General features: G+C 71.6%; 55 protein-coding genes, 1 tRNA gene and 1 riboswitch (2 of these 57 only partly in view). Of the genes, 29 read left to right on the forward strand and 27 right to left on the reverse strand.

Annotation, left to right across the window (positions count from 1 at the left end; all coding sequences use genetic code 11):
* Together AB5J73_RS06040 and AB5J73_RS06045 are read left to right on the forward strand one after the other, a co-directional pair.
* Nucleotides 1-612 carry the 3' portion of an alpha/beta fold hydrolase gene (locus AB5J73_RS06040; protein ID WP_370968716.1) on the forward strand. It extends 234 nt beyond the left edge of the window, so the window shows 612 of its 846 coding nt (coding positions 235-846); its start codon lies off the left edge, out of view; the stop codon is at nt 610-612.
* A gap of 16 nt (nt 613-628) precedes the next feature.
* Nucleotides 629-1810: a sorbosone dehydrogenase family protein gene (locus tag AB5J73_RS06045; protein WP_370968717.1), complete on the forward strand. Its 1182-nt coding sequence runs from the start codon at nt 629-631 to the stop codon at nt 1808-1810.
* Between the two features lie 234 nt (nt 1811-2044).
* On the opposite strand, the gene AB5J73_RS06050 is transcribed toward AB5J73_RS06045, so the two are convergent.
* Entirely contained in the window at nt 2045-2764 is a 720-nt protein-coding gene (locus AB5J73_RS06050) for an SDR family NAD(P)-dependent oxidoreductase (RefSeq protein ID WP_370968718.1), read from the reverse strand.
* A gap of 29 nt (nt 2765-2793) precedes the next feature.
* Between AB5J73_RS06050 and AB5J73_RS06055 the strand changes: the two genes are divergently transcribed.
* The 3 genes from AB5J73_RS06055 to AB5J73_RS06065 are packed head-to-tail and all read left to right on the forward strand — an operon-like array spanning nt 2794 to nt 4075.
* On the forward strand, nt 2794-3297 hold the full coding sequence (locus AB5J73_RS06055) for an isochorismatase family protein (RefSeq protein WP_370968719.1): 504 nt from the start codon (nt 2794-2796) through the stop codon (nt 3295-3297).
* Nucleotides 3294-3686 carry an NUDIX domain-containing protein gene (locus tag AB5J73_RS06060; RefSeq protein WP_370968720.1) on the forward strand — a complete coding sequence of 131 codons (393 nt, stop codon included), beginning with the start codon at nt 3294-3296 and terminating at the stop codon, nt 3684-3686. The genes AB5J73_RS06055 and AB5J73_RS06060 overlap by 4 nt, the downstream gene beginning before the upstream one ends.
* Nucleotides 3683-4075, forward strand: coding sequence for an NUDIX domain-containing protein (locus AB5J73_RS06065; RefSeq protein ID WP_370968721.1), 393 nt, complete (start codon nt 3683-3685; stop codon nt 4073-4075). The genes AB5J73_RS06060 and AB5J73_RS06065 overlap by 4 nt, the downstream gene beginning before the upstream one ends.
* Nucleotides 4076-4087: 12 nt before the next feature.
* On the opposite strand, the gene AB5J73_RS06070 is transcribed toward AB5J73_RS06065, so the two are convergent.
* On the reverse strand, nt 4088-4681 hold the full coding sequence (locus AB5J73_RS06070) for a TetR/AcrR family transcriptional regulator (RefSeq protein ID WP_125312529.1): 594 nt from the start codon (nt 4679-4681) through the stop codon (nt 4088-4090).
* A gap of 95 nt (nt 4682-4776) precedes the next feature.
* Nucleotides 4777-5742 (reverse strand): acyl-CoA desaturase, encoded by a 966-nt coding sequence (locus AB5J73_RS06075; RefSeq protein WP_370972959.1) that lies wholly within the window; start codon nt 5740-5742, stop codon nt 4777-4779.
* Between the two features lie 207 nt (nt 5743-5949).
* Here AB5J73_RS06075 and AB5J73_RS06080 point away from each other — a divergent pair.
* The 5 genes from AB5J73_RS06080 to AB5J73_RS06100 all read left to right on the forward strand — a co-directional run bounded on the left by AB5J73_RS06080 (nt 5950) and on the right by AB5J73_RS06100 (nt 11237).
* Nucleotides 5950-6021 (forward strand) — tRNA-Gln (locus AB5J73_RS06080).
* Between the two features lie 34 nt (nt 6022-6055).
* A complete protein-coding gene (locus AB5J73_RS06085; RefSeq protein ID WP_370968722.1) occupies nt 6056-7810 on the forward strand; it encodes a diguanylate cyclase domain-containing protein in 1755 nt (584 codons plus the stop codon).
* Nucleotides 7811-7858: 48 nt separating this feature from the next.
* A complete protein-coding gene (gene glmU, locus AB5J73_RS06090) occupies nt 7859-9331 on the forward strand; it encodes a bifunctional UDP-N-acetylglucosamine diphosphorylase/glucosamine-1-phosphate N-acetyltransferase GlmU (RefSeq protein WP_370968723.1) in 1473 nt (490 codons plus the stop codon).
* On the forward strand, nt 9328-10308 hold the full coding sequence (locus AB5J73_RS06095) for a ribose-phosphate diphosphokinase (RefSeq protein WP_370968724.1): 981 nt from the start codon (nt 9328-9330) through the stop codon (nt 10306-10308). Before glmU ends, AB5J73_RS06095 begins: the two co-directional genes overlap by 4 nt.
* 62 nt (nt 10309-10370) lie before the next feature.
* Nucleotides 10371-11237, forward strand: coding sequence for a TIGR03621 family F420-dependent LLM class oxidoreductase (locus AB5J73_RS06100; RefSeq protein ID WP_370968725.1), 867 nt, complete (start codon nt 10371-10373; stop codon nt 11235-11237).
* Here the strand turns inward: AB5J73_RS06100 and AB5J73_RS06105 are convergent.
* Nucleotides 11231-11872 (reverse strand): NAD(P)-dependent oxidoreductase, encoded by a 642-nt coding sequence (locus tag AB5J73_RS06105; protein WP_370968726.1) that lies wholly within the window; start codon nt 11870-11872, stop codon nt 11231-11233. The two genes, AB5J73_RS06100 and AB5J73_RS06105, sit on opposite strands and share 7 nt — an antisense overlap.
* 98 nt (nt 11873-11970) lie before the next feature.
* Nucleotides 11971-13086, reverse strand: coding sequence for a hypothetical protein (locus AB5J73_RS06110; RefSeq protein WP_370968727.1), 1116 nt, complete (start codon nt 13084-13086; stop codon nt 11971-11973).
* Nucleotides 13087-13430: 344 nt separating this feature from the next.
* Between AB5J73_RS06110 and AB5J73_RS06115 the strand changes: the two genes are divergently transcribed.
* From AB5J73_RS06115 to AB5J73_RS06130, 4 genes are all read left to right on the forward strand, one after another.
* Nucleotides 13431-14033 carry a 50S ribosomal protein L25/general stress protein Ctc gene (locus AB5J73_RS06115; RefSeq protein ID WP_370968728.1) on the forward strand — a complete coding sequence of 201 codons (603 nt, stop codon included), beginning with the start codon at nt 13431-13433 and terminating at the stop codon, nt 14031-14033.
* 12 nt (nt 14034-14045) lie between these two features.
* Complete coding sequence (pth, locus tag AB5J73_RS06120; protein ID WP_370968729.1) at nt 14046-14639, forward strand: aminoacyl-tRNA hydrolase; 594 nt, start codon at nt 14046-14048, stop codon at nt 14637-14639.
* A 21-nt stretch (nt 14640-14660) separates the two neighbouring features.
* Nucleotides 14661-14975: a DivIVA domain-containing protein gene (locus tag AB5J73_RS06125; RefSeq protein WP_086857160.1), complete on the forward strand. Its 315-nt coding sequence runs from the start codon at nt 14661-14663 to the stop codon at nt 14973-14975.
* Nucleotides 14976-15145: 170 nt separating this feature from the next.
* Nucleotides 15146-15502 carry a DivIVA domain-containing protein gene (locus AB5J73_RS06130; protein WP_370968730.1) on the forward strand — a complete coding sequence of 119 codons (357 nt, stop codon included), beginning with the start codon at nt 15146-15148 and terminating at the stop codon, nt 15500-15502.
* A gap of 71 nt (nt 15503-15573) precedes the next feature.
* Here the strand turns inward: AB5J73_RS06130 and AB5J73_RS06135 are convergent, their stop codons facing one another.
* From AB5J73_RS06135 to AB5J73_RS06160, 6 genes are read right to left on the reverse strand one after another with little or no spacing between them, the layout of a single operon-like run.
* A complete protein-coding gene (locus AB5J73_RS06135) occupies nt 15574-17259 on the reverse strand; it encodes a fatty acyl-AMP ligase (protein WP_370968731.1) in 1686 nt (561 codons plus the stop codon).
* Nucleotides 17260-17283: 24 nt separating this feature from the next.
* Entirely contained in the window at nt 17284-17871 is a 588-nt protein-coding gene (locus AB5J73_RS06140) for a (d)CMP kinase (protein WP_370968732.1), read from the reverse strand.
* A complete protein-coding gene (locus tag AB5J73_RS06145; protein WP_370968733.1) occupies nt 17868-19631 on the reverse strand; it encodes an ABC-F family ATP-binding cassette domain-containing protein in 1764 nt (587 codons plus the stop codon). Before AB5J73_RS06145 ends, AB5J73_RS06140 begins: the two co-directional genes overlap by 4 nt.
* A gap of 4 nt (nt 19632-19635) precedes the next feature.
* Nucleotides 19636-20043 (reverse strand): ASCH domain-containing protein, encoded by a 408-nt coding sequence (locus AB5J73_RS06150; RefSeq protein ID WP_370968734.1) that lies wholly within the window; start codon nt 20041-20043, stop codon nt 19636-19638.
* Entirely contained in the window at nt 20040-21002 is a 963-nt protein-coding gene (locus tag AB5J73_RS06155) for a 4-(cytidine 5'-diphospho)-2-C-methyl-D-erythritol kinase (protein ID WP_370968735.1), read from the reverse strand. The genes AB5J73_RS06150 and AB5J73_RS06155 overlap by 4 nt, the downstream gene beginning before the upstream one ends.
* Before the next feature lie 9 nt (nt 21003-21011).
* Entirely contained in the window at nt 21012-21545 is a 534-nt protein-coding gene (locus AB5J73_RS06160; RefSeq protein WP_370968736.1) for a TetR/AcrR family transcriptional regulator, read from the reverse strand.
* Between the two features lie 104 nt (nt 21546-21649).
* Between AB5J73_RS06160 and AB5J73_RS06165 the strand changes: the two genes are divergently transcribed.
* Nucleotides 21650-23044: an MFS transporter gene (locus tag AB5J73_RS06165; protein WP_370968737.1), complete on the forward strand. Its 1395-nt coding sequence runs from the start codon at nt 21650-21652 to the stop codon at nt 23042-23044.
* A gap of 59 nt (nt 23045-23103) precedes the next feature.
* On the opposite strand, the gene AB5J73_RS06170 is transcribed toward AB5J73_RS06165, so the two are convergent.
* The 5 genes from AB5J73_RS06170 to metG form a co-directional block, all read right to left on the reverse strand.
* On the reverse strand, nt 23104-24117 hold the full coding sequence (locus AB5J73_RS06170) for a methionine ABC transporter ATP-binding protein (RefSeq protein ID WP_370968738.1): 1014 nt from the start codon (nt 24115-24117) through the stop codon (nt 23104-23106).
* Between the two features lie 212 nt (nt 24118-24329).
* Nucleotides 24330-24420: riboswitch (SAM riboswitch) on the reverse strand.
* A gap of 126 nt (nt 24421-24546) precedes the next feature.
* A complete protein-coding gene (rsmA, locus tag AB5J73_RS06175) occupies nt 24547-25398 on the reverse strand; it encodes a 16S rRNA (adenine(1518)-N(6)/adenine(1519)-N(6))-dimethyltransferase RsmA (RefSeq protein ID WP_370968739.1) in 852 nt (283 codons plus the stop codon).
* Nucleotides 25399-25527: 129 nt separating this feature from the next.
* Nucleotides 25528-26952 (reverse strand): transglycosylase family protein, encoded by a 1425-nt coding sequence (locus AB5J73_RS06180; protein ID WP_370968740.1) that lies wholly within the window; start codon nt 26950-26952, stop codon nt 25528-25530.
* A 209-nt stretch (nt 26953-27161) separates the two neighbouring features.
* Nucleotides 27162-27998 (reverse strand): TatD family hydrolase, encoded by an 837-nt coding sequence (locus AB5J73_RS06185; protein ID WP_370968741.1) that lies wholly within the window; start codon nt 27996-27998, stop codon nt 27162-27164.
* A gap of 10 nt (nt 27999-28008) precedes the next feature.
* Nucleotides 28009-29805 carry a methionine--tRNA ligase gene (gene metG, locus AB5J73_RS06190; RefSeq protein WP_370968742.1) on the reverse strand — a complete coding sequence of 599 codons (1797 nt, stop codon included), beginning with the start codon at nt 29803-29805 and terminating at the stop codon, nt 28009-28011.
* Nucleotides 29806-30120: 315 nt separating this feature from the next.
* Between metG and AB5J73_RS06195 the strand changes: the two genes are divergently transcribed.
* Entirely contained in the window at nt 30121-30735 is a 615-nt protein-coding gene (locus AB5J73_RS06195) for a glycoside hydrolase family 25 protein (RefSeq protein ID WP_370968743.1), read from the forward strand.
* A gap of 19 nt (nt 30736-30754) precedes the next feature.
* A complete protein-coding gene (locus AB5J73_RS06200) occupies nt 30755-32017 on the forward strand; it encodes an aminodeoxychorismate synthase component I (protein ID WP_370968744.1) in 1263 nt (420 codons plus the stop codon).
* Here AB5J73_RS06200 and AB5J73_RS06205 read toward each other — a convergent pair.
* Nucleotides 31994-32950 carry a zinc-binding alcohol dehydrogenase family protein gene (locus tag AB5J73_RS06205; RefSeq protein WP_370968745.1) on the reverse strand — a complete coding sequence of 319 codons (957 nt, stop codon included), beginning with the start codon at nt 32948-32950 and terminating at the stop codon, nt 31994-31996. The two genes, AB5J73_RS06200 and AB5J73_RS06205, sit on opposite strands and share 24 nt — an antisense overlap.
* A 42-nt stretch (nt 32951-32992) precedes the next feature.
* On the opposite strand from AB5J73_RS06205, the gene AB5J73_RS06210 reads away from it, so the two are divergent.
* Nucleotides 32993-33526 (forward strand): QsdR family transcriptional regulator, encoded by a 534-nt coding sequence (locus tag AB5J73_RS06210; protein WP_370968746.1) that lies wholly within the window; start codon nt 32993-32995, stop codon nt 33524-33526.
* On the opposite strand, the gene AB5J73_RS06215 is transcribed toward AB5J73_RS06210, so the two are convergent.
* Both AB5J73_RS06215 and rsmI read right to left on the reverse strand, forming a co-directional pair.
* Complete coding sequence (locus AB5J73_RS06215; RefSeq protein ID WP_370968747.1) at nt 33515-34060, reverse strand: hypothetical protein; 546 nt, start codon at nt 34058-34060, stop codon at nt 33515-33517. The genes AB5J73_RS06210 and AB5J73_RS06215 overlap by 12 nt on opposite strands.
* A 5-nt stretch (nt 34061-34065) precedes the next feature.
* On the reverse strand, nt 34066-34902 hold the full coding sequence (gene rsmI / locus AB5J73_RS06220; protein ID WP_370972961.1) for a 16S rRNA (cytidine(1402)-2'-O)-methyltransferase: 837 nt from the start codon (nt 34900-34902) through the stop codon (nt 34066-34068).
* Nucleotides 34903-34982: 80 nt separating this feature from the next.
* On the opposite strand from rsmI, the gene AB5J73_RS06225 reads away from it, so the two are divergent.
* Nucleotides 34983-36551: a dolichyl-phosphate-mannose--protein mannosyltransferase gene (locus AB5J73_RS06225; protein ID WP_370968748.1), complete on the forward strand. Its 1569-nt coding sequence runs from the start codon at nt 34983-34985 to the stop codon at nt 36549-36551.
* Between the two features lie 112 nt (nt 36552-36663).
* Here AB5J73_RS06225 and AB5J73_RS06230 read toward each other — a convergent pair whose 3' ends face one another.
* Entirely contained in the window at nt 36664-37377 is a 714-nt protein-coding gene (locus AB5J73_RS06230) for a helix-turn-helix domain-containing protein (protein WP_370972963.1), read from the reverse strand.
* An 82-nt stretch (nt 37378-37459) separates the two neighbouring features.
* Here AB5J73_RS06230 and AB5J73_RS06235 point away from each other — a divergent pair, with 82 nt between their 5' ends.
* Nucleotides 37460-38029, forward strand: coding sequence for a class I SAM-dependent methyltransferase (locus AB5J73_RS06235; RefSeq protein ID WP_370968749.1), 570 nt, complete (start codon nt 37460-37462; stop codon nt 38027-38029).
* Here the strand turns inward: AB5J73_RS06235 and AB5J73_RS06240 are convergent.
* On the reverse strand, nt 38026-39777 hold the full coding sequence (locus tag AB5J73_RS06240) for a serine/threonine-protein kinase (RefSeq protein WP_370968750.1): 1752 nt from the start codon (nt 39775-39777) through the stop codon (nt 38026-38028). The two genes, AB5J73_RS06235 and AB5J73_RS06240, sit on opposite strands and share 4 nt — an antisense overlap.
* A 184-nt stretch (nt 39778-39961) precedes the next feature.
* Between AB5J73_RS06240 and AB5J73_RS06245 the strand changes: the two genes are divergently transcribed.
* Nucleotides 39962-41833 carry a propionyl-CoA synthetase gene (locus AB5J73_RS06245; protein ID WP_370968751.1) on the forward strand — a complete coding sequence of 624 codons (1872 nt, stop codon included), beginning with the start codon at nt 39962-39964 and terminating at the stop codon, nt 41831-41833.
* Nucleotides 41834-41898: 65 nt separating this feature from the next.
* Nucleotides 41899-43467, forward strand: coding sequence for a beta-N-acetylhexosaminidase (locus AB5J73_RS06250; RefSeq protein WP_370968752.1), 1569 nt, complete (start codon nt 41899-41901; stop codon nt 43465-43467).
* On the opposite strand, the gene AB5J73_RS06255 is transcribed toward AB5J73_RS06250, so the two are convergent.
* On the reverse strand, nt 43468-44064 hold the full coding sequence (locus AB5J73_RS06255) for a TetR/AcrR family transcriptional regulator (RefSeq protein ID WP_370968753.1): 597 nt from the start codon (nt 44062-44064) through the stop codon (nt 43468-43470).
* Entirely contained in the window at nt 44054-44737 is a 684-nt protein-coding gene (locus tag AB5J73_RS06260) for an MOSC domain-containing protein (RefSeq protein WP_370968754.1), read from the reverse strand. The genes AB5J73_RS06255 and AB5J73_RS06260 overlap by 11 nt, the downstream gene beginning before the upstream one ends.
* A gap of 55 nt (nt 44738-44792) precedes the next feature.
* Here AB5J73_RS06260 and AB5J73_RS06265 point away from each other — a divergent pair, with 55 nt between their 5' ends.
* On the forward strand, nt 44793-46151 hold the full coding sequence (locus tag AB5J73_RS06265; protein ID WP_370968755.1) for a M20 family metallopeptidase: 1359 nt from the start codon (nt 44793-44795) through the stop codon (nt 46149-46151).
* Here AB5J73_RS06265 and AB5J73_RS06270 read toward each other — a convergent pair.
* On the reverse strand, nt 46120-46488 hold the full coding sequence (locus AB5J73_RS06270; RefSeq protein WP_370968756.1) for a DUF779 domain-containing protein: 369 nt from the start codon (nt 46486-46488) through the stop codon (nt 46120-46122). The genes AB5J73_RS06265 and AB5J73_RS06270 overlap by 32 nt on opposite strands.
* On the reverse strand, nt 46488-48011 hold the full coding sequence (locus AB5J73_RS06275) for an aldehyde dehydrogenase family protein (protein ID WP_370968757.1): 1524 nt from the start codon (nt 48009-48011) through the stop codon (nt 46488-46490). The genes AB5J73_RS06270 and AB5J73_RS06275 overlap by 1 nt, the downstream gene beginning before the upstream one ends.
* Before the next feature lie 110 nt (nt 48012-48121).
* Between AB5J73_RS06275 and AB5J73_RS06280 the strand changes: the two genes are divergently transcribed.
* Complete coding sequence (locus AB5J73_RS06280; RefSeq protein WP_370968758.1) at nt 48122-49600, forward strand: GAF domain-containing protein; 1479 nt, start codon at nt 48122-48124, stop codon at nt 49598-49600.
* Nucleotides 49601-49604: 4 nt separating this feature from the next.
* Here the strand turns inward: AB5J73_RS06280 and AB5J73_RS06285 are convergent, their stop codons facing one another.
* Complete coding sequence (locus AB5J73_RS06285; RefSeq protein WP_370968759.1) at nt 49605-50582, reverse strand: NAD(P)H-dependent oxidoreductase; 978 nt, start codon at nt 50580-50582, stop codon at nt 49605-49607.
* Nucleotides 50583-50680: 98 nt separating this feature from the next.
* On the opposite strand from AB5J73_RS06285, the gene sigJ reads away from it, so the two are divergent.
* The 5 genes from sigJ (at nt 50681) to AB5J73_RS06310 (ending at nt 54682) form a co-directional block, all read left to right on the forward strand.
* Complete coding sequence (sigJ, locus tag AB5J73_RS06290; protein WP_370968760.1) at nt 50681-51529, forward strand: RNA polymerase sigma factor SigJ; 849 nt, start codon at nt 50681-50683, stop codon at nt 51527-51529.
* Between the two features lie 249 nt (nt 51530-51778).
* Nucleotides 51779-52576 (forward strand): SGNH/GDSL hydrolase family protein, encoded by a 798-nt coding sequence (locus tag AB5J73_RS06295; RefSeq protein WP_370968761.1) that lies wholly within the window; start codon nt 51779-51781, stop codon nt 52574-52576.
* A complete protein-coding gene (locus AB5J73_RS06300) occupies nt 52555-53127 on the forward strand; it encodes a TetR/AcrR family transcriptional regulator (RefSeq protein WP_370968762.1) in 573 nt (190 codons plus the stop codon). Before AB5J73_RS06295 ends, AB5J73_RS06300 begins: the two co-directional genes overlap by 22 nt.
* Nucleotides 53128-53170: 43 nt before the next feature.
* Nucleotides 53171-53890: a DUF2786 domain-containing protein gene (locus AB5J73_RS06305; protein WP_370968763.1), complete on the forward strand. Its 720-nt coding sequence runs from the start codon at nt 53171-53173 to the stop codon at nt 53888-53890.
* Nucleotides 53891-53944: 54 nt separating this feature from the next.
* Nucleotides 53945-54682, forward strand: a complete 738-nt coding sequence (locus tag AB5J73_RS06310) for a Long-chain-fatty-acid--CoA ligase (protein ID WP_370968764.1) — start codon at nt 53945-53947, stop codon at nt 54680-54682.
* 9 nt (nt 54683-54691) lie between these two features.
* On the opposite strand, the gene AB5J73_RS06315 is transcribed toward AB5J73_RS06310, so the two are convergent.
* Nucleotides 54692-55150, reverse strand: partial view of a tetratricopeptide repeat protein gene (locus tag AB5J73_RS06315; RefSeq protein ID WP_370968765.1) — the 3' portion only. The gene runs 1857 nt beyond the window's last position; 459 of the gene's 2316 nt are visible here — the last part of the coding sequence; its start codon lies beyond the right edge, outside the window — the gene reads right to left on this strand; it ends in the stop codon at nt 54692-54694.

Here is a 55150-nt window from a genome sequence, read left to right on the forward strand (position 1 = left end):
GTATACGCGGTCGACATCATCGGCGAGCCGGGGATGAGCGCCGAGACGCGGCCGCCGCTCGACGGCGGCCGGTACGCGGCGTGGCTGGACGCGGTGCTCGACCACTTCGCGGTGGGCCGGGCGGCCTTCCTGACGTCGTCGTTCGGCGGCTGGGTCGCCCTCGACCACGCGATCCGGCGGCCCGCGCGCGTCGCGGCGCTGGCGCTGCGGTGCCCGATCGGGCTGGGCCCGATGAAGAAGGGGTTCGTGGTCAAGGCCGTGCTGCTGGCGCTGCTGGGCGAGAAGGGACGGCGGAAGTCCGTGGCGGGCACGCTGGGCGAGCCGGAGTCGTCGCCGGTCGTCGAGCACCAACTGCTCGTGTCGGCGAACTACCGGTACCGCACCGGCCCGTTCCCGGTCTTCGACGACGCGGCGCTGGCCCGGCTGACCATGCCGGTGTACGCGGTCGCCGGGGCGGACGACGCCATGGTCGACTCGGCGACGACGGCACGGCGGCTGACGGCGGCCGGCGCGGAGGTGGACCTGCTGCCGGGCGCCGGACACCACCTCCCGGCCGCGGGCGACCTGGAGTTCCTGACCCGCGCGGTGGCGAACGGTGATTTCACCGGTTGATGGCAGGATGAGCCCTATGCGGCGTGTGCTGGGTCTCATCGGTGTCGTGTCCCTGCTGGTCGCGGGCTGTTCGGGGGCGGCGAGCGAGCCGGTCCAGAGCGTCCCGCCCGCGGCGACGCCGTCGGCCTCGAGCGGGAAGTTCAAGGTCGAGACGGTGACGGCCGGGCTCGAGCACGGCTGGGACGTCGGGTTCCTGCCCGACGGCGGCATCCTCGTGCCGCAGCGGCCCGGCAAGCTCGCGCTGGTCCGCGACGGGAAGGCGGCCGAAGTCCGCGCCGACTTCTCCGACGTGCTGGTCAAGGGCGAAGGCGGGCTGCTCGGCATGGTCGTCAGCCCCGACTTCACCACCAGCCGCGAGTTCATCACGTGCCAGGACCACCAGGAGGGCGGCAAGGCCGTCGACATCCGGCTGGTCACGTGGAAGCTGGCCGAGGACGGCGCGAGCGCGACCAAGGTGAAGGACCTGCTGACCGGGCTCCCGGTGAACCCCAGCGGCCGCCACTCCGGCTGCCGCCCGACGTTCGCCCCGGACGGCGCGCTGCTGGTCGGCACCGGTGACACCGCCCGCGCGTCGATCGCCCAGGACCGCCACTCCCTCGGCGGCAAGGTGCTGCGGCTGGACGCGAAGACGGGGAACCCGTTGCCGGACAACCCGTTCATCACGTCGTCCGACCCGCACGAGCGGCTGATCTACACCTACGGCCACCGCAACGTCCAGGGCGTGGCGATCCGCCCGGGCAGCGGCCAGGTGATCACCGCCGAGCACGGGCCGACGTTCGACGACGAGGTCAACCTCCTCAAGCCGGGCGCGAACTACGGCTGGGACCCGTCGAAGGGCGGCACCGACTCGAGCTACGACGAGAGCGTCCCGATGACCGACCTCAAGCGCTTCCCGGACGCGGTGAGTCCACTGTGGACGTCCGGCAAGATCACCGAGGCGATCAGCGGCGACGCCTTCCTGACCGGCGCCCAGTGGGGCCCGAACGACGGCGCGCTGGTCGTGGTGGCGCTGAAGGGCCAGAAGCTGCTGCTGTACCACTTGGACCCGGCGGGCAAGGTCCTCGACGTCACGCTCCCGCCGGAGTTCGACGACAAGTTCGGCCGCCTCCGCGCGGTCCGCAGCGGCCCGGACGGCGCCCTGTACGTGACGACATCGGACGGCGCCGACGACAAGCTGCTGAAGGTCACGCCCGCGTGATCATGAAAAAAACACACCGAGCCGGTGCCCGGAACACTGTCGCCCGGGGGCTTGATCGCGGAACATGTTTCGTACCAAGAGTTTTCGCCCGCCCCCGACGAGTGTTGGACGCGGTCCGAAGATAGCGTTCCCGCGGCAGCACCGCGCCGGTCCCCGGGCGCCATCGCCGACCTGGCGATCGGGGACCGGCCTCCAGCCACGACCCCGGCCCCGCGGCCGGGCACCGAGAAGCCGTCAGTTCCCCAGGTGAGCCCCGCCGTTGACGTGCACCACTTGGCCGGTGACGTGCCCGGCGGCGGGGCTCGCCAGAAACGCCACCACCGCGGCCACGTCCTCCGGGGTGCCCGGTCGCTTGTTCATCGTGTTGCCGACCAGCCACTCGCGACGGCGGTCGCTGAGCTGCCCGTGGAAGAACTCGGTGTCGCCGACCAGCCCGGGCGCGACGACGTTCGCGGTGATCCCGCGCGGGCCGAACTCCCGGGCCACGCTCACGTTCCAGCCCTCGACCGCGGCCTTCGCGGCGCCGTACGACCCGGCGCCGGTGTGGGCGGCGATCGAGCCGATCGTCACGATCCGGGCGCCGTCGGCGAAGCGCTCGCGCAGCGCGTGCGTCACCAGGGCGGCACTGACCACATTGGACCGGAGGTTCCGCTCGAACGCGGCCGCGAAGCCGGCGAGCCCCTCCCCTTCCGCGTCGAGGAAGTCCGTGTTGCCGCCGGCGTTGTTGACGAGCACGTCGACGCGGTCCGGCAACTCCGCCAGTGCGGCTTCGACGGCCGCGGGATCGGCGGCGTCGAACACGACGGGCCGCGCGCCCAGGAGCGTCGCGGCCTCGGTGAGCACCTGTTCGCGGCGGCCGGTGATCGTGACGCGGTCGCCGGCGAAGGCGGCCGCGACCGCGTAGCCGATGCCCGTGCCGCCGCCGGTCACCACGACTTCCCGGTTGTTCCCCATGCCCCGACCCTAGTGCCTAGGATCGGGGCATGACCAAGATCGATCCGGCCACGTCCGCGCTCGTGCTCGTCGACCTGCAGGAGCGGATCGTGGCGCTGCCGACCACGCCGTACCGCGGCGAAGAGGTCGTCGCGAACGCCCTGCGCCTGCGAGAAGCCTTCCGCGGGGCGGGCGCCCCGGTGGTGGTCGTGAAGGTGTCCCGGCCGGACAACCCGCCGGGCAACGAGGTGGTCTTCGACGCGCAGGACGACAAGATCGTCACGAAGTACGCGATCGGCGGCTTCGCCGGCACCGACCTGGACGAGTTCCTGCGCGGCAAGGGCGTCCGCACGGTGTACTTCGGCGGCATCGCGACGGAGTTCGGCGTCGAGTCGACCCTGCGCGCGGCGTCCGACCACGGCTACGACACGGTGGCGGTCTCCGACGCGATGACAGCGCTTTCCGAGATCTCCCACGAGAACGCGATCACGAAGATCTTCCCGCGGCTCGGCACGGTCGTGACGACGGACGAGGCGCTGGCGGGACTGGCGTGATCGACAAGGTCGAGTGGCTGCACGTCGTGGACGGCCGCGTGCTGGCCGCGCGGTCCCGCGGCAAGGACAAGTTCTACCTGCCCGGCGGCAAGCGCGAGCCGGGCGAATCGGACACCGAGACGCTCATCCGCGAGATCCGCGAAGAACTGGACGTCGAGGTCACGCCGTCGACGATCGCCCCGGCGGGCACGTTCGAAGGCCAGGCCCATGGCAAAGCGGCAGGCACCCTGGTCCGGACGGCGGCCTACACGGCGGACTACCGGGGGACGCTCAAGGCGAGCAGCGAGATCGAGGAGATCGCCTGGTTCGCCCACGCGGACCGGCCGCGGGTGTCCCTGGTCGCCCAGCTGATCTTCGACCACCTGCACGACGCCGGTGAGCTGCGGTGATCGACAAGATCGCCTGGCTGCACGCGGTCGACGGCCGCGTCCTCAGCACCCGCTCACGCGGCAAGGACGTGTACTACCTCCCCGGCGGCAAGCGCGAGCCGGGCGAATCGGACACCGAAACACTGGTCCGCGAGATCCGCGAAGAACTCGACGTCGAGATCACCCCGGCGTCGATCGCCCCGGCCGGCGTGTTCGAGGCGGAGGCGCACGGCCACGCGGCGGGCACCCTGGTCCGGATGACCTGCTACACCGCGGAGTACACGGGCACGCCGGCCGCCAGCAGCGAGATCGAAGAGATCGCCTGGCTGACCTACGCGGACCGCGATCGGGTTTCGGCGGTGGACAAGCTCATCTTCGACCACCTGCACGAGACCGGCCGGCTCGGCTGACGGCCGAAGCCCTCACCCCAGCCGCAGCTTCGGCTTGTGCTCCAGGTGGGACAGCCCGTTCCACGCCAGGTTCACCAGGTGGGCCGCGACCTCGTCGCGCTTCGGCTTCCGCGCGTCCAGCCACCACTGGCCGGTCAGCGCGACCATGCCCACCAGGGCCTGGGCGTACAGTGCCGCCAGCTTCTCGTCGTAGCCGCGGGCCGCGAACTGCTGGGCCAGGATGTGCTCGACCTGGCTCGCGATGTCGTTCAGCACCGTCGAAAACGTGCCTGTCGAACTCGCCACCGGCGAATCCCGCACCAGGATGCGGAAGCCGTCGTGGGAATCCTCGACGTACGACAGCAGGGCCGTGGCCGCCTGTTCGAGCATCACGCGGGGGTGGCCGCCGTGCAGCGTGGAGACCATGCGGTCCAGCAACAGCTGCGTTTCGCGGTCGACGACCACCGCGTAGATGCCCTCTTTGCCGCCGAAGTGCTCGTACACGACCGGCTTCGACACGTTGGCGCGGTGCGCGATCTCCTCGATCGACGTGCCGTCGAAGCCCTTCTCGGCGAACAGCGCCCGTGCCACGTTCAGCAGCTGGCGGCGCCGTTCGCTGCCGGTCATCCGCACCCTTGTCACCGGGGCGGCCGGACGTGCCCCGGTGACCTGCTGCTCACGCTTCGAACGTCGTCTCCCCGCCACTGTCGCAGCCTAGTTGACTAGCTCTTTTCCGTCGCGATACGGGCCAGGCGCTGCGGGGTCGGCCAGCGGACGTCGTGCACCCAGCCGAACTTCTCGAAGATCCAGATCAGCCGCGCGGAGATGTCGATCTGGCCGCGCTTGACGCCGTGGCGCGCGGACGTCGGGTCGGCGTGGTGCAGGTTGTGCCACGACTCGCCGAACGAGAAAATGGCCAGGGGCCAGAAGTTCGCCGACTTGTCGCGGGCGGCGAACGGGCGCTCGCCGATCATGTGGCAGATCGAGTTGACCGACCAGGTGACGTGGTGCAGCACGCAGATGCGCACCAGGCCCGCCCAGAAGAACGCCGTCACGGCGCCCCAGAGCGACCACGAGATGAGCCCGCCCAGCAGGGCCGGCAGCGCCAGGCTGACGAGCGACCACAGCCAGAACAGGTCGTCGACCTTCTTGATCGCCGGGTCCTTCACCAAGTCGGGCGCGAAGCGCTCGGCGTTGGTCTGGTCGCGCTCGAACAGCCAGCCCATGTGCGCGTGCCAGAAGCCCTTCGCGATGGCCCACGGCGAGGTGCCGAACGCCCACGGCGAATGCGGGTCGCCGTCGCGGTCGGAGAACGCGTGGTGGCGGCGGTGGTCGGCGACCCAGGTGATCACCGGGCCCTGCAGGGCGATGCTGCCCGCGATGGCCATGAGCACGCGCAGCCACTGCTTGGCCTTGAACGAGCCGTGCGTGAAGTAGCGGTGGTACGACACCGTGATGCCGAGCCCGCTGATGGCGTAGAAGACGACGAAGATGCCGACGTCGACCCAGCTCAGTCCCCAGCCCCAGGCGAACGGCACCGCGACCAGCAGTGCCACCAGCGGCGCGATCACGCCGAAGTAGACCGACAGCTGCACGCCGATGCCCCGCGTGCCTTCGATGACGGGTTTGGGCCCCTTGGGTGCCGAGGGCTCCCCGGCGGGCTGAGAACGGTCGAGCGTGGCCGTCATACGCTTCACTTCTCCCTACGCGGGCAGCCCTTTGACGTAGGGTGCCCTAACCTACGATGCCGTAAGTTACGGTACAGGAGGTTCCGGCGGCTGGGGAGTGCCTGAACCCACACACCCGGTGTTCGGAACGGAGTACCCGGCGGACTGGGCGCTAACGCATCCCCCGCGCGGACGACACCCGATCGTCGCTATCCTGACCAGGTTCGATCCGCCGTAGTGTAATCGGCAGCACTTCAGATTTTGGTTCTGACAGTTCAGGTTCGAATCCTGGCGGCGGAGCAGCAGAAGGACCCGAACCCACGACACCGGGAGGTTGGCGCTGACCGACGAGGCGACCGACCCGGTGGCGGCCAGGCGTCCCGCCCTGGCCGAGATGTCCGACGCCTGGCTCGTCGGGCGCGCGCGGGAACTGATCGCCGCGGTCCAGCGGCAGGAGTACACGCAGCAGCTCCAGATCGTCGAACTGATGGACGAGCTGCTCGACGAGACCCAGCGCCGCGGCGAGCCGACCATGGTCGCGCAGCTGCTGCGCGCCTCCGCCATCGCGCGGCTGATCACCAAGGGCCTGGCCGCCGAGGCCGAGCCGCGGCTCGACGAGATGCTCGCGCACACCCGGCGCCACGGCCTCGCGCTGCTGCGGGCCGACGCGCACGCGCTGCGCGGGCGCCGCCTGGTCATCGCCGCGCAGGAGGACCCCGCGCTCACCGAGATCGCCCGCGCGCTGGCGATCCTCGACGACTCCGCGATCCCGAACCGGCAGGTCGGCATCCGCCAGTGGAACCGGATGCTGTGGTCGACGCTGAACGACTGCTGGATCGTGCTGAACCAGCTCGGCGTCTACGAAGCCGCCGAGGAGGTCATCGGCCGCGCCGCGAGCGCGATCCGCGAAAGCGCGAGCCCGCACGAGATCACGCTGCAGCTGATGAACCGCGTCAAGATGCTGCTGGGCTGGGGCCTGCGGCTCGAACGCATCGACGAGTACGACGAGAGCGCCGAGAAGTTCCGCACGGCCGCGTCGATGGCGGTCGCCGCGGAGGGCCCCTTCACCGAGTCGCTCTTCCCGCGGAAGGCGAACGTCTCGGCCGTCGACCAGGTCGGCGTCCTCGCCGCCGCGCAGGCGCTGCACAGCCCGACCACCGACCAGATCGACCGGCTCCGGGCGCTGCACGAAGGCACCGGCTACCCGGGCGAGCGCGAGATCGTCGCGATCGCGCTGGCCCGCTGCCTGGACAAGGGCGGCCGCCGCGAAGAGGCCCTCGACGTGCTGCGCTCGGCGCGCGAGTTCCTCGGCGACGACACCTCGCAGCCGTCGATGCGGCTGAACATCGCCCGCGAGCTGGCCCGGCTCGACACGAGCCCGGACTACGCGTCCGGGGCGAGCCAGTCGCTGATCGACTACGCGACCCGGCTCGAGTCCGAGATGTGGAGCCTGCGCGAGTCGCAGATCGCCACCCTGAACGCCCGCCGCGAGCACGAACGGCTGTCCGCCGAGCACGGCGCGATCACCCAGCAGGCGCTGCAGGACCCGCTCACCGGCCTGCCGAACCGGCGCGCGCTGGACGAGAAGCTGCGCCAGCTCGCCTCGTCGGCCGACGCGCAGCCCCTCGCCGTCGCGCTGGTCGACCTCGACGGCTTCAAGGGCGTCAACGACAAGCAGTCGCACGCCGAAGGCGATAACGTGCTGCGTGTCGTCGCGAGCACGCTTCGTGACGCCCTGCGCGGGGACGACCTGGTGGCGCGCTACGGCGGCGACGAGTTCATCGTGCTGCTGCCGGGCACGCCGGCGTCCGCGGCGAAGATGGCGCTCGGCCGCGCCGTGAAGTCCGTCGCAGGCCTGCCGCACCACCTTTCGCACGGCGTGACGCTGTCGATCGGGCTCGTCTCGCTGCGGCCGCAGGAGCGCGGCGAGCAGGTCCTCGCCCGCGCGGACGCGGCCATGTACCAGGCGAAACGCGGCGGCGGCAACCAGGTGGCGTCGGCGAACTCGATGGCCGCCGACCCGGCAGCCGCGTGGGCGAGCGAGGCCCCTCCGACCGACCCCGCGTGGGACGCCGAGGACCACAGTTAGGATCGGTGCCCGACAGAAGCCATCCTTTGGTAACCGTTGGGAGCGCCGTTGACCGGCCCGCTGAGCACGTTGATCCTCGCCGCGGGTGAGGGCACCCGCATGCGTTCCTCGACGCCCAAGGTGCTGCACCCGATCGCCGGGCGCCCCCTGGTCGAGCACGCCGTCCGGGCCGCCGCCGGCCTGGACCCCGAGCACCTCGTGGTCGTAGTCGGCCACGGCCGCGAAGCCGTCGGCGAACGCCTCGCCCAGGTCGCCGGCACCCTCGGCCGCGCGGTCGGCACCGCGGTGCAGGACCAGCAGAAGGGCACCGGCCACGCCGTCTCGTGCGCGCTCGCGACCCTGCCCGCCGACCTGACCGGCACCGTGCTCGTCAGCTACGGCGACGTCCCGCTGCTCGACACCGAGACCCTGCGCGCCCTGCTCGAGGAGCACACCGAGGCGAAGAACGCGGTCACCGTGCTCACCGCCGTGGTCGCCGACCCGACCGGCTACGGCCGCATGGTGCGCGACGCGGCGGGCAAGGTCACCGGGATCGTCGAGCACAAGGACGCCACCCCGGAGCAGGCGGAGATCACCGAGATCAACTCGGGTGTCTACGCCTTCGACGCCGCTGTGCTGCGTGACGGTCTCTCGCGCCTCTCGACCGACAACGCGCAGGGCGAGCTCTACCTCACCGACGTGCTCGGCATCGCGAACGGCGACGGGCTGCACGTCGGCGCGCTGGTCGTCGACGACCCGTGGCTGACCGAGGGCGTCAACGACCGCGTCCAGCTGTCGGTGCTCGGCGCCGAGCTGAACCGCCGGATCGTGCAGCGCTGGCAGCGCGAGGGCGTCACGGTCGTCGACCCGGCCTCGACCTGGATCGACGCCGGCGTGACCCTCTCCCGCGACGTCGTCATCGAGCCGGGCGTGCAGCTCAAGGGCACGACGTCGGTCGGCGAAGGCACGACGGTCGGCCCGGACAGCACCCTGACGAACATGACCATCGGCGCCCGCGCCTCGGTGGTGCGCGTGCACGGTTCGGACTCCGAGCTGGGCGACGGCGTCAACGTCGGCCCGTTCACCTACCTGCGGCCGGGCACCAAGCTGGGTGAAAAGGGCAAGCTCGGCGCGTTCGTCGAGACGAAGTCCGCCGACATCGGCGCGGGCACGAAGGTGCCGCACCTGACCTACGTCGGCGACGCCACGATCGGTGAGCACAGCAACATCGGCTGCTCCAGCGTGTTCGTGAACTACGACGGCGTGAACAAGCACCGCACCGTTATCGGGTCGTATGTCCGGTTGGGCGCGGACAACACGTTCGTCGCCCCGGTGCAGGTCGGTGACGGCGCTTACAGTGGTGCGGGTGCCGTGATCCGCGAGGACGTCCCGCCGGGCACACTCGCGGTGTCGGCGCCGCCGCAGCGCAACATCGAAGGCTGGGCGATCCGGCGCCGGCCGGGTACGCCCGCGGCGGAGGCGGCCCAGGCCGCCCTCGACGCCGAGTCAGCAGCAGGAACCGACGGGGAGTCGCCAGCATGAGTCCGAAGCAAGGCACGCCGAAGAAGAATCTGATGCTCTTCTCCGGTCGCGCGCACCAGGAGCTCGCCGAAGAGGTGGCCAAGCACCTCAACGTGACGATCACCCCGCAGACGGCGCACACGTTCGCGAACGGCGAGCTGTTCGTCCGGTTCGAGGAGTCCGTCCGCGGCACCGACGCCTTCGTCATCCAGGCGCACACCACGCCCATCAACGAGTACGTGATGGAGCAGCTGATCATGGTGGACGCGCTCAAGCGGGCGAGCGCGAAGCGGATCACCGTCGTGATGCCGTTCTACCCGTACGCGCGCCAGGACAAGAAGCACAAGGGCCGCGAGCCGATCTCGGCGCGGCTGATCGCGGACCTGTTCAAGACCGCGGGCGCCGACCGGATCATGACGGTCGACCTGCACACCGCGCAGATCCAGGGCTTCTTCGACGGCCCGGTCGACCACCTGATGGCGCAGACCGTGCTGGCCGACCACATCAAGGCCACCTACGGCGACGCCGACATCACGGTCGTCTCGCCGGACTCGGGCCGCGTGCGGCTGGCGGAGAAGTGGGCGCAGCAGCTGGGTGACCGGCCGATCGCGTTCATCCACAAGACGCGCGACCCGGACAAGCCCAACCAGGCCGTGGCCAACCGCGTGGTCGGCAAGGTCGAGGGCAAGCTCTGCGTCCTGATCGACGACATGATCGACACCGGCGGCACGATCGTGAAGGCCACCGAGGCCCTGATCGACGAGGGCGCGGCGGACGTCGTCATCGCGACGACCCACGGCATCCTGTCCGACCCGGCGACCGAGCGGCTTTCGCAGTGCAAGGCGCGCGAGGTCATCGTGACGAACTCGCTGCCGATCCCGGCGGAGAAGCGGTTCCCGGGCCTGACGGTCCTGTCGATCGCCCCGATGCTGGCCGAAGCCATCCAGCAGGTCTTCGAAGACGGCTCGGTTACGTCCCTCTTCGACGGCAACGCCTGAACCCGTCCGCCGGGCGCGAAACCCCGCGCCCGGCGGGGGTCTCCGGCGCTAGCGTCGCCGGCATGGGGAACTTCAAGTTCGGCGTCAGCCTCCGCGAGATCGGCAGCCGCGACGCCTGGATCGCCAAGTGCCGGCGGGCCGAAGAGCTCGGCTACGACGCCATCACCGTGCCCGACCACCTCGGCACCGGCCGGTTCGCGCCGTTCCCGGTGCTGGCCATGGCGGCCGCCGTCACCGAACGGCCGCGGCTCGGCACGCTCGTGTCCAATGTGCCCTTCTACAACCTCGCGCTCTTCGCGCGCGAAGCCTCCTCGACGGCCGCGCTGCTCGACGGCCGCCTCGACCTCGGCCTCGGGGCCGGGCACATGAAGAGCGAGTTCGACGACGCGGGCCTGCCGTGGCACGACGCCGCGACGCGCATCGGCTACCTCGGCGAAAGCATCGGCCACCTGCGCAAGCACTTCGACGACGAGGGCATCGCCCAGCCCCGCCTGCTCGTCGCGGGCAACAGCGACGGCGTCCTCGACCTCGCCGCCCGGCACGCCGACGTCGTCGGGTTCGCCGGGCTCCGGCAGCAGCCCGGGAAACCGCCGGGCACCTTCAAGCTCGACAACGCCGAGGCGATGGACGAGCGCGTCGCGTTCTTCCGGGCCAGGGCGACGCGCGAAGTCGAGTACAACATGCTCGTCCAGCACGTCGAGGTCACCGACGACCGGCGCGCGGCCGCCGAGGCGTGGCACGAGAAGACCGAGCGCAGCGCCGTCGCCGACGCCGGCGAACTCCTCGACGCACCGCAGCTGGTGCTGGGCACGGTCGAGGAGATCGCCGGGCAGCTGGTGGCGCGGCGCGAACGCTACGGCTTCACCTACATCACCGTGTTCGAGCCGTTCCTCGAAGCGTTCGCGCCGGTGATCCGCGAACTTCAGTAAGCGACCGTGAAGCGCGCGCGGCGGTGCTTCGGCTGCTCGATCTCGTCGACGTACGCGATCGCGTAGTCGTCGCCGCCGATGACGGACTTGCCGTTCTCGTCGGTCAGCAGGACGTCGCCGCCGATGCGGAACTTCTCCGTGCGCTCGCCCGGGATCCACGCGCCGAACTCGGCGGCGGGGCTGACGTAGAACCAGTCGAGGTCGTCCGGCTGCTCGCGCAGCAGGTACAGCACCTCGGCGTGGTTGCCCGCTTCTTCCTTGTACTCGTCCGGGAACTCCGGGGTGTCGAACAGCCGCGGGCCGCCCTCGGCGACGAGCAGGCTCGACGCCCCGCCCACGAACGACAGCCGGACGCCGTTCTCGCGCGCGGCGCGGACCAGCCCGGGCACGGCGTCGATCAGCTTCTTCCCGTCGATCGCGCGCGCCGGCGTCGCGACCACGATCACGTCAGCGTCCTTCGCGACCTGCGCGACGAACTCCTCGTCGTGCAGCGAACCCTGCCGCGCCTCGACGCCTTCGGGCACCGAACCCTCGTTGCGCGCGACCCCGACGACCTCGTGCCCGCGGCGCAGCGCCTCGGCGCCGATCTTGCCGCCCGCGTACCCCGTCGCCCCGAAAACCACCAGCTTGGCCATTGGATCTCCTCCGTTGTCATCGGCCTTCGAGGCCGATGTTAAGAACGGAAGATCACCTACTTCAACGGGAGCAACGCACCCCCGGGTAGGTGTCCAGGTCAGCCGCCCAGGCCGGCGAACTCCGCGGCCACCTTCTGCTTCACGGCGTTGGCGTCGAGCGCCGCGCGGACCTCCGCGGTCGCGTTCGGCTTCGACAGGACCTGGTAGCTGGCCGTCTTGTTGGGCAGCTTGAACTTGACCGTGCAGGACATCTTGACCGTCGCGTACGGCTCGGCGTCGGCCGCGGTCGTGCACGTCTGCGCGCCGAGCGAATCGGCGCTCACCTCGACCGAGAGGTTGATGTGCACGACGCTCTTCTCGCCGCCCGCGGGCGAGCCGACCACGCTGGTGGAGACGTCGACCGTCGTCGTGCAGGAGCCGACGAAGTCCTTGCAGTCGAGCTTGTCGTTGGTGACCACGGCGCTGGCCTGGACCAGGCCCTCGAACGGCGAGCCGAGTGCGCCGACGGTGGTGTCGAGGTCGGTGTGGAACGCCTTCAGCGCGTCCCCGGCGAGCGGGACGACCTGGAACTCGGCGCCGTACTTCGGCCCGGCCTGCGGGTCGAGCAGCGCCGGCGCGAAGCTGACGACGCGGTTCGGCCGGGCCGCGGTGACGCGCAGGACGCTCGGCGCGGCGCCGAGCTGGTAGACCTCGGTGCCGTCCGCGAGCTTCGCCTTGACCGGCTCGCCCAGCCGGTCCAGGCCGGCCAGCGCCTTGCGGAGGCCGTCGGCGAGCGCGGCCGGGGCGAACCGGGCCGCCGGGTCCAGCGGCAGCTCGGAGCCGAGCGACCGCACCCAGCTCGTGCCGAACTGCGTGCCCTCGTCGATCGCGTGCGCCTTCCAGTAGTCGGCGTCGGCCTGGAGGTAGAACTGGCCGCCGACGGCCGCGACCTGGACGACCCCGCCTTCGAGCGGCACCCCGCCGACGGCGGTACCGCCGCGGGTGACCCGGAACTGCTGTTCGGCGCCCTTGACCGTGGCCTTGAGCGCGACCGCGGGCGCCTGGCCCAGCGCGGTCAGCGCGGCGTCGACCGCGGCGCGCTGCTCGGCCCGCCGCTCCGCCGTCTGCCGGTCGGCCGCGGAGACGCCGGCGGTGCCAGGCACCGCCACCTGGCAACCCGCGAGCAGTCCGCCCAGCAGCAGCACCGCCGCCGCCATGCCCCGTCCAGCCCGCATCGCCCCTCGCTCTCCCGCTGCGTCCGAGTGCACCTCGGCCGGTGAAGTCCCGCCACCGGATTTGTGTCGTCACGCACCGGGGTTCAGGAGGGTTCTAGCCTGGTCGGTGCCCCCGCCGCAACCCACCGTGATGAGGTTGGTTTACACTCTTGAGGTTGTCTCGGCGAGGCGGGGCCCTTCTGGGGTGCCCGGCGTGATCGACGCGGCGGCTCGAGTAGCCCCGGCTGTCGTGCACGCCCGAAACTCGCCGCCGAACGCAACCGCCTGAACAGAACAACGCAAGCATCCCCGCCGCAGCATGCTGTCTCCCGCACCATGTTCGTGATTTGAAGGAGTGCCACACCGTGTCCGAGGTACGTCTGTCCGTCGAGCCGCGCACCGAGTTCGGCAAGGGCGCCGCGCGTCGCACGCGTCGCGCCGGCAAGATCCCCGCCGTGCTGTACGGCCACGGCTCGGACCCGCGGCACTTCGCGCTGCCGGCCATCGAGTTCGCCCGCGTCGTCCGCGAGAACGGCTCGAACGCCGTCATCACCCTCGCCATCGAGGGCTCCGACGAGCTCGCGCTGACGAAGACCATCGTCGTGCACCCGCTCAAGAACTACATCGAGCACGTCGACCTGCTGGTCGTGAAGCGCGGCGAGAAGATCGTCGTCGACGTCCCCGTCGTCGTCACCGGCAACCCCGGCCCGGGCGGCCTGGTCAACCAGGACGTCGACACCCTGCAGGTCGAGGTCGAGGCGCTGCACATCCCCGAGCAGTTCGAGGTTTCGATCGAGGGCCTCGAGATCGGCTCCCAGGTCCTGGCGGGCCAGGTCGAGCTGCCCTCGGGCGCGACCCTGGTCACCGACCCGGAGGCGCTCGTCGTGGCCGTCAACGAGCCGCAGCGTGAAGAGTCCGACGACGACGCCGACGAAGCGGGCGACGAGTCGGCCGAAGCCGCCGAATAATAGAATTACCGCGTGACCGAAGACCTGCCCGGGGCCGGCGAGCTGATCCTGCTCGCCGGCCTCGGCAATCCCGGACCCCAGTACGCCGGAAACCGGCACAATGTCGGTTTCATGGTGCTGGACGAACTCGCCGCCCGCATCGGCGGCAAGTTCAAGGCGCACAAGACCGGCGGCGAGGTGCTCGAGGGCCGGCTGGCCGGCCGCCGCGTCGTGCTGGTGAAGCCGCGCTCGTACATGAACCTCTCGGGCGGGCCGGTGGTCGGCGCGGCGCGGTTCTACAAGGTGCCGCCGACCGGCGTCGTCGTGGTGCACGACGAGCTGGACGTCGATTTCGGTGCGCTGAAGCTGAAGTTCGGCGGCGGCGACAACGGCCACAATGGACTCCGCTCGATCACGAAGTCGATCGGCACCCGCGACTACTACCGCGTCCGCTTCGGCATCGGCCGCCCGCCCGGCCGCCAGGACCCCGCGGACTTCGTGCTGAAGGACTTCTCGACGGTCGAGCGCAAGGAGCTCCCGTTCGAGGTGGACCGCTGCGCGGACGCGATCGAGGCGCTCGTCGGCACCGGCTTGGCGGCCGCGCAAAACGCCTTCCACGCGGGCTGACATGGGTGGGATGGTGAAGCCATGACCCCTGACGAAGTCCGGGCGATCGCTTTCGGCAAACCCCGGTTCGGCCGGCGCGGCTACAACGAGGACGAGGTCGACGCGTTCCTCGACCTGATCGCCGAGGCGCTGTCCGGCCGCAACATCCTGACCGCGGACGACATCCACTACGTCGAGTTCACGATCATGCCGGTCGGCATGCGCAGCTACGACCAGGCCCAGGTCGACCTGTTCCTGGACGAGGCCGAAGCGGCGCTCGTGGAGCTGCGCAACCCGCGGCCGGTGGTCGAAGAGCAGCGTCCGCAGGGCCCCCGGAAGTGGTTCGGCCGCACCTGAGCGGTGTGAAACCGGCCACACAGCGCTGCGTAGTCCCGGCTCACTCACAGGCGGACGGCGGCCGCCCGTCGGGGTGAGCTTCGAGGTCCACCCCTTCCGGGGGAGCCTGTTCGCGGGCTAGGACGGTGTACGGCAGTTCGCACCGCCCAACCCCGGAATCGGAGAGTTGCATGTCGTTCACCGCCGAAGACCTCGCCGAGGTCACCTTCGGTAACGCCCCGATCGGCCGCCGTGGCTACGCCAAGCACGAGGTCGACGAGTTCGTCCGGCGGATCGCCAAGACGTTCGCCGAGGAGGACGACCTGACCGCCGCCGAAGTGCACCACGTGGTGTTCGCGAAGCCGCTGATCGGCAAGCGCGGCTACGACGAACGCGAAGTCGACGAGTTCCTCGACGCGGTGGAGGACCAGCTCGCCACGCGCACGGGCCACGCCCCGGACCTGCCGGGCGCCCGCACCCCGGCCGAAGCCACCGCCGACCGCGCCACCCCGCCCACCCTGCGCGCCGAACGCCTCCAACAGCGCTGAGTGGAACTTTCCCTATGAAAGTGCCGCCTCCGGGCCTCCGGGAGCGTCACTTTCATAGGGAAAGTGACGCGTCAGGCGTCGGCGTTCTTCTTGATCTTGTCCGCGAACTGGGTCGCCGTGGCCGCGCGCTTGACCTTGCCCGACGGCGTCTTGGGCAGGCTGCCCGCCGGGAGCACGACCACCGCGTACGGGCGCATGTCGACGGCGTCGCGGACCCGGGCCGAGACCTGCTTCATCAGGTTCTTCTCCGCCTCGGCGTCACCGGCCAGCTTCGACTCCACGACCACCGCGAAACGCTCGCGACGGCTGCCCGCGTCCAGCCGGACCGCCACCGCGTTGCCGGCCCGCACCCCTTCGACCGAGGTCGCCGCGCGCTCGATGTCCGTGGGGTACAGGTTGCGGCCACCCATGATGATGACGTCCTTGCGGCGGCCACAGATGACGATCTGGCCGTCGACCAGGTAGCCGAGGTCGCCGGTGTTGAGCCAGCCGTTCTCGTCCTGGGTGGCGAGCGGGCCGTCCATAGTCAGGTAGCCGGGCGTCACGGCCTCGCCGCGCAGCCGGATCTCGCCGACTTCGCGGTCACCGACACGCTCACCGGCCTCGTTCACGATCTCCGCCTCGAGCCCGTCCAGCGGACGGCCGAGCAGCGCGAACGACCGGACGTCGTCGGTGCCGCGCCGCGGGTCGCCCTCGGGGACCGGCACCGCGCGGTTGCCGGCCTCGAGCGCGTCCGCCTCGACGACGTCGAGGGTCAGCCCGGTGAACAGCGGCGCGAACGAGACGGCCAGGGTCGCCTCGGCCATGCCGTAGGCCGGGAAGACGCACTCCGCCGGCATCTTGAACCGGGCACCGGCGTCGACGAACGTCTGGACGGCGGTCTCGTCGATGGGCTCGGCACCGTTGAGGGCGATGCGCAGCTTCGAGAGGTCGAAGTCCTCGTCGTCGACGCGGGCCATCCGGCGCCCGACGATCGCGTAGGCGAAGTTCGGCGCCGCCGTCGTCGTGCCGTGGTACTTGGTGATCAGCCGGGGCCAGATCAACGGCCCCGACAGGAACTCGACCGGCGTGATCTTGACGAGCTCGACGCCGAAGGTCATCGGCACGGTCAGGAAGCCGACCATGCCCATGTCGTGGAAGGTCGGCAGCCAGGACACCATCACGTCGACGTCGAAGTCGAACTCCGCGCGGTCGACCATGGCCTTGACGTTGGAGTACAGGTTGCCGTAGGTGATCCGCACGGCCTTCGGGTCGGCGGTGGAACCGCTGGTCAGCTGCAGCAGCGCGGTTTCGCCTTCGTCGGTGCCGACGACTTCGGCGAGCGGCTCGGCGCCGGTCAGGTCGCTGATCAGCTTGAAGCCGATGCCCTTCTCCGCCAGCACCGGCGCCAGCTGGTCGAACGGCTCGCCCAGCAGCACCAGGTTCGACCCGATCATCCCGAGCACCCGCACGGTGTCCTCGGCCCACTCGGCGAGATCGGTGCGCGGCGTCGGCTGGTGCAGCATGGTGACGCTGCCCCCGGCGAGCCACACGGCCTGTACGGTCGGCGCGATCAGCACCGGCGCCGCGGCCAGCACCGCGACGGCACCCCCGCGTTCGAACCCACCGGCGACCAGCCCACCGGCGATCCGCCGCGCTTCCTGGTGCACCTCGGCCCAGGTCCGCCGAACCGGCTCGTTCGGCTCCCCCGTGACCATGCCCCGCTGCTGTCCCCGCCCCGTCGCGGTGGCGACCAGCGTGTCCACGAACCTGCTCATGGCGGGAACATTACTGTCTCGGCGTCAACATCCGCCCGCCAACGCGGAAACCGGGCCACGCAACCAGCTGTCGACTTGGCGCTGCCCCCGCAACCGGACGACGACGAGACCGGGGTGGCGGTTCTCGTCGATGGTCCGGCGGACCCGGGCGCGCAGGATCGGGTGGTAGCGCCACGAGACGCGGACGATGTGGTCGCGGTCGGTGAAGAAAGTGCGCAGCGGCCCTTCGACGTTGCCCCCGGGGATCTTCGAACCCCGGCCGGCCCGGCGTTTCAGCGTGCGGAGCACGACCCGGGTCGTCGTCAGGGCCCGCGGGTGGTCGAGCCACACCAGCACGTCGAGGCGCGCCGTCATCCGCTCCCGGACCGGTTCGCCCTGCCATTCGATGGCCCAGGCGTCGCCGGCCAGGTGGGCGAGGACGTCGGCCTGCCAGGTTTCCCGCACGGTCCAGCCCGGGCCGTGGAAGAAGGACTCGAACTCGACGTACGGCACCCCGAGCCGCTCCCCCAGCGTCCGCGCCAGGGTCGACTTGCCCGACCCCGCCGGGCCCGCCACCGCGATCCGCCGGACCGGCCCGTCGAGGGCGTCGTGCGGCCCGAGCACCCGGGTCACTCCAGCAGTTCGGACGTCTCCAGCCAGCGGCCCTCGACGTCCTCGATCTCGCCCTGGACGCCCTTCAGCTCGGCGTTGAGCTCCATCAGCTTCGCCGGGTCCGTCGCCGCCGCCAGCAGGGACGCGTGGAGCTTCTCCTCCTTCGCGTGCAGCTGGTCGAGCTTGCGCTCCAGCCGCCCGAGTTCCTTCTGGGCCGCTCGCAGGTCCGCCGCGGACTTCTTCGCCTCCACCTTCGCGGCGGACGGTGCCGGGCCGGTGACCTCCTTGGCGGCCGAGCGGCGGTTCAGGTACTCCTCGATGCCGCCCGGCAGGTGGGTGATGCGGCCGTCGCCGAAGAGGGCGACGATCGTGTCGCAGACGCGTTCCACCAGGTAGCGGTCGTGCGAGACGACGACCATCGTGCCCGGCCAGCCGTCGAGGAGGTCCTCCAGCTGCTGCAGCGTGTCGATGTCCAGGTCGTTCGTCGGCTCGTCGAGGAGCAGCACGTTCGGCTCGGCCATCAGCAGGCGGCACAGCTGCAGCCGCCGCCGCTCGCCGCCGGAGAGGTCGCCGACCGGGGTCCACTGGCGGGCCTGGGGGAAGCCGAGCTTCTCGCCCAGCTGCGACGCCGTCATCTCCTGCTTGCCGAACACCACGCGGCCGGCCACCTGCTCGATCGCCTGCAGCACGCGCAGGTCGCCGGGCAGGTCGTCGAGCTCCTGGCGCAGGTGCGCGAGCGCGACCGTCTTGCCCTCGATGCGGCGGCCGGTCGACGCCTCGACGTCGCCGCCCAGTAGCTTCAGCAGCGACGTCTTGCCCGAGCCGTTCACCCCGACCAGGCCGATCCGGTCGCCCGGGCCGATCCGCCAGGTGACGTGGTCGAGGAGCGTCCGATCGCCCACCGCGTACGTCGTGTCTTCCAGCTCCAGCACCGTTTTGCCGAGGCGCCGCTTGGCGAACGCCTGCAGCTCGACGGAATCGCGCGGCGGCGGGACGTCGGCGATCAGCGCCTCGGCGGCTTCGACGCGGTAGCGCGGCTTCGAGGAACGCGCCTGCGGGCCGCGGCGCAGCCACGCGAGTTCCTTGCGGGCCAGGTTCTGCCGCTTCTCCTCGGCCGTCGCCGCGAGCCGCGCGCGCTCGGCGCGGGCGAAGATCCAGTCGGCGTAACCGCCTTCGTACTGCTCGACACGGCCGTTCGCGACCTCCCACGTCAGGGTCGCGACGGTGTCGAGGAACCACCGGTCGTGCGTGACGACCACGACCGCGATCCGGCGCGCGAGCAGGTGGTCGGCGAGCCAGCGGACACCTTCGACGTCCAGGTGGTTGGTCGGCTCGTCGAGCACGACGAGGTCGAGCTCCCCGGTGAGCGCGGCGGCCAGGGAAACCCGGCGCCGCTCGCCGCCGGAGAGGTTCGCGGTCGGCTTGTCGAGCCCGATCGCGGTGATCCCCAGCCCGTCCACAATGGACCGGACCCGCGCGTCGGCCGCCCACTCGTGCTCGGCGCCGTAGCGTTCGAGGACGACGTCGGCGACCGTGCTGCCGTCCGGCAGCTCCGTGCGCTGGGTGACGACCGCCATCCGCAGGCCGCCGACGTGGCTCACCCGCCCGGAATCCGGCTCGGCGAGTCCGGAAAGGACTTCCAGGAGCGTGGTCTTGCCACCGCCGTTGAGCCCGACGACGCCGATGCGCTGCCCGGCCGCGACTCCGAGCGAAACGCCGTCCAGGAGCGGGCGGATCCCGTAGGACTTGCTCACCGACTCCAGGTTGACCAGGTTGGCCATCCGCTCAGCCGATCCTCTCTACGATGACGAACCGCGTCGCCACGACCTGCGTCGTGTCGTCCACGGTGAATTCCGGATCCTCCACGGCGGCGCGCATTTCGGCGCTCTGCCAGAACTCCTCGTGCCCGGCGCGCCACTCGGCGACGCTCGTGAAGCCCTCGCCTTCGCCGAGCGCGTGCCGGAGGTCCACTTCGGACAGTGAGAGAACGCGCACCTGAGCGGTCTCGATGACCGCGACCCCGGCGCCGGCGGAGTCGAGCACGAGTTCGCGCTCGCCAACGGAAGGCAACGCTTCGCCCGCCCGCTCGTATTCCACCAGCAGTGCGGAGGTCGTCGTCTTTTCCCCGGCCAGGATCGCCGCGACCAGCTTGTCGCGCAGCGGGCCGGGGAACGCGAATTCCGCGTGCTTCACGCGTGCACCCGCGGCGGCGCCGGGCGGGGGGCGTCGTCGCCGCCGACCACGCGGGCGCCGGGGACCGGGCCGTGGGCCACGCGGACCGTGCGGCAGACACCGGCGCCCGACAGCTCCGCGGCGACCTCGACGGCCGACTGCGCGTCTTCGCAGAGGAACGCGCACGTCGGGCCGGAGCCGGAGACCGTGCCCGCGAGCGCGCCCGCGTTGACGCCGGCCCGGAGGGTGCGGCGCAGCTCCGGGCGCAGCGAGACCGCCGCCGCCTGGAGGTCGTTGCCCAGCAGGAGGGCCAGCTGGCGCGGGTCGCCCGAAGCCAGCGCCTCGACGACCGGGGTGTGCGAACCGATCCGCGGCGGGTTGCCCGCCGCGCGCAGCCGGTCCAGCTCCTTGAACACCTTGGGCGTCGACAGCCCTTCGGAGTCGAACGCCAGCACCCAGTGGAACGTGTGCCGCGACAGCACCGGGACCAGGTGCTCGCCGCGGCCGGTGCCCAGCGCGGTGCCGCCGTAGAGCGCGAACGGGACGTCGCTGCCCAGGCCCGCCGCGATCTCGGCCAGCTCGTCGCGCGTGACGTCGAGGTTCCAGAGCGACGCGAGCCCGACCAGGGTCGCCGCCGCGTCGGCGCTGCCGCCCGCCATGCCACCGGCGACCGGGATGCCCTTGCGCAGCACCACACGGACCTTCGGCTCGCCGGTGCGCCCGACGTGCGAGGACAGCGCTTCGACCGCGCGCCAGGCCAGGTTCTCCGGGCCGGTCGGGACGGTGCCTTCACCCTCGCCGTAGACCTCGATGCCGGGCTCGTCGGCGACCGCGACGGTCACTTCGTCGGTCAGCGACAGCGCCTGGAACACGGTCACCAGCTCGTGGTAACCGTCTTCGCGCAGGTCGTCGACCGAAAGGTGCAGGTTGACCTTGGCCGGGACCCGGACGGTGACTGGGGGCGGAACTACGGCGAGCACCCGACCAGCCTACGTGTCCGCGTTCCGACCAGGAGAAAGGATGTCCAGCCCGACGGCGAGCGCGACCGCCGGCGGGGTTTCCGGGCCGCCTTCGGCGCTGGTGAGCTGCACGGCGACCAGGGCGAGCCGCGCCCGCAGGCTCGCTTCGGGGTCGTCGGACCCGCCGCACAGCCGCTCGTGGAGGCGGAGCATCCGGTCCGCGAGACCGGCGCCCGCGGCGATGGCCTTCAACGCCGTCGCGTTGCGCTGCACCAGGCCGATGACCGGGCCGAACCGGCGCTCGACCAGCTCGGCGTACTCGGTGAGCAGCCGGTCGGGCCGGGTCTCGCGCCCGAGGAGGTCGTCGAGCGCCGCGCCCCAGTCCTCCAGGAGGCTCGTGACGATGTCCTCCTTCGTGCGGAAGTGGTAGTACAGCGCGGCTTTCGTCACCTCGAGCCGCTCGGCGATCTCCCGCAGCGAGCTGCCCTCGTACCCCTGCTCGGCGAACAGTTCGAGCGCGACGCGCTGGATGCGTTCGCGCGTGTCGGTGCGCCGCCCGGCCATGCTCCGCTCCTCAACTTACTTGACGGCCGACTAGCAATCACTTAGCTTGGCATTGCTTGTCGGCCGACAAGCAATGCATCCACAGCTTACCCCGGGGGTTCACCATGACCACAGCCGCGCCACCGCGCGTCGCGGGCCGCTGGCTCGCGCTCGCCGCGCTGGGCCTGGCCCAGCTGATGGTCGTGCTCGACACGACCGTCGTGAACATCGCCCTGCCCTCGGCCCAGCGCGCGCTGGGCCTGTCCGACACCGGCCGCCAGTGGACGATTTCGGCGTACACGCTGGCGTTCGGCGGCTTGCTGCTGCTCGGCGGCCGGCTGGCCGACCGGCTCGGCCGCCGCACCACCCTGCTCGCCGGCATCGCGGGGTTCGCCGTGGCGTCCGCGGTGGGCGGCGCGGCCCCGTCGGCGGGCTGGCTGATCGGGGCGCGGGCCGCGCAGGGCGTGTTCGCCGCGCTGCTGGCGCCGTCGACGATGTCACTGCTGACGCTCACCTTCACCGACCCGCGCGAACGCGGTAAGGCGTTCGGGATCTTCAGCGCCATCATGATGTCCGGCTCCGCGCTGGGCCTCACCGTCGGCGGCGCGCTGACCCAGTTCCTCGACTGGCGCTGGAGCCTCTACGTCAACGTGCCGATCGCCGTGCTGGCCGGGCTGGGCGCCTGGTTCGCCGTGCCACCGACGGCCGCGCACCGCGACACCCGGCTGGACTGGACCAGTGCGGCGCTCAGCTGCGGCGGCGTCGTCCTGCTCGTGCACGCACTGTCCGAAGTGGCCACTCAAGGATTTTCCTTGCCAGTACTGGGTTTCCTCGCGCTCTCGGTGGCACTCCTCGGCTGGTTCGCGCTGCGCCAGGCCCGGCACCCGCACCCGCTGCTGCCGCTCGCGGTGGTGCGCGACCGCGCTCGCGCCGTCGCCTACCTGACCGTCGGGGCGGCCTCGTTCGGCGCGTTCGGGATGTTCCTGTTCCTGACCTACCAGCTGCAGATCGTGATGGGCTACGGCGCGCTCGCCGCGGCCCTGGCGTTCCTGCCGACGCTGGGCGCGAACATGCTGACGTCGACGCAGCTTTCGGGCCGCCTGCTCCCGCGCGTCGGCCCGCGGCCGCTGCTGGCGGGCGGCTTGCTCCTGCTGGCCTGCGGGCTGCTGGCGGCGACGCGGCTGACCCCGGACGCGTCCTACGTGGCGGTCGTCCTGCCGATGCAGCTGCTGCTGGGGGTCGGAGCCGGGTTGTGCATGCCGGTGGTGCTGAACGTCGCGACCCGTGACGTCGGCGCGCGCGACGCGGGCGCGGCCTCGGCGTTCGTGACGACGTCGCAGCAGGTGGGCGCGTCCCTCGGCACCGCCGCCCTGAACACGATCGCCACCGCGGCTTCGGCCGGCCTGACCACGCCGTCCGCGATCGTCCACGGCTACACGACGGCGTCGGCCTGGGCGGCGGCCCTCGTCGCCGCGGCCGCCCTCACCGCGTTCCTGGTCCTCCCGCGCGGCAGCCGCTGAACGCCGTGAAGGCCACCTTCAGGAACTTGAAGTTCCTGAAGGTGGCCTTCACGTGCGGGTCAGGCGGCGACGACGGCCTGCGGACCGCGGGCGGTCTGGGTGACGTGGCCGCCGCGCTCGGCGACCCACGCCAGCGCCGCGTCGGCGCGCTCGCCGCGGACGCCGAGGCGGAAGCGGCCGACCGGGGTGTCGCCGATCCGGGTCAGGCCGCCGCCGATGGTGGCGAACTCGACGTCGAAGCGGCCGGCGGCCTCGGGCAGCAGCGCGCCCACCGACGCGAAGCCGACCAGCACGACGTCGACCGAGCGGTCGTAGCGCGCGTTCTGCGAGCGCGGGGTTTCGATGGTCGGCAGCAGCGCCTGCGCGGTGCGGCTGCCCGGGTTCGAGATCAGGTCGAGCACGGTGCCGCGCTCGACGACGGTGCCGTCTTCCAGCACCGCGACGTCGTCGCAGAGCCGCCGGACGACGCCGGCGTCCGGCGTGGTGACGACGACGGTGACGCCCAGCTCGGAGCGGGCGCGGTCGAGCACGGTGAGCACCGAGCCGGCCTCCTCCGGGTCGACGCCGGCGGTCGGGTCGTCGGCGAGCAGCACGGCGGGCGCGGCGGCCAGCGCCTTCGCGACCGCGACGCGGCGGAGCTGACCCGCGGTGAGCTCACCGGGACGCTGCGCGGCGCGCGGCGTCAGGCCGACGAGGTCGAGCAGCGAGCCGACCCGGCTGCGGCGCTGCGGGCCGTCGACGCCGAGCTGCTCCAGCGGGGAAGCGATGTTGCCGGCGATCGTGCGCTCGGCGATCAGCTCCGGCTTCGACGACACGACGCCGAGCTGACGGCGGATCTCACGGAGGCGGCGGCCGTCGAGCGTGCCGGTGTTGAGGCCGTCGAGCCGGACGACCCCGCGGTCGGGGCGCTCCTGCAGCGCGATGCAGCGGGCCAGGACGGACTTGCCCGAACCGGCCGGTCCGACCACGCCGAACAGCGAGCCGGCCTGGACGTCGACGCTCACGTCGCGCAGGGCGACGACCGAATTTCCGTTGGTGGCAAAGGATTTGGACAGGTTTTCGACCGTGATCACGATAGCTCCAGAAAAACAGGGCGCAGCGCACGTGGGCGCGCCCGGCCGCAAGCGAGTGTCCGTCCGCATAGGACGGTGCGTGAAGAAGGGTGGGACGGCTCAGACGAAGCTCAGCGCGAGCGGCGACATGCGGAGACGGAGCGGCGACCTTCGTCGACAACGCGGCGCCTGGTCAGCAGCAGGGGGCGAGCTACCCTCTTCATCGAAAACGGCCTCCATCGGTCCTGGCGGTAGCACCTGCCCTGTGGAGGGTGGTTGCTGCGACTTCGACGAGCCAGGTCTCTCGGTCGCTCGGGATGGACGTACTGAGTTAAGCCGATCCCACGGAGCGAAAGCAAGCCCGTTGGCCCACATCACACGACTGGAGGTGTCGGAGTCACGGGCTGACGGCGAAAACGTGCGTTTTTCACCGCCGCCACCGTGGTGGATTCAGCGTCGGACCTGCGCGCGAGCGGCGATCCGCGCGAAGTCGTGCACGTCGAGCTGCTCGCCACGGGTCTTCGGGTCGATCCCGGCGGCCGTCAGGAGCTCGCCGGCCCGCTCGGCCGAGCCCGCCCAGCCGGCGAGTGCGGCGCGAAGCGTTTTCCTGCGTTGTGAGAAAGCCGCGTCCACCAGGGTGAAGAGACTGTCCCGGTCCTCGGACGCCGGGACGTCGGCGCGTTCGAACGCGACGAGCGCGGAGTCCACGTTGGGCACCGGCCAGAACACCGAACGTGGCACCGCGGCGACTTTGCGTGCCGGACCGTACCAAGCGAGCTTGACGCTCGGGACGCCGTAGATCCGGCTGCCCGGCCCGGCCGCCATCCGGTCGGCGACCTCGGTCTGCACCATGACGAGCCCGGACCGCAGCGACGGCACCTCGGCGAGCAGGTGCAGCACGACCGGCACGGCGACGTTGTAGGGCAGGTTGGCGACGAGGGCGGTCGGCGCGCCCGGCAGGTCGTCGTTCGCGACCCGCAGCGCGTCGGCCCCGACGACGGTCAGGCGCTCCGCGGCTTCGGGCCCCCGCTCGGCCACGGTCTCCGGCAGCCGCGCGGCGAGCTTGGGATCGATCTCGACGGCGACGACCCGTGCCCCGGTGGCGAGCAGCCCCAGCGTCAGCGACCCGAGCCCGGGCCCGACCTCGAGCACGACGTCGTCCGGCCCGACGTGGGCGAGCTCGACGATCCGGCGGACGGTGTTGGGATCGTGCACGAAGTTCTGCCCGAGCTTCTTGGTCGGCCGCACGTCGAGTTCGGCCGCCAGCCCGCGAATTTCGGCCGGTCCCAGCAGTTCAACCACCGCCAGAGCTTACCGACCGCACTCCGGCACCCTGAAGGGGACGTTCATCGCGCGAGATGCACTGAAGGGGACTTTCCTCGCATCTGATGCGAGGAAAGTCCCCTTCAGCCCATGTTCTGGAAGCGGAACTCAGGCCTTCTTGCCGCAGACCGGCCAGGCGCTGTAGCCGCCGCGGGCGTCGCGGACCTTCTCCGCGATCGCGATCTGCTGCTCGCGCGAAGCCTGGCTCGGCAGGTTCGCGTACGCGTCGCCGCCGTAGGCGTCCCACGTGCGCTTGTCGAACTGGAGGCCGCCGTAGTAGCCGTTGCCGGTGTTGATGGCCCAGTTGCCGCCCGACTCGCACTGCGCGATGCGGTCCCACGCGGAGCCGTCGCCGATGGCCGGCGTCGGGGCTTCCTTGGTGCCGACGTGGACGATCTTCGGCTTCGGCTGGGTGATGACCTGCTCGGAGATGCTCTCGCGGCCGACCTCTTTGCCGTTCTTCTGCGTGACCTTGTAGGTCACCATCTTCTCGCCCGGCGTGCCGGGGTCCTCGACCTTGGTCTTGCCCTTGGCGAGGTCCGGGTCGTCGACGCGCTGCTCGGGAGGGTCGATGCTCTCCTTCTGGACGACCGTCGAGACGCCGGTGCGGCTGATGTGCACCTCGGCGCCATCGGTCAGCTTGACGTCCAGGCCGCCCTCGGCCTGGTCCTCCGGGCCCAGGGTGAGCTTGTACTCGCCCAGGAACTCCTTCGTCGTGACCGCGGTCGTCTTCACCTGCTTCGGCGCGTTGCCGCCGTCGTACAGGGTGATGTTCTTCAGGGTCTTGATCTCGACGGTGGCGCCCTGCAGGGGCAGCTCGCCGTCCTTCGGCATCGACATCCACGTGCCGGGCTTGTCCATCCCGGTCATGCCGAGCTGGGACAGCGCGTCGCCGAGGTGGGTCGCGCGCACCCAGGAGGTGTGCTCCGCGCCGTCGACGATCATCTTCAGCTGGCGGCCGCGCTCGAGCTTGATGACGCCGCCGTCGCCGACCTCCGCCTGCGGGGAGGGCGAGAGCGAGTCGTGCTCGCCAACGGTCAGGCCCGCGTCCTCCAGCACCTCGCCGACGGTGTCGCCGAAGGAGTGGATGGTCTGCTGCTGGCCGTCGACGTCGACGGTGACGCTCTTGTTCATCGCCAGCGCGGCCGCGCCGCCGCCGGCGATGCTGATCATGACGCTGAGGACGGCGCCCTTGAGGAAGCGGCGCTTCCAGACCTTGGTGGTCTCGCGCAGGCCCTCGTCCAGCGCGGCGCGCTTGGCCTGCGGGGACGCGGTCCGGTCCGCCTCGATCTCGTCCGGGATGACGATCGGGGGCAGGTACGTCGTCTCGGCGTTGATGAGGCGGATCAGTTCGTCGACGTCGACGTCGATCTCGGCCATCATCGCGTCGGCGTCGGGGCCGAGCGCGGCGAGGATGTCCTGCTGCGTGATGTTCGGGTCGTCGGAGAAGTCGAGCTGACCGTACGCGGTGTCCTCGAAATAACTGCGTTCGAGGACGGCGGAGCGCGCTCCAGCCTGTCTGCTACCTGTCACCGGGGATCGTTCCCTTTCACGAGACGGCGGTCGGGGGCGCCGTCTCTACGACTGGGCGTGACGATCGGAAGCTGCTGAGCGCAGGCCCGACCGGCACGATCACGGGACAGTAACGGGTCCCGCCGGGTTGCGCAAACACCCCCCGGAGTGTCGTGATCCCCGTCACTCCATCAGGTGGACGATCAAGGAACCCTGATGTCGCAATGCGTTCAACCCGTTGTGACACTGGGGAGTCGATACACCCGCTCGGCGGTGGTCCGGACCGATTCGGCGACTTCGTGGACAGCTTCGCCCCTGAGCGCCGCGAGGTGACGGACGGTGTAAGCGGCGCCGAACGGCTCGTTCGGCCGTCCACGGAACGGGTGGGGGGTCAGAAACGGTGCGTCGGTCTCGACGAGGTACTGCCCCGGCGGGCAGAGCCGGGCCGCCTCGTGGAGGCCCTTCGCGTTCTTGAACGTCACCGTGCCCGCGAAGGAAAGGACGTATCCCGCGTCGACGCACTTGCGGGCCATTTCGGCGTCCCCGGAAAAACAATGGAAGATTACGGCATTCGGCGCATTCTCTTCGGCCAGGATGCGCAGCACGTCGTCGTGGGCCTCGCGGTCGTGGATCATCAGCGGCTTGTCCAGCCGCTTGGCGAGGTCGATGTGCCAGCGGAACGCCTCCTGCTGGGCGTCGTGCGGCGAGTAGTCCCAGTAGTAGTCGAGGCCGGTCTCGCCGACCGCGACCACGCGGTCCTGGGCGGCCAGGCGCTCCACTTCGGACTTCTCGGCGGCGCCGAACTCCTTGGTCCGCGTCGGGTGGATGGCCACGGCGGCCCAGACCCGGCGGTCCCAGGAGGCGGCTTCGGTCGCCCAGCGCGCCGAGGCGAGGTCGTCCGCGACCGTGACGACGCGGGCGACGCCGGCGCGCTCGGCGCGGTCGACCATGGCCGTGACATCGGCCGCGGTGACCGCGCCGCACGCGTCGAGATGGGTGTGCGCGTCCACCACCGACACCGGGAGCCGGTCCGGGACCGGCGGCAGCTCGCGCTTCTCGTCACCCATGCACTACCTCTTACTCCTTGATGATCGGCGCCCACTCCGGGCCGGTTTCACCCAGCGCCGGGTCGAGCTTCGTGAACAGCGGCGACGGCTTCTGCAGGGGCTTGCCGACCTCGATCGGCTTCGACTCCCACTTCGCCTGCTCGCCCGCGTAGTCGCCGGTGAGGATCGGGTTGACCCGGCCGGCGATGTCGAGGTCGTCGACGTCCTTGAGCTCCGGCTGGGCGGCCCAGACACCGGTGCCGCCGAGGGCCTCGTGCACCTTCTGCGCCGAGTGCGGCAGGAACGGCGTCAGCAGCGTGTTGGCGTCCGAGACGACCTGCAGCGCGGTGTGCAGCACCGTGTCGCGCCGCGTGGGGTCGTCCTTGAGCTTCCACGGCTCCTGGTCGGAGATGTACTTGTTCGCCGCGGTGACGACCTTCATCGCCTCGCTCGCCGCCAGCTTGAACCGGGACCGGGCCAGGTGCGCGCCCGCGGTGTCGAAGGCCTTGCGGGAAAGCGCCTTCAGCTCCTCGTCGGCCGCCGTCGGGGCCTCCGGGCGCGGGATGGCGCCGACGTTCTTGTGCGCCATCGAGATGGACCGGTTGACCAGGTTGCCCCACTCGTTGGCCAGCTCGAAGTTGGTCCGGCGGACGAACTCGTCCCAGGTGAAGTCGGTGTCCTGGGTCTCCGGGCCGGCGACCGAGATGAAGTACCGCAGCGTGTCCGGGCCGAAGTCGCGCAGGAAGTCCTCGACGTAGATCACGCGCCCGCGCGAGGTCGAGAACTTCGAGCCGCTCATGGTGAGGAACTCGCTGGAGACGATCTCGTCCGGCAGGTGCAGCTTGCCGTACTTGCCGGGCTCGCCGCCCTTGTCGCCCTCGCCGTTGTGCCCGAACAGCAGCGCCGGCCAGATCTGGGCGTGGAAGGTGATGTTGTCCTTGCCCATGAAGTAGTACGACCGGGCGTCGGCGTTGTTCCACCACTCCTGCCACGCGTCCGGGTTGCCGGAGCGCCGGGCCCACTCGACGCTGGCCGAGAAGTACCCGATCACCGCGTCGAACCAGACGTAGAACCGCTTCAGCGGCTGGTCGCGCCAGCCGTCGAGGGGGATCTTGACGCCCCAGTCGAGGTCGCGGGTGATCGGCCGGGGCCGCATGTCGTCGATCAGGTTCTTGGTGAAGTTGAGGACGTTCGGGCGCCAGTCGGTCTTGGTGCCCAGCCAGTCGCCGAGGGTCTTGGTGAACGCCGGCAGGTCGAGGAAGTAGTGCTCGGTCTCGACGAACTTCGGCGTCTCGCCGTTGATCCGCGACTTCGGGTTGATCAGCTCCGCGGCGTCGAGCTGGTTGCCGCAGTTGTCGCACTGGTCGCCGCGCGCGCCGTCGTACCCGCAGATCGGGCAGGTGCCCTCGACGTAGCGGTCGGGCAGCGTGCGGCCGGTGGACGGGCTGATCGCCCCGCGCGTGGTCTTCGGCACGACGTAGCCGTTGCGGTGCAGCGCCAGGAAGATCTGCTGCGTCACCTCGGCGTGGTTGCCGGTCGTGGTCCGGGTGAACAGGTCGTAGGAGAGGCCGAGGCCCTGCAGGTCGGCGCCGATCTGGCGGGTGTACTTGTCCGCCGTCTGCTGCGGGGTCGAGTCTTCCTTGTCCGCCTGGACGGTGATCGGGGTGCCGTGTTCGTCGGTGCCGGAGACCATGAGCACCCGGTTGCCGGCCATTCGCTGGTAGCGGGAGAAGACGTCGGACGGGACGCCGAATCCGGACACGTGGCCGATGTGGCGGGGGCCGTTGGCGTAGGGCCAGGCCACCGCGGTCAACACAGGGGTGCTCATACCTTATTAGCCTACGGACGGCGTCACACGCTTTGTCGAGAGGGAGGCCCGGTGCGGCGGTAGCCGCCGAGGTGGCCGGGTGCATCCGGACCGAACACCAGGCCCAGCAGCCACATCGGCTACCGCCTGACGTCATGAAAGGGTCGTTCACGACTTCCCGGCCGGCCGGGCAAGTGCCTCGACGCGATTGACGGCCGTGGCCGTGCTGCGGCCCCCCAGGAGCGGGAAAGCGCCTGATCAACCCGGTGCTGCTGACTGCGGGTCCGCCCCCGGCGACGTATGGTGTGCTCTCCACCGACGTGGCGGGGGCGGACTGTGACGGAGCCGGAGAGCGAACGCGGGATCTCGCTGTCCCACCGTGAGCGGGTGTCCGACTGGTACGCCGTCCGGGCGGCGGACACGAAGTTCGTGTCGGTGACGATCACCGAGAACGTCAACTGGAGCAACGGCGCCGCGGAGCGGAACCTGGCCGGTGCGCAGGAGGCCGGGCTGCACGTCGGCGGGCGGCACTACGCGCGGCCCGGCGCGGTGCACGACCAGGCCGACCACTTCGTGCGCACGGCCAGCAGGCTCGGCGCGTTCGCCACCGGGTCGCTGGCGCCGGCGCTGGAGGTGGCCGCGCCGAGCGTCGACGACCGGTTCATCAAGGCGTGGATCAAGCACGTCCGGCACGCGGCGCGCATCGAGCGGGTGCTGGTCTACGCCGACCACGACTGCTGGGCGAACCGGCTGCACCCGGACCGCTGGGCCGACAGCGAGGTCATCCTCTGGCTGACCCGGCACAACGGCATCCCCGGCCGGCCGGGCTGGTTCCACTCGCGGCTCGGCCTGCACCAGCACGCGTGCACCGCGGACGTCCCCGGCATCGCCGGGCCGGTGGAGCAGAACGCCGTCGTGTACCCGTTCACATTGGGCGACTTGCTGCTCTGACCTGTGGTGGTATGGCGCCATGCGCGTGACGAGCACCCCACTCCGGACGGACGTCACGCCCGCGCGCGCGTTTGCGGTCCTCGCCGACCACGCCGCTTCCCGCGGGCTGCCGCCGCCCGCGATGCTGTCCGGCGAGTGGTTCGGCGCCCAGGCGGTGCTCGCGCCTTCGCTCACCGTGTCCCCCCGCGCCTTCCCGTCCGCGCCGGAGGCCGACGCCCCGCCGGGCGTCATCGGCGGCGGCTGGTTCGGCTACCTGGGGTACGACCTCGCGGACCCCTCGGGCCGCACCGGGTTCCTGCCGCCGTCGGCCTGGGGCTGGGCGGACCACGTGCTCCGGTGGTCCGCCGACGGCACCTGCCACCTGGAGTCACTGGACGGCGGCGGCCCGCCGGTGTCCACTGTGGAGTCGCTGCTGGCTTCCGCCCCGCCCGCTCCGACCTGGTCGGCGGGGCCGCTGCGGCGTCCGCTGCCCTCGGAGCACCGGGACGCGGTGAAGGCGTGCGTGCACGCGATCGAGGCCGGGGAACTGTTCCAGGCGAACATCTGCTCGCGGTTCACGGGCACGTTCTCGGGGTCGCCCGCGGCGCTGTTCGCGGCCGGGGTGTCGTCGCTGGCGCCGCGCCGCGCGGCCTTCCTGTCCGGCTCGTGGGGGTCGGTGGTCTCGTTTTCGCCGGAGCTGTTCCTCGCGCGCCACGGGCGGGCGGTCCGGTCGACGCCGATCAAGGGGACGCTCCCCCGGCGCGGGCCGGCCGACGACGGGAACGCCGAACTGCTGCGCCGGTCCGCCAAGGACGTCGCGGAGAACGTGATGATCACCGACCTGGTGCGCAACGACCTCGGCCGGGTGTGCGAGGTCGGCTCGGTGACCGTGCCGTCCCTGCTGCGGGTCCGCCCGGCGCCGGGGGTCTGGCACCTGGATTCGACGGTGACGGGCACGCTGCGCCCGGCGGTGTCCGATGCGGACCTGCTGGCCGCGACGTTCCCGCCGGGGTCGGTGACGGGCGCGCCGAAGATCCGCGCGCTGGACCTGATCGCCGCGCTGGAACCCAGCGGCCGCGGGGTCTACACGGGCGCGATCGGGTTGCTTTCGCCCGCGGCCGGGTTGGAGCTGAACGTGGCGATCCGGACGTTCGAGATCGCGTCCGGCTCGATCGCCCTCGGCGTCGGCGGCGGCATCACGGCGGACTCGGACGCGGAGGCGGAGTGGCAGGAGTGCCTCCACAAGGCGGCACCCCTGGAGGCCCTCCTGGCGAACCCGCTACTTGCCGGGGTCGAGCAGTAGCTTGCCGACGGTCTTGCGGGAGCGCAGGGCCTCGTGCGCGGCCCGGGCGTCCGCCAGCGCGTACTCGCCGCCCGCGATGGCCTTGAGCTTGCCCGCCAGCGCGAGGTCGAAGAGGTCGGTCAGCGCGGTCCCGAAGACGTTGCCGGGCAGGCGGAAGACGTGCGGCAGCCACATGCCGCTGATGGTCGTGCTGTGGCCGAGGAGGCTGCGCAGTTCGACCGGCTTCGGGCTTTCGCGCCCGGCCATGCCGTAGAACGCCAGCCTGCCGAACGGCGCCAGCGCGGCGATGCTCCCGTCGGTGGTGGTCCCGCCGACCATGTCGAGCACGACGTCGACGCGGCGGCCGCCGTTCGCCTCGATGAGGGCGGCGGTCATGTCCTCGGCGCGCGAGTCGATGGCGACGTCGGCGCCCAGCTCCAGCGCGAGCGCGCGCTTCTCGTCGCTGCTGGCGGTGGCGATCACGCGGCCCGCGCCCCAGGCCTTGGCGAGCTGCACGGCGATGGTCCCGACCCCGCCGGCGGCGGCGTGCACGACGACCGACTCGCCCGGCTCGAGGTGGGCGTTCTTCTTGAGCAGGACCCACGCCGTCGTGCCCTGGACCAGCATGGACAGCGCGGCGAGGTCGTCGACGCCGTCGGGCACCGGGAAGGTCGTGGCCTCGGGCGCGACGGCCTTTTCGGCGTACCCGCCCCCGCCGTTCAGCAGGGCGACGACCCGGCGGCCACCGCTGGTTCCGACCACCTCGCCACCGGGGACGAGCGGCAGCTTCGACGGCGCCAGGTAGCTGTTCTCGGCCTGGTGGGTGTCGGCGTAGTTGACCCCGACGCGCTCGACGTCGATGAGCACCTCGCCGGGCCCGGCGACCGGGTCGGGCAGCTCGACCGGTGTGAGCACCTCGGGTCCGCCGAACTCGGTCACCTGCACTGCGCGCATGTCGTGTTCCCTCTCCGTCGTGGCTGTGAGACATTCTGGCATATGTCTCAGGAGTTCGAGCGGGCCCGCGAGTGGTTCCTGTCCGGCCGCCGGGTCGACATGGGCGAGCTGGCGGAGGACCGGTCCATCAGCCGCGCCACCCTGCACCGCCGGGTGGGCTCGCGCGACCGGCTGCTCGGCGAGATCCTGTGGTCCCTGTCCTCGGCTTCGATCGCGAAGCTGTGGCCGTCGTGCGTGGGCCGGGGCGCGGCCGGCGTGGCCGACTTCGTGAGCGGGTACGTCCGGTTCGCGAACGACTCCCCGCCGTTCCGCGACTTCCTGCGCCGCGAGCCGGAGCGCGCGTTGCGGTTGCTGACGACCCGCGCGAGCGTGTGCCAGCAGCGGACGACGTCGAAGCTGGTGGAGCTGCTGTCGGGAGAGGTCTCGGCGGGCCGGCTGGTGCCGCCGCTGCCGGTGCCGGACCTGGCTTACCTGCTGGTGCGGATCGGCGAGTCGTTCGTGTACACGGACGTGATCACCGGCGACGCCCCGGACGCGGAGAAGGCGCACGCCGCGGTGACGGCGCTACTCACCTGAGGCGGCGCGAAGCTCGGCGATCGAAGCCTCGATGAGCTCCTGGTACCGGACGAAGCCGTCGAGCTCCAGCAGCGCACCGAGGAAGTGGGCAGCGCGTGCCCGGAGGACCGGCTCCGCGCCGCCGCACGCGGCGATCAGGTCGATGCAGGCCGTCCGGCAGTCGTCGACCCCGGTGGATTCCGCGATCTCGACGTACGCGGCGAAGCCGTGGCAGACCTCCTGCAGGACAGCCTGACCGATGGCGGCAGGCGCCTCACCCCGCAAGCACCCGGCCGCGAGCTCGGCGAGCGCGCCCAGCACCAGGTCGAGGGAGAAAGGGCCGCAGCCCCACAGGGCGTGCACCAGGACCGAAGCCGCCGCGATGGACACTTCGTCGAGTTCCGGGAGCACCTGCTCCAGCCTGCGGAGCGCGAATTCGGCGTCGGCCCGGCTCGCCGCCGAACGCAGATCGCGGACGACCTCGGGCAGCAGGGGCGAGTTGCCGTAAGCCGACGACAGCGCTGCCCAGTCGTGCCGCCGGATCTCGAGTTCCACCGGCGCTAGGCCTTCCGGGCCGACAGCACGGCGTCGTAAAGCTCCTTTTTGGACACCCCGGCCGCCTCCGCGACCTCCGCCGCCGCGGTCTTCAAGCGCTCGCCCGCCGAGACGCGGGACTGGACCTCGGTCACCAGGTCCGCCACCGAAACGTCCCGTGGCTCCGCACCCGAGAGGACCACCGTGATCTCCCCGCGCACGCCGTCGGCCGCCCAGGAAGCCAGCTCCGGGAGCGTCCCCCGCTTCACCTCTTCGTACGTCTTCGTCAGCTCCCGGCACACCGCGGCCCGCCGCGAGTCACCCAGCACCGAAGCCGCGTCCGCGAGCAGCGACGCCAGCCGGTGCGGGGACTCGAAGAACACCGCCGTCCGCGGCTCGTCGCGCAACGACGTCAGCCAGCGCGTGCGCTCGCCCGGCTTCCGCGGCGCGAACCCCTCGAAGCAGAACCGGTCGCACGGCAACCCGGACAAAGCGAGCGCCGTGGTCACCGCGGACGGACCGGGCAGGCACGTCACCGGCAGGTCCTCGGCGACGCACGCCGCGACCAGCCGGAAGCCCGGATCGGACACACTGGGCATCCCGGCGTCGGTCACCAGCACGACCGTCTCGCCCGCGCGTAACGATTCGAGCAGCTTCGGCAGGCGCGCCGTCTCGACGTCTTCGTAGAAGCTCACCACGCGGCCGCGCGGGGACACCTCCAGCGCGGCCGCCAGCGACTTCAGCCGCCGGGTGTCCTCCGCCGCGATGACGTCGGCTTCCGCCAGTGCTTCCGCCAGGCGGGGCGAGGCGTCGCGGACGTCGCCGAGCGGAGTCGCGGCGAGCACGAGACGACCGGGGAGCAGCGAGGGACTCACCCGGCCAGCCTAGGCTGATCAGCGGATCCGGACGACGGACGCCCTGTCCCGCCCGTAGGATCGCCCCCGTGACCGCCGTGCTGACCCGTCCCGACGACGAAAGCGTCCGGCCGGACCCGGTCGAGGCGCTCCGGCCGCCGACCGACCGCGAAGTGACCCTGCTCGGCCGCGGCATGCCGACCGACCGGCTCCGCGGCTGGGTCGTCACCATCGTGCTGACCGTGATCGGCGGCATCGTCCGGCTGCAGAACCTCGGCGTGCCGACCGACAAGGGCAGCCCGGTCTTCGACGAGAAGCACTACGTGCCGCAGGCCTGGCAGGTGCTGCGCAATGGCGGGTACGAGGACAACTACGGCTACGAGCTGGTCGTCCACCCGCCGCTGGCGAAGCAGCTGATCGCGATCGGCGAGTGGCTGTTCGGCTACAACGGCTGGGGCTGGCGGATCATGCCCGCGCTGGCCGGCACGCTGATCGTGCTGCTGACCGTCCGCATCGCCCGTCGGCTCACCCGCTCCACGCTGCTCGGCGCCATCGCCGGCATCCTCGTGATCAGCGACGGCGTGCTGCACCTGCAGTCGCGCATGGGCATGCTCGACATCTTCATCGCGCTGTTCGTGCTCGCCGCGTTCGCCTGCGTGCTCGCCGACCGCGACCAGGTCCGCGAGCGGCTCGCGACCGCGGTCCGCGAAGGCTGGGTCAACGAGTCGGTGTGGGGCCCGAAGCTCGGGTTCCGCTGGTGGCGGTTCGCGACCGGCCTGATGATCGGGCTGACCTTCGGCGTCAAGTGGTCGGCGCTGTACTACATCGTCGCGTTCGGACTGCTCACCGTCTTCTTCGACGTCGCGGCGCGGCGCGCGGCCGGCGTCGAGCGGCCCTGGCTGGGCACGATCCGCCGGGACGTGCTGCCCGCGCTGTGGGCGATCCTGGTCGTCCCGTTCCTCATGTACTTCGCCGCGTACTGGGCGTGGTTCGCCAGCGAAACCGCCACCGACCGGCACTACACGGAGATCAAGGACATCGCGCCGGGCTTCTTCGCGTGGGTCCCGCCGGCGCTGCGCTCGCTCGCCGACTACACCGGGAACGTCCTGCACTTCCACGAAACGCTGGTCACGCCCAAGGACAACCCGCACCCGTGGGAGTCGAAGCCGTGGACGTGGCCGATGGGCCTGCGCCCGATGCTCTACAGCTACAACGGCGAGGCCACCGGCTGCGGCGAGTCCCGCTGCATCAGCGCGACGATGCTGATCGGCACGCCGGCGATGTGGTGGGCGGCGATCCCGATGCTCGGCTGGGCGGCCTGGCGCTCGATCTTCCGCGCGGACTGGCGCTACGCGGCCGTGCTGGTCGGCTACCTCGGCGGGTACGTCTTCTGGTTCACCAACATCGACCGCCAGATGTACTTCTTCTACGCGACGCCGCTGGCCGCGTTCCTGGTGCTGGGGCTGACGTTGTGCCTCGGCCAGATCCTCGGCAGCGCGCGGCGCGGGTTCGAGAGACGCGGGACCGGTCTGCTCGTCGTGTCGCTGTACGTCGGGCTGGTGGTGGCGAACTTCGCCTGGCTGTGGCCGATCCTGAACGGCATCGCGATCACGAACGGCCAGTGGGAAGCCGAGCGCTGGCTGCCCTCCTGGCGGTAGTCACCCCCAAAGCACCCCAATGTGGCGTTGGTTGCGTCCAACGCACCGAACGCCACATTGGGTGCGCTGGACGCACCGAACGCCACATTGGGGCGCTTGGGGCCGTCGGGGGTCACCCCGCGAAGTAGGCCCCCGGTGTGACCCCGACGGCCCGCCGGAAGGCCGCGACGAACGCGCTCGCCGAGCTGTAGCCAACGCGGTACGCCACCGTCTCCAGCGGCGTGCCCTGGGCCAGCAGCGGCAGTGACGCCCGCAGCCGCACCTGGGTGCGCCACGTGCCGAACGGCATCCGGCACTCGCCCGCGAACACCCGCGCCAGCGTCCGTTCCGAGGCGCCGACCGCCCGGCCGAACTCGGCGAGCGTGCGGGGGTCGGCCGGGTTCGCCAGCAGCACGCGCTCGACGTCGCGGGCGCGCGGGTCGGTGAGCGCGGGCACCGCGATCGGCACCACGTCGAGCGGTTCCAGCAGGTCGAACGCCACCGCTTCGGCCCGCACCCGCGCGGCCGGCGCGACGCCGTCGCCGGTCAGGTACTCCAGGAGCTCGCGCAGCAGCGGCCGGACGACGACCATCCGCGGCGACCGCCACGACACCGGCGACAGCGCCGGGTCGGCGTAGATGCCGCGCAGCGCCGCCCGGCCGAGCGCGCCGGTGCGGTGCCGGACGCCGGCGGGCACCCACAGCGCCCGGGTCGGCGGCAGCACCCAGCCCGCGTCCCCCGACTTGACCGCGACGACCCCGCGCGCGGACCAGACCAGCTGGTGCGCCGGGTGTTCGTGCCAGGGGAACCAGGTGCCGGCGGGCAGGTCGAACTCGCCGAGCAGCATGGCGCTGGATTGGCCGATGAGCGACATCGGTTGGCAGCGTATCGGCTACCGGCCACGACGGCGGCTCCCTACCGTCGGGGGCATGCCGATGAACCTGATCCACCGCAAGCTCTGCAGCTCCGCGAAGTGGGCGGACACCGTCGAGGAACGCCTGACGCCGTGGCTGGCTCGGTACGATCTGGGCGACGACGTCCTCGAGATCGGCCCCGGCTTCGGCGCCACCACGAAGGTGCTGCTCGACGCCGTGCCGAAGCTGACCGTCCTGGAAATCGACCCCGCCTCGACCGAACTGCTGCGCGCGAAGTTCGGCGACCGCGCCGGCGTCGTCGAGGGCAGCGGCGCGGAGATGCCGTTCGACACCGGCCGTTTCTCCGCGGTCGTCTGCTTCACGATGCTCCACCACGTCCCGACCACGCGGCTCCAGGACGCGATCTTCGCCGAGGCGGCGCGGGTGCTGCGCCCGGGCGGACGCTACTGCGGCAGCGACAGCCAGCTCAGCTTCCGCTTCCGCCTGCTGCACATCGGCGACACGATGAACGTCCTCGACGCGGCGGCGCTGCCGGGCCGGCTGGCGCGGGCGGGCTTCGAGCAGGTCGAGGTGCAGGCCCGCCCGAAGGAGATCGTGACCTTCTCGGCGATCAAGCCCGGCTAGCGGTGGTGCGGCTGCCGCGGCACCACCCGGGTCACCGGGCCGTCCGCGGACTTGCCCGCCCGCGACAGCCAGCCCTCGACCTCGCGGCGCACCGAGTTCAACGTCGGACGGCGGCGCGGCTCGGGGTCCAGCGACGCCGCCAGCAGACGGGCGTGCGCGCTCCGCTGAGGCAGCCGCGAAACCGGCTCCGCGCGGGCCGCCGCCATCAGGGCCGCCATCGGGGTCTCGCGCGTGCCGCGCGGGGGCTGGCCGGACAGCGCGTAGCTGATCGTCGCCGCCAGCTGCCACGCGTCGGACGCCGGGGAGGCCGCCGCGCCCATGGCCTGCTCCGGGGCGACGAAGTCGGGCGTGCCGATCATCATGCCGGTGGCCGTCATCTTCGAATCGCCCTGGCTGCGGGCGATGCCGAAGTCGATCAGGTGGGCCAGGCCGCTCGGGTCCAGTACGACGTTCGACGGCTTGATGTCGCGGTGCAGGACGCCCTTCTCGTGCGCCGCCGCCAGCGCGCCCGCCATCGTCGCCCACAGGCGGCCGGCCGCGACGTCGTCCAGCGGACCCTGGCCGTCGACCAGCTCGGCCAGCGGGCGGCCTTCGAGGTACTCCATGACCAGCGCGAGGCCGTCCGGCTCCTCGGCGAGGTCGTACACCTTGACGCAGTTCGGGTGGCTGACCACGGCCAGCGCGCGGGCCTCGCGCTGCATGCGCTCGGCCGTGTCGCGGTCCGGCGCGTGCGCGATCTTCAGCGCGACCGTGCGGTTCAGCTGGGTGTCGACGGCCTGCCAGACCGTGCCGAAGCCGCCCGCGCCGAGCTGCTTGACGCGCCGGTAGCGGCTGCCGCCGGCGTTGCGCGAGCCGGGCGGCGGCGGGATCGGCCCGGGGGCCGCGGCGAGCGCACCGGCCATCGGCGGGGGTTCGGGGGCCGACGCCAGCGCCGTCTTCGGGTACGGCTTGTTGACCGGCGGGGGCGGCGGCGGAGGCGGGGTCGGGCGGGGCTGCACCTGGGACGCGGCAGGCGGCGGCGGCCGGTACGGCTCCGGTTCGCGGCGCGGCGGCGCGTCCGAGCGGTTGATCACCGACCACGGCGGTGGCCCGACCATCGCGACCGGGATCAGCCCCAGCACGCTGAACGGCAGGAACCCGAGCCAGAAGTGCAGCGCGGTGTTCGCCTCCATGCCGACGCTGAACGCGAGCATCGCGGCGAACGGGATCCAGATGAACCGGGACGGCCACTTCGGGCCGCGGCGGAAGGCCGTGCGGCCCTGCAGGATGACGAACAGCAGCGAGCCGGCCGGCAGCAGGATGAACGCGGCCACGTAGACGAAGGTCGGCAGCGCCGCGTTGTTCTTGTAGAACAGCACCTCGTAGACGTTCGGGCCGCCGCCCAGGTACTCCTTCTGCGTGTCCACCCAGCAGGAGCCGCTCGCCAGCGTCGCGGCCTCCGCGCGGGGCAGTCCGGACTTCGTGCCCGCCCGCTCGGCCCGGAAGACGCCGGACACGCCGTTGGACAGCAGCCACGGCAGGATCAGCGCGCTGACCAGGCCGATCGCCCCGAACACCGACAGCGTCGTGGCGTCGTAGCGGTTGCCGGTGCCCTTGCGGATGATCGCCACCGCCAGCGCGCCGATCGGCGGGAGCAGCGCGACGAGCGCGCCGGCCGCACTCGTGGCCCAGACCCAGTCGCCGGGGCAGAAGCCCGGGCCGAACAAGGAATGGGCTAGCGAGAGCAACGCGCTCGCGAGTCCGTTCACCGCCGGGCTCCCCTCACTGTCCGTGTTCACTTCGTACCGCGACGCGGCGTTTTCCCGCAGTCCAGCTTAGGACGCAGCCGGCCGCCGTTGGGTTGCCGGGTCTTCAGGGTGCACGGAATCCGGCGAGCCCGCCGCTCCCGCGCCATGATGGGGTCCGGCGGACGTTCGACGCGAAGGAGCGGCAATGGGCGCGTACTCCGAGGCCTACCGGCTCAGCTTGCGGGACCCGGAGGCGTTCTGGCTGGCCGCGGCCGGGTCGATCAGCTGGACGAAGCCCCCTGAGCGGGCGCTGGACAGCTCGAACCCACCCTTCTTCCGGTGGTTCCCGGGCGCCGAGCTGAACACCTCCTACAACGCGCTGGACCGGCACGTCGAGGCCGGGCGCGGGGGTCAGGCCGCACTGATCTGGGACTCTCCCGTGACCGGACGGCAACGCACCTACACCTACGAAGAACTGCGGGACACAGTCGCGCGCTTCGCCGGCGCGCTGCGCTCGCTGGGGGTCACGAAGGGTGACCGGGTGATCGTCTACCTGCCGATGGTGCCGGAGGCGGCGATCGCGATGCTGGCCTGCGCGCGGATCGGCGCGGTGCACTCGGTGGTCTTCGGCGGGTTCGCGCCCAAGGAGCTGGCGGCGCGGATCGAGGACGCCAAGCCCAAGGTGATCCTGGCGGCGTCCTGCGGCATCGAGCCGACGCGGGTGGTCGAGTACCAGCCGATCATCCAGGCCGCGCTCGGGATGACCGAGCACCAGCCGGACCACGTCGTCGTGCTGCAGCGCGAGCAGGCTCCGGCCACGCTGACCGGGCGCGAGCGGGACTGGCGCGAGCTGGCGGCGAGCGCCGACCCGGCCGACCCGGTGCCGGTCGCGGCCACCGACCCGCTGTACATCCTCTACACGTCCGGGACGACCGGGAAGCCGAAGGGCGTCGTGCGCGACACCGGCGGCCACGCGGTCGCGCTCGCGTACTCGATGGACGCGGTCTACGACGTCCACGCCGGCGACGTCTGGTGGACGGCCTCCGACGTCGGCTGGGTCGTCGGGCACTCCTACATCGTCTACGCGCCGCTGCTGGTCGGCGCCACGACGGTGGTGTACGAAGGCAAGCCGGTCGGCACCCCGGACGCGGGCGCGTTCTGGCGGGTCATCGCCGAGCACGGCGTCCAGGCGCTGTTCACCGCGCCGACCGCGCTGCGGGCCGTCAAGAAGGTCGACCCGGACGCCCGCGAGCTGGCGAAGTACGACCTGAAGGCGTTCAAGACGCTGTTCATGGCCGGCGAGCGGCTCGACCCGGAGACCCTCCACTGGGCGCACGACAAGCTCGGCGTGCCGGTGATCGACCACTGGTGGCAGACCGAGACCGGCTGGCCGATCGCCGCGAACCCGCGCGGCCTGGAGCCGATGGCGGTCAAGGCCGGGTCCGCGACCAAGCCGGTGCCCGGCTGGGACGTCCGGATCCTCGACCAGGCGGGCGAGGAGCTGCCGGCCGGCCGCGAAGGCGCCATCACGGTGCGGCTGCCGCTGCCGCCGGGATCGCTGCCGACGCTGTGGGGCGATGACGAGCGCTACCGCGAGGCCTACCTGTCCCGCTACGACGGCCACTACCTGACCGGCGACTCCGGCTACGTCGACGAAGACGGCTACCTGTTCGTCATGGGCCGCACCGACGACGTCATCAACGTCGCCGGGCACCGGCTGTCCACCGGGTCGATGGAGGCGGTGCTGGCTTCGCACCCGGCGGTGGCCGAGTGCGCCGTGATCGGCGTCGCCGACCAGCTCAAGGGCCAGCTGCCCCGCGGGTTCGTGGTGCTGAAGGCGGGGGCGGACATCGCGCCGGAGCAGCTGCGGGACGAGCTGGTGGCGATGGTGCGCCGGGACATCGGGCCGGTCGCCGCGTTCCGCGATGTGTCCATTGTGGACGCGCTGCCGAAGACGCGGTCGGGCAAGATCCTGCGCAAGACCATGCGCGCGATCGCCGACGGCCGCGACGAGGCCGTGCCCTCCACCATCGAAGACCCGGGCGTGCTGGAGGCCATCCGGCAGGCCCTTCGTTAAGAGTTGTTCCAAATGCTCCGGCTGGTCTGTACCTTTGGGTGGAGTCCCCGACCGGAGGTGCCCTGATGCGCTTGTCCAGAGCCGTCTTGACCGCGGCGATCGTGAGTCTCACGGCGGCGGCCGGCCTGCCCGCCTCAGCGGCGGCCGCCCCGGCCGCCCCGGAACGCAGCGTGACCGACGTCGTCCCGGCGCCCGTCTCGGCGAAGGCCGACCCGCGCGGCGATTTCCGGCTCACGCCGTTCACCGTGATCGCGGCCGACCGCGGCGCCGGCCAGGTCGCGGACTACCTGCGCGGCCTGCTCCGCCCCGCCACCGGCTACCCGCTGCCGGTCGTGCCGCACGCCGCCGGCCTGCCCGCGATCTCGTTGAAGCTGGGCCGCGACTCCCGGATCGGCACCGAGGGTTACGAGCTGAAGGTCGCGCGCGACGGCGTCACCCTGAAGGCGAACACCGCCGACGGGCTCTTCGAGGGCGTCCAGTCGCTGCGGCAGCTGCTGCCGTCGGCGATCGACGCGAAGCGCGTGCAGCACCGGACGTGGCCGGTCGCCGGCGGCACGATCCTCGACTACCCGCGCTTCGCCGAACGCGGGGCGATGCTCGACGTCGCCCGGCACTTCTTCAAGCCGGACCAGGTGAAGCGGTACATCGACCAGATCGCCCAGTACAAGGTCAACACCCTGCACCTGCACCTCGCGGACGACCAGGGCTGGCGCATCGAGATCAAGAGCTGGCCGAAGCTGGCGACGGTCGGCGGCAAGACGGCCGTCGACGGCGACCCGGGCGGCTACTACACGCAGGCGCAGTACCAGGACATCGTCGCGTACGCGGCTTCGCGGCACATCACGGTGATCCCGGAGATCGACATGCCGGGCCACACGAACGCGGCCCAGTCGACGTACGCGGAGCTGAACTGCGACGGCAAGGCCGTGCCGGTGCGCACGGACACCGAGGTCGGCTACAGCTCGCTGTGCATCTCCTCGCCGATCACGTACAAGTTCGTCGAGGACGTCGTGCGCGAGCTGGCGGCGATCACGCCGGGCCGGTACCTGCACATCGGCGGCGACGAAGCACACTCGACGCCGCCCGCGGACTACCTCGCGTTCGAGAAGAAGGTGCAGCCGATCGTCGCGAAGTACGGCAAGAAGGTCACCGGCTGGCACGAGATCGCGAAGTCGGACCCGCCCGCCTCGGCGGTCCCGCAGTACTGGGACTTCGGCGGCGACAACGCTTCGGTCGCGGCCGCGGCGGCCCGGGGCAGCAAGATCCTGATGTCGCCGGCGAACTACGCGTACCTGGACATGAAGTACGACGCGTCGACGCCGCTGGGCCAGGACTGGGCCGCGCTGATCGAGGTGCGCGACGGCTACGACTGGGACCCGGCGTCGCTGGTGACCGGCGTGGGCGAGAGCCAGGTCGCGGGCGTCGAGGCACCGCTGTGGACCGAGACGATCCGCACGAGCGCCGACATCGAGTACATGGCGTTCCCGCGGCTGCCGGGCATCGCGGAGATCGGCTGGTCCCCGAAGTCGACGCACGACTGGGACGCCTACCGGGCGCGCCTGGCGAAGCAGTCCCCGCGCTGGGTGGCCCAGGGCATCGACTTCTACCGGAGCCCGCAGGTCGACTGGAAGTAGCTACGCACCGGCCAGGCGGGCGCGAATCGCTCGCCTGGCCAGCGCGTACGCCTTCGTCCCGCCGTTGAGGACCGCGTCGGCGTTGGCCGCGCGGCCCAGTGCGTGCAGCTCGAACGCCAGGACTTCCGGGTCCGCGGCCAAGTGGCCGAGTGCGACCGCTTCGACGGCCGTCTCGCGGATGAACGCGGCGAACGAGCCGCTTGCCGAAGCCACGGCGTCGTGGACCCGGCCGGGACGCGCGTCGAACTCCGCGCCGACGTTGAAGAAGAAACACCCGCCGGGAAAGACGCGCTTTTCCGAGTACTCGAGCCACTTCTCGCAGATCGCCCGCAGCCGTGGCAGGCCCGGCGCGACCTCGCGGGACGGCGTCACGACGTGCGCCTCGAAGATGGCGAAAGCCGCTTCGATCGTCGCGAGCTGCAGCTCCTCCTTCGAGCCGAACAACGCGAACACGCCGCTCTTGCTCAGCTCGAGTTCGGTGGCGAGCCGGCCGAGGGAGAGCCCCTCCAGGCCGTCGACCGACGCGACGTCCACCGCCCGGCGCAGCACCAGTCGCCGGGTCGCGTCGCCGCGCGCGATCCGGCCGTCAACCGGCACGCCGCGCCCGCCAGCGGTCCACAGTGGACTGGACGCCGCCGCGGTAGGACGCCGAGAGCGCCGGCGTCGCCAGCACCCGGTCGGCGAGCGCCAGCGCCGCTTCGACCTGGTCGGCGGGCAGCTGCCCGTAGTTGGCGAACGCGATCAGGTGCACCTCGGTGACGGTCGGCCCGGCCGAGCGCTCGGCCAGCTCGATCGCGCCGGACGTCGGCACCGTGCCGGGCCGCAGCACGCGCAGGTACCAGCCACTGCGCCCGGAGTCGATCATGAGCGGGGTGACGTCCTTGCGGCCGGTCTTCATGGCCAGCTTGAAGCACGGCTGCCGCGGCTGCGACACCTGCACGAGCGCGTCGCCCCAGGCCCACACGTCCCCGATGCGGACGTCGTCCTCGGTGACGCCGGACAGCGAGACGTTCTCCCCGAAGTCGGCCACCGAAGCCTCGAAGCCATCCTCGCGCCAAGCCGGGTAGTGCTCGGCCGGGTAGACGTAGACCGCTTTGTCGACCCCGCCGTGCACGGTCAGGTCGGCCTGCCGGTCGCCGTCGAGGTTCAGCTCGGTCAGCCGCAACTCCGGCGCCTCGACCCGCGCCTTCGTGATCGCGCTCAGCACCGGGCGCTCGCGCCGGTAGCCCAGGACGCTCGGTTCCCCCACGTACACGCCGTCGACGTTCATGCCCCCGAAGATAGCACGACCGTTCGTACAATTTACCGCCTTTAGAGTGGCGGGCATGGATCTGCTCGACAAGGCCCGCGCCCACGTCGACTCCGGCGCCCTCTTCACCGAACTGGCCCGCCTGGTCGCCTACCCCACGGTCAGCGACGCCCCGGAAGGCCGCGCCGCGATCCAGGCCTACCTCGACGAGGTCCTGACCCCGGCGCTGACCGGTCTCGGCTGCGAGGTCACGCAGCACGCCAACCCCGACCCGGCGGGCGGCCCGTTCCTGGTCGGTGTCCGCACCGAAGGAGAAGAACTGCCGACGCTGCTCTGCTACGGCCACACCGACGTCGTCGGGGAGGCCGGGCAGTGGCGCGAAGGGCTCGACCCGTGGACGCTCACCGCGGACGGCGACCGCTGGTACGGCCGCGGCACCGCGGACAACAAGGGCCAGCACCTGATCAACCTGACGGCGTTGCGGCTGGTGCTGGCCGAACGCGGGAAGCTCGGCTTCAACCTGAAGTTCCTCTTCGAGACCGGCGAAGAGATCGGCTCGCCCGGCCTCACGGAATTCGCGGCCCGGCAACGAGAACTCCTGGAAGCCGACGTCCTGATCGCCTCCGACGGCCCGCGCCTCGACGCGGCGACCCCGACGTTGTTCCTCGGCGCCCGCGGCGGCATCCGGCTCACCCTGGACGCCGACCTGCGCCCGGACGCCTGCCACTCCGGCAACTGGGGCGGGATCCTGCGCAACCCGGCGACGACGCTCGCCGCCGCGATCGCGAGCCTGGTCGACGGCCACGGCCGCATCCAGGTGCCCGAACTGCTGCCGCCGGAACTGCCGGACAGCGTGCGCGCCGCGCTGGCCGACGTGGTCGTCGACGCATCGGCCGAGGACTGGGGCGACCAGCGACTCACGCCCGCCGAACGGCTCTACGGCTGGAACACCCTGGAGGTGCTCGCGCTCGGCGCGGGTGACCCCGGCCGCCCGGTCAACGCGATCCCCGGCCGGGCGCGAGCGGTCCTGCAGCTGCGGTACGTCGCCGGCACCGACGTCGACGGCGTCGCGCCCGCCATCCGGAAACACCTTGCCGAGCAAGGGTTCCCGATGATCGACGTCAACGCCGACGCCACCTTCCTGGCCAGCCGCACGCCGGTCGACGACCCGTGGGTGAGCTGGGCGAAGTCCACTTTGGACGCGGTCGCGGAGGAACCCGTCGCCCTGCTGCCCAACTTCGGCGGCGGCCTGCCCAACCACGTCTTCACCGACGTCCTCGGGCTGGCGACGCTGTGGCTGCCGCACTCCTACCCGGGCTGCCTGCAGCACGCGCCGGACGAGCACCTGCTCGCCCCGGTCGCCCGGGAGGGGCTGGTGCTCGCCGCGGCGTTGTTCGACGCTTTCAGGTCAGCGCCGCCGACTCCTCATCGGTGAGCAGCCGGGAGCGGATCAGGAAGCGCACACCTTCGGGCGCCTCCAGCGAAAACCCGCTACCGCGCCCCGGCACGACGTCGATCGTCAGGTGCGTGTGCTTCCAGTACTCGAACTGCGGCCCGGACATCCAGACCGGCACGTCCTCGATGCCCTCGACTTCGAGCGCCCCGAGGCTGACGTCGGACTGCCCGGTCTTGAACTCCCCGGCCGGGTAGCACATCGGGGCGCTGCCGTCGCAGCACCCGCCGGACTGGTGGAACATCACCGGCCCGTGGCGTGACACCAACTGCCGCAGGAGGTCCGCGGCAGCCGGTGTCAGGTCTACGCGCTCGGTCATCAGAAGAACCCGAGCGCCTGGTCGGAGTAGGAGACGAGCATGTTCTTCGTCTGCTGGTAGTGGTCCAGCATCATCTTGTGGTTCTCGCGGCCGATGCCGGACGCCTTGTAGCCGCCGAAGGCCGCGTGCGCCGGGTAGGCGTGGTAGTTGTTCACCCAGACGCGGCCGGCCTGGATGTCGCGACCGGCGCGGTAGGCGGTGTTGCCGTCGCGCGACCAGACACCGGCGCCGAGGCCGTAGAGCGTGTCGTTGGCGATCTTGATCGCGTCGGCGTAGTCGTCGAACTTCGCCACGGACACGACCGGCCCGAAGATCTCCTCCTGGAAGATCCGCATCTTGTTGTCGCCGGCGAACACGGTCGGCTCGACGTAGAAGCCGCCGGAGAGCTCGCCGCCGAGGTCGCTGCGGACGCCGCCGGTGAGGATCTCGGCGCCTTCCTGCTTGCCGATGTCGATGTAGGACAGGATCTTCTCGAGCTGGTCGTTGGACGCCTGCGCGCCGATCATCGTCTCGGTGTCGAGCGGGTGGCCCTGCTTGATCTTGCGGACCCGCTCGACGCCGTCGCCGAGGAACCGGTCGTAGATGCCCGACTGGATCAGCGCCCGTGACGGGCAGGTGCAGACCTCGCCCTGGTTGAGGGCGAAGAGCGCGAAGCCCTCCTGCGCCTTGTCGTAGAAGGCGTCGTTCGCCGCGGCGACGTCGTCGAAGAAGATGTTCGGGCTCTTGCCGCCCAGCTCGACGGTCACCGGGATGATGTTCTCGCTGGCGTACTGCAGGATCAGCCGCCCCGTCGTGGTTTCGCCGGTGAAGGCGACCTTGCGGACGCGGTTGCTGGAGGCCAGCGGCTTGCCCGCCTCGACGCCGAAGCCGTTGACGATGTTGACCACGCCCGGCGGGATCAGGTCGCCGATGATCGAGAACAGCAGGTGGATCGACGCCGGGGTCTGCTCGGCCGGCTTGAGCACGATCGCGTTGCCCGCGGCCAGCGCCGGGGCGAGCTTCCAGACCGCCATCAGGATCGGGAAGTTCCACGGGATGATCTGCGCGACCACGCCGAGCGGCTCGTGGAAGTGGTAGGCGACGGTGTTCTCGTCGACCTGCGAGATGCCACCCTCCTGGGCGCGCAGGGCGCCGGCGAAGTAGCGGAAGTGGTCGATGGCCAGCGGGATGTCGGCGGCGAGGGTCTCGCGGACCGCCTTGCCGTTCTCCCACGCCTCGGCGACGGCGATCGCCTCGAGGTGCTGCTCCATCCGGTCGGCGATCTTCAGGAGGACGTTGGCGCGTTCCTCGGGCGAGGTCCGGCCCCACGCCGGGGCGGCGCCGTGGGCGGCGTCGAGCGCCTTCTCGACGTCCTCGGCGTTACCCCGGGCGATCTCGCAGAAGGTCTTGCCGGTGACGGGGGTCGGGTTCTCGAAGTACTGGCCGCCGGCCGGGGGCACGTACTCGCCGCCGATGTAGTGGTCGTAGCGCGATTCGTAGCTGACGACGCTGCCTTCGGTGTTCGGTGCGGCGTACTGGACCATCTTCCCTGCCTCGTTGCTCGGAGTGACGGTTGACCTGGTGGCCGAAGGTAGGTGCGGCAACGTTGCACGAGCGTTGCACCGCTGTGAGCTGGGTCTCTACGCTGGAGGACGTGGCAGAGGCGCCCGAACCGGAGCTGCTGCGCGACCCCGAGTCCTACGCGCGGCTACTGGAGCACGTCCGCGAAGCGGTGCTCCAGGGCGTTCCCGGGCCCCGGCCGCCGCGGTCGGTCGTCTCCGACTCCTGGAGCCGCTCGCTCGCCGCCCGGGTCGACCCGGACCAGGGCGAAGCGCCGTTCGTCTACGACACCGGCGACCTCGCCGCCCTCCGCGAGGCTCACCCGCTGGCGCCCGTGCTGCCGGTGCTGCGGCAGATGCTGGTGAGCATCGCCGACGACGCCGAGCACGTGATGATCGTGACCGACGCGGACGGCCTGATCCTGTGGCGCGAGGGCGCGGCGGGCCAGCTGCTGCGCGGCGACCGCGTCGGCCTCACCGAAGGCACCCGGTGGAGCGAAGCCGCGATCGGCACGAACGCCATGGGCACCGCGCTGGCGACCGGCGACCCGGTGCAGATCTACTCGGCCGAGCACCTGGTCCGCCGCTACCACGCGTGGACGTGCGCGGCGGCGCCCGTGCGCGACCCCGAGACCGGCGTGCTGCTCGGCTCGATCGACGTCAGCGGGCCGTTGCGCACGGTGCACCCGGCGATGCTTTCGCTGGTCACGGCCACGGCGCAGCTCGCGGAAGGCCAGCTGCGGGCCCAGCTCGCGGTCCGCGACGAGCAGCTGCGGCGGGCCAACATGCCGCACCTGGAAGCCCTGCGCGGCCGCCCCGGCGCGCTGCTTTCGGCCGGCGGCCGCGTGCTCGCCGCGCAGGCGTGCCTGCTGCCGTCCACAGTGGACGTCCGGCGCGGCGGCGGCACGGTGAACCTGCCCGACGGCCGCATCGCCACGGTGGAGCCACTGGCCGAGGGCTACCTGCTGCGGCTGTCGTCGTCCGCCGGCAGCGGCGGGCCCCGGTCCCGGCTGTCGCTGGAGTACCTTTCGGACGGCGCGTTCTCCACCACTTTGGACGGTCGCGAAGTGCCGCTCACGTTGCGGCACGCGGAAATCCTGACCCTGCTGAGCCTGCACCCGAACGGCCTCTCGGCGGAACGGCTCGCGCTGCAGCTCTACGGCGAGTCGGGCAACCCGGTGACGGTCCGCGCGGAAATCCACCGGCTGCGCTCCCAGCTGGGCGCGGCGGTGGTGCGGACGCGGCCCTACCGGCTGGCGGCGGACGTCGACGCGGACTTCACCCGCGCCCGCACGGCGTTGCGCGCCGGCTCGCCCGCCGAGGTCCTGCGCGCCTTCCGCGGCCCGCTGCTGCCGGACTCGGAAGCGCCGGCGATCCGCGAGGAGCGGGAATCCTTGACGGCGCAGGTGCGCCAGGTCGCGCTGAACAGCGGCGACCCGGGCGTGCTGTGGTCGTTCTGGGAAACCGCGTGCGGGGTGGACGACTTCGCGGTGCTCGACGCGCTGCTGAAGACGCTCCCCGCGGCCGATCCGCGGCGGGCCGCCGTGACGGCCCACCGCGCCCGGCTCGCCTGAGCCGTCAGGGTTCCAGGTCGGTCCGGCCCTGCCCGGTCGCCATGTCGAACGGCACGGAGGCCTGGTCGTGGACGATCACCCAGCCGTCCTCGGTGTCCCGGAAGACGAACGTGGCCCGGACCCACATGCCTTCGGCGACGACCCCGTTCTTCAAGGTCCCGCTGACCCGGCCGAAGCCGTGCCCGACGGCGAGGTCGCCGCTCACCGTGACGGTCAGGTCGCGCAGCTCGTAGTCCACCTTTTCGAAGAACGTGAACACCTTCGCCCAGTTCTCCAGCTTCGCGTCCACGCCGGAGTGCCGCAGCGGCGGTTCGACGTCGAAGGACACGACGTCCGGGGCGTAGCTCCGCCGCAGCGCCTCGAGGTCCTTGTTCCGGAGCCCGTCGACGATCGCGTCGAGCCGGCCCCGGATCGCGGCTTCGGCGTCCCCGCGCCGCAACGGCGCGAGCGCGGTGCTCCAGGCGACGACGTGGTCGAGCACCGCGTCGAGCGCGGGGAGCTGGTGGTCGCCCGGCGCGAAGGTGGCGCGGTTCTCGAACTCGGTCGCCAGGGGCAGCGTGACCTGCGGAGCGACGTCCGCGAGCTGCAGGGCCCCGCAGACCAGCCGCAGCTGCTCGACCGAGCGGGCCCCGCCGACACCGCCGTACGAGACGAACCCGGCGGCTTTGGTGTTCCACTCGAGGTGCACGACGTCCATGGCGTTCTTGAGCACGCCGGGCACGGAGTGGTTGTACTCCGGCGTGACGAACACGAATCCGTCGCAGGTGGCGACGGCCGCGGCCCAAGCCCGCGTGCGTTCGTCCTGGTACTGCCCCGAGAAGCCGGGTGGCTCCTCGAGGTGGGGCAGCGGGTGGTCGCGCAGGTCGATCAGCGTGAACCGGGCGTCGGCGCGCCGGCTCGCCCGCTCGTGGACCCACCGGGCCACCTGGTCCCCCACGCGGCCGGGACGGGTGCTGCCCAGCACGATTCCGATCTCGATCATCGTTCTCCCCTGTTCGGTTCGGCTTCGAGGAGTACGACGAAGCGGCCCGGCGGGATGTCAGGCCTGACGTTCGGGGAAGCTGTTTCGTCGGAGGAGGCATGACAACACCCGTCGACGGCGAACGCCGGCACCTGCTCAACCTCGCCTACCGGCTGCTCGGCTCACTGGCCGAAGCCGAGGACGCGGTGCAGGAGACCTACGTCCGCTGGTACGCGCTCTCGCCTGCCCAGCGCGGCGCGATCTCTTCGCCCGGCGCGTGGTTGACGACGGTCGCCGGCCGGATCTGCCTGGACGTGCTGGGTTCCGCGCGCGCCCGGCGCGAGCGGTACGTGGGCGAGTGGCTGCCCGAGCCCGTGCCCGACCAGGCCGACTCGGTCGCCGACCGGATCACGCTCGACGAGTCGGTCACCATGGCCTTCCTCGTGACGCTCGAGGCGATGACCCCGGCGCAGCGGGTCGCGCTCGTGCTGCACGACGTGTTCGGGTACGCGTTCACCGAGGTCGCGGCGATCACCGGCCGCACACCGGCGGCGTGCCGAGAACTGGCTTCGTCGGCCCGCCGCCGGGTCCGCGCCACCCGGCCCGCGACCCCGGTCACCGGGCACGCCGAAGTGATCAGGGACTTCAAGCAGGCGTGGGAAGCGGGCGACATCGACGCCCTGGTCGCCCTCCTCGACCCCGGCGCGACCCTCACCGCGGACGGCGGCGGCGTGGTCCGCGCGGCCCTGACCCCGATCGAAGGCGGCTTGCCGGTGGCGCGGTACGTGGCGGCGCTCGCCGCCGGCGGCCTGACGCTCGTGGAGCGCGCGGTCAACGGCCTCCCCGGCCTGCTCCTCACCCGTGGCGACGACCTCGCGGCCGTGTACGCGTTCGACGTCGCGGACGGCCGGATCACCCGCATCTGGGCGATGCGGAACCCGGAGAAGCTCCGCCCCTGGCTCGGGTGACTCTCTCCCGTGCCGGCGGCCCGGGCTCGACGGCAGGCCCGCGGTGGCTCGCCCACCGCAGTGGTCGCGAATGACTCATTCGCGACGCCGGAGGTCCCGAATGAGTCATTCGCGACCTTCCGAGCCTGCCGGCCGCGCCTGCCGACCCGCCTGCCCGTGGCTCGGGTGAACTCGGGGCCAAGTAGACACCGTCTACAGAAGTTTGATAGACAGTGTCCACAAGGTGAACCACGGGTTACGGAGATCGGGATGAGCTACCACCGTTTCGTCGTCCTCGGTGACAGCTGCGCCGAAGGCCTCGACGACCCGTACCCCGGGCGGGACCACTACCGCGGCTGGGCCGACTTCGTCGCCGCCCGGCTGGCCGAGGGCGAGCCGGGCTTCCGGTACGCCAACCTCGCCGTCCGCGGGCGGCGGCTCGACCAGATCGTGCCCGAGCAGGTCCCGGCCGCGACCCGCCTCCAGCCGGACCTGATCGCGCTCTTCGGCGGCGGCAACGACGTCATGAGCCGCGGCTGGGACGCGCGCACGGTCGCCCGCCGCGTCGACGCCGCCATCCGCGCGTGCACCGAAATCTCGCCCACCGTCGTCACGTTCACCCTCAGCGACGTCTCCAGCCGGATGCCGCTCGGGCAGCGGATGCGGCCGCGGATCGTCGCGCTCAACGAGGCCATCCGCGAAGCCGCCGTCAGCTACGGCGCGCTGCTCATCGACCTGTGGCCCGACCAGGCCGTCACCGACTCCCGCTACTTCGGCGCCGACCGGCTGCACCTGTCCGCGCACGGGCACCGGCGGCTGGCCGCGTACGTCCTCGGCCGGCTCGGTCTCGACCACGATCCCGCCTGGCTCGAGCCGCTGCCGGGCGTCGCGGCCGCCGGGAACTGGCGCGCCGACCTGCACTGGCTGCTGCGCGAGGTGCTGCCGGTCGCCGTGACGCGCACGCGCAACCGGCTGATCGGCCGCCAGCCGGGCGACGGCTTCCTGCCGAAGCGCCCGGACCTGCTCCCCATGACCAGGGACGAAGCGTGGGCACCCGGCAACGCCTGATCGACACCGCGTCCGAGCTGCTGGCCGGCGAAGGCGTCGACGCGGTGACGCTGCGCGGGATCGCGAAGGCCGCCGGCGTTTCGCACGGCGCGCCGCTGCGCCACTTCTCCGGCCGCGCCGAGCTGCTGTCCGCCGTCGCGACGCGCGGGTACGCCGAACTGCTCTCGCGACGGCGGACGCTGCCGGAAACCTCACCGCGGGAACGGCTCACCGCCGCCTGCCACAGCTACCTCGACTTCGCGCTGACCAGCCCGGCGATGTTCGAGCTGATGTTCCGCCGCGACCTGGTCGACGCGGACGACCCGGCGCTTTCGGCGGCGGCGAGCGCGGTCTTCGACACCTTCGCCGTGCTGGTGGCGGCGGTGCCGACGCCGGTCGCGCGCTCGGGCGCCGATCTGCGGCTGGTCGCGGCGTCGCTGTGGGCGGCGCTGCACGGCCTCGCCCAGCTGTGGCTGTGGGGCGGTCTGGCGGGGGCGAGCTTCGCGCCGTCCCCGGAGGCGGCGCTGGCCGTCACGCTCGACGCCTACCTGGGCCGGGACGACACGCTGTGACCCGGTGCACGCGTCCGAACACCTGATCGAATACCCTCCCTGCATGACCGAGTCAGACCCGCAGCTCGAGCGCATCCGGAAGCTGCTGGCCAAGGCCGAGGACCCGGCGGTCACCGAGGCGGAGGCCGAGGCGTACAACCGGAAGGCCGCCGAGCTCGTCGCGCGGTACGGGATCGACCAGGCGATGCTCGCCGCGTCCGGCGCGACCGCGGACGAGATCGGCACGCTCAAGATCCCGATGAACGACCCGTACAGCCGGGACAAGGCGAGCCTGCTCACCTCGGTCGCGTACCCGCTGCGCTGCCGGACGCTGCTGCACCGCTACGGCCAGAAGGTCGAGAGCGTCACGGTGTTCGGCTTCCACTCCGACCTGGGCCGCGTCGAGCTGCTGTTCACCAGCCTGCTGCTGCAGGCGAGCACCCAGCTGACCCGCGTCCGCCCGGACGGCTTCTTCCCCGGCGAGTCGCTGGCCGCCTACCGCCGCACCTGGCTGCACGGCTTCGCGCGCGCGGTCCACGAGCGGCTGTCCCACGCCGAATCGGAAGCCGTCCGCACGGCGGTGCCCGGCGAGCGGTCGGCGGAGCTGGTCGTCCGCGACCGCGCGCAGATGGTGCAGCACGCGTTCGACTCCGAGTACGGCGACCTGCGCTCGGCCGCACCCCGGCGGCTGTCGGGCAGCGGCTACCTCGACGGCCACGACGCCGGCACGAAGGCGAACCTCGACCCGGCGGCGTTGACCCGCCGCCAGAAGGCGTTGCGCTGAGCATCGCCCGGTTGCCGCTATCGCCGCGGTGATCACTTCCGCTTCACTGGGCGCATGCGCGTCGTCGATCTTGCCGAACGCCCCGACCTGCTCGACGCCGCCTTGGCGCTCGGCGACGTCGGCGGCCAGTTCATCTACCGGGGCGCCAGCGGCCGGATGATCACCGGCGAACGCTTCCTGCGCCACTGGGCGCGGTACTTCCTCATCGCACTGGACGACGACGGCGCACCGATCGCCCGCGCCCTGTCGGTCCCGCTCGCCTACCCGGCCCCGGACCGCACCGAGCTACCGGACCACGGCTGGGACCAGGCGATCGAGTGGGCGGCCCAGGACGTGATGGACGGCCGCGAGCCGAACGCGTTGTGCGCGCTGGAAGTCGTGATCGCGCCGCACCTGCGCGGCACCGGCCGGTCGGCACCGATGTTGAAGGCGTTGAAGGCCCGAGCCGCGGAAACGGGGCTGCGCAAGCTGATCGTGTCGGTGCGCCCGATCGGCAAGGAAGCCGAACCCGCGGTCCCGATGCCGGAGTACGCAGCCCGCCGCCGCCCGGACGGCCTGCTCGCCGACCGCTGGCTGCGCACCCACGAACGCCTGGGCGCCCGAGTGGTAAAGGTCTGCCCGTTCGCGGTCACCCTGGCCGGCTCCCTGGCCGACTGGCGCGACTGGACGGGCGTGAAGCTCCAGGACGGCGAGAACTTCATCCCGGGCGGCATCGCCCCGGTGTTCGCATCGGTCGCCCACGACACGGCGACGTACGTCGAACCGAACGTGTGGCTGGAGCACCCGATGTGATCTCAGGGATCAAGCGTCGACGGATTCCGGCTCCGCGGCTGCAGCAGCCGCCTCGGCGCGAAGTGCCCGCGCCCTGCCGATCCACCACGATGCCGACGCGAGCCGCCCCTCCGTGAAGAGAACATCGGACAGATTGCTCGCCGCCTCCGCATCGCCGGCCTCCGCCGCCGTCCGGTACCAGCGCTTCGCCTCCTGCAGGTCGTCGCGCCTGAGATGGATCACCCCCAGGTTGAACGCTGCCGACAGGTTCCCGGCTTCGGCCGCCGACTCGAAGTAGGGGATCGCTTCATCGGTGCGGCCGAGTTCATGCAGGATTTCGGCAAGCGCCGCCTGACCTCCACTCTCGTCGGCAGAGGCGACAGGTTCAAGAACGTCCAGCGCCTCTTCCAGCCGCTCGCTCTTGTAGAGGAGGGCACCAAGTCCAAAGGTGGCGGGTACGTCCCCTGCCGCCACGCCACGCCTGAACCA

Origin of the sequence: Amycolatopsis sp. cg9 (genome assembly GCF_041346945.1) — a bacterium.
Classification (GTDB): domain Bacteria; phylum Actinomycetota; class Actinomycetes; order Mycobacteriales; family Pseudonocardiaceae; genus Amycolatopsis.

Excerpts from the sequence above, each read along its gene's own strand:
- AB5J73_RS06045 (WP_370968717.1), top strand. The coding sequence starts at position 629 with ATGCGGCGTGTGCTGGGTCTCATCGGTGTCGTGTCCCTGCTGGTCGCG.
- AB5J73_RS06050 (WP_370968718.1), bottom strand. The coding sequence starts at position 2,764 with ATGGGGAACAACCGGGAAGTCGTGGTGACCGGCGGCGGCACGGGCATC.
- AB5J73_RS06055 (WP_370968719.1), top strand. The coding sequence starts at position 2,794 with ATGACCAAGATCGATCCGGCCACGTCCGCGCTCGTGCTCGTCGACCTG.
- AB5J73_RS06070 (WP_125312529.1), bottom strand. The coding sequence starts at position 4,681 with ATGACCGGCAGCGAACGGCGCCGCCAGCTGCTGAACGTGGCACGGGCG.
- AB5J73_RS06075 (WP_370972959.1), bottom strand. The coding sequence starts at position 5,742 with ATGACGGCCACGCTCGACCGTTCTCAGCCCGCCGGGGAGCCCTCGGCA.
- AB5J73_RS06095 (WP_370968724.1), top strand. The coding sequence starts at position 9,328 with ATGAGTCCGAAGCAAGGCACGCCGAAGAAGAATCTGATGCTCTTCTCC.
- AB5J73_RS06100 (WP_370968725.1), top strand. The coding sequence starts at position 10,371 with ATGGGGAACTTCAAGTTCGGCGTCAGCCTCCGCGAGATCGGCAGCCGC.
- AB5J73_RS06105 (WP_370968726.1), bottom strand. The coding sequence starts at position 11,872 with ATGGCCAAGCTGGTGGTTTTCGGGGCGACGGGGTACGCGGGCGGCAAG.
- AB5J73_RS06110 (WP_370968727.1), bottom strand. The coding sequence starts at position 13,086 with ATGCGGGCTGGACGGGGCATGGCGGCGGCGGTGCTGCTGCTGGGCGGA.
- AB5J73_RS06125 (WP_086857160.1), top strand. The coding sequence starts at position 14,661 with ATGACCCCTGACGAAGTCCGGGCGATCGCTTTCGGCAAACCCCGGTTC.
- AB5J73_RS06130 (WP_370968730.1), top strand. The coding sequence starts at position 15,146 with ATGTCGTTCACCGCCGAAGACCTCGCCGAGGTCACCTTCGGTAACGCC.
- AB5J73_RS06135 (WP_370968731.1), bottom strand. The coding sequence starts at position 17,259 with ATGAGCAGGTTCGTGGACACGCTGGTCGCCACCGCGACGGGGCGGGGA.
- AB5J73_RS06145 (WP_370968733.1), bottom strand. The coding sequence starts at position 19,631 with ATGGCCAACCTGGTCAACCTGGAGTCGGTGAGCAAGTCCTACGGGATC.
- AB5J73_RS06160 (WP_370968736.1), bottom strand. The coding sequence starts at position 21,545 with ATGGCCGGGCGGCGCACCGACACGCGCGAACGCATCCAGCGCGTCGCG.
- AB5J73_RS06165 (WP_370968737.1), top strand. The coding sequence starts at position 21,650 with ATGACCACAGCCGCGCCACCGCGCGTCGCGGGCCGCTGGCTCGCGCTC.
- AB5J73_RS06185 (WP_370968741.1), bottom strand. The coding sequence starts at position 27,998 with ATGGGTGACGAGAAGCGCGAGCTGCCGCCGGTCCCGGACCGGCTCCCG.
- metG (WP_370968742.1), bottom strand. The coding sequence starts at position 29,805 with ATGAGCACCCCTGTGTTGACCGCGGTGGCCTGGCCCTACGCCAACGGC.
- AB5J73_RS06200 (WP_370968744.1), top strand. The coding sequence starts at position 30,755 with ATGCGCGTGACGAGCACCCCACTCCGGACGGACGTCACGCCCGCGCGC.
- AB5J73_RS06205 (WP_370968745.1), bottom strand. The coding sequence starts at position 32,950 with ATGCGCGCAGTGCAGGTGACCGAGTTCGGCGGACCCGAGGTGCTCACA.
- AB5J73_RS06210 (WP_370968746.1), top strand. The coding sequence starts at position 32,993 with ATGTCTCAGGAGTTCGAGCGGGCCCGCGAGTGGTTCCTGTCCGGCCGC.
- AB5J73_RS06230 (WP_370972963.1), bottom strand. The coding sequence starts at position 37,377 with ATGCTGCTCGGCGAGTTCGACCTGCCCGCCGGCACCTGGTTCCCCTGG.
- AB5J73_RS06235 (WP_370968749.1), top strand. The coding sequence starts at position 37,460 with ATGCCGATGAACCTGATCCACCGCAAGCTCTGCAGCTCCGCGAAGTGG.
- AB5J73_RS06245 (WP_370968751.1), top strand. The coding sequence starts at position 39,962 with ATGGGCGCGTACTCCGAGGCCTACCGGCTCAGCTTGCGGGACCCGGAG.
- AB5J73_RS06250 (WP_370968752.1), top strand. The coding sequence starts at position 41,899 with ATGCGCTTGTCCAGAGCCGTCTTGACCGCGGCGATCGTGAGTCTCACG.
- AB5J73_RS06260 (WP_370968754.1), bottom strand. The coding sequence starts at position 44,737 with ATGAACGTCGACGGCGTGTACGTGGGGGAACCGAGCGTCCTGGGCTAC.
- AB5J73_RS06265 (WP_370968755.1), top strand. The coding sequence starts at position 44,793 with ATGGATCTGCTCGACAAGGCCCGCGCCCACGTCGACTCCGGCGCCCTC.
- AB5J73_RS06270 (WP_370968756.1), bottom strand. The coding sequence starts at position 46,488 with ATGACCGAGCGCGTAGACCTGACACCGGCTGCCGCGGACCTCCTGCGG.
- AB5J73_RS06275 (WP_370968757.1), bottom strand. The coding sequence starts at position 48,011 with ATGGTCCAGTACGCCGCACCGAACACCGAAGGCAGCGTCGTCAGCTAC.
- AB5J73_RS06285 (WP_370968759.1), bottom strand. The coding sequence starts at position 50,582 with ATGATCGAGATCGGAATCGTGCTGGGCAGCACCCGTCCCGGCCGCGTG.
- sigJ (WP_370968760.1), top strand. The coding sequence starts at position 50,681 with ATGACAACACCCGTCGACGGCGAACGCCGGCACCTGCTCAACCTCGCC.
- AB5J73_RS06295 (WP_370968761.1), top strand. The coding sequence starts at position 51,779 with ATGAGCTACCACCGTTTCGTCGTCCTCGGTGACAGCTGCGCCGAAGGC.
- AB5J73_RS06305 (WP_370968763.1), top strand. The coding sequence starts at position 53,171 with ATGACCGAGTCAGACCCGCAGCTCGAGCGCATCCGGAAGCTGCTGGCC.
- AB5J73_RS06310 (WP_370968764.1), top strand. The coding sequence starts at position 53,945 with ATGCGCGTCGTCGATCTTGCCGAACGCCCCGACCTGCTCGACGCCGCC.